Origin of the sequence: Sphingomonas sp. (genome assembly GCF_036387595.1) — a bacterium.
GTDB lineage: Bacteria > Pseudomonadota > Alphaproteobacteria > Sphingomonadales > Sphingomonadaceae > Sphingomonas.
In genome coordinates, this window is record NZ_DASVTL010000096.1 from 1 (window position 1) to 57,671 (window position 57,671).

The 57,671-nt window shown below is 67.2% G+C and carries 49 protein-coding genes, 2 tRNA genes and 1 pseudogene (1 of these 52 running past the window's edge); 24 read left to right on the plus strand and 28 right to left on the minus strand.

From position 1 onward, the window contains the following. The 3 genes from VF643_RS11290 to VF643_RS11300 all read right to left on the minus strand — a co-directional run. Positions 1–273 (minus strand): sugar phosphate nucleotidyltransferase (locus VF643_RS11290; RefSeq protein ID WP_331043493.1); only part of this gene is annotated, 273 nt, incomplete at its 3' end. Between the two features lie 27 nt (positions 274–300). Beyond that, complete coding sequence (gene glgB / locus VF643_RS11295) at positions 301–2,466, minus strand: 1,4-alpha-glucan branching protein GlgB (RefSeq protein WP_331043494.1); 2,166 nt, start codon at positions 2,464–2,466, stop codon at positions 301–303. After that, entirely contained in the window at positions 2,463–4,892 is a 2,430-nt protein-coding gene (locus VF643_RS11300; RefSeq protein WP_331043495.1) for a glycogen/starch/alpha-glucan phosphorylase, read from the minus strand. The genes glgB and VF643_RS11300 overlap by 4 nt, the downstream gene beginning before the upstream one ends. Positions 4,893–4,895: 3 nt before the next feature. Here VF643_RS11300 and VF643_RS16140 point away from each other — a divergent pair, with 3 nt between their 5' ends. Then, entirely contained in the window at positions 4,896–5,579 is a 684-nt protein-coding gene (locus tag VF643_RS16140; protein ID WP_414713851.1) for a DUF2147 domain-containing protein, read from the plus strand. 3 nt (positions 5,580–5,582) lie between these two features. Here the strand turns inward: VF643_RS16140 and VF643_RS11310 are convergent, their stop codons facing one another. Both VF643_RS11310 and VF643_RS11315 read right to left on the minus strand, forming a co-directional pair. Next, on the minus strand, positions 5,583–6,332 hold the full coding sequence (locus VF643_RS11310) for a TonB family protein (RefSeq protein WP_331043496.1): 750 nt from the start codon (positions 6,330–6,332) through the stop codon (positions 5,583–5,585). Positions 6,333–6,374: 42 nt separating this feature from the next. Continuing rightward, positions 6,375–7,004 (minus strand): DNA-3-methyladenine glycosylase 2 family protein, encoded by a 630-nt coding sequence (locus VF643_RS11315; protein WP_331043544.1) that lies wholly within the window; start codon positions 7,002–7,004, stop codon positions 6,375–6,377. Between the two features lie 72 nt (positions 7,005–7,076). On the opposite strand from VF643_RS11315, the gene VF643_RS11320 reads away from it, so the two are divergent. Both VF643_RS11320 and VF643_RS11325 read left to right on the plus strand, forming a co-directional pair. Further along, entirely contained in the window at positions 7,077–7,394 is a 318-nt protein-coding gene (locus VF643_RS11320) for a 2Fe-2S iron-sulfur cluster-binding protein (protein WP_331043497.1), read from the plus strand. Between the two features lie 349 nt (positions 7,395–7,743). Continuing rightward, positions 7,744–8,010, plus strand: coding sequence for a hypothetical protein (locus VF643_RS11325; RefSeq protein WP_331043498.1), 267 nt, complete (start codon positions 7,744–7,746; stop codon positions 8,008–8,010). Between the two features lie 445 nt (positions 8,011–8,455). Here VF643_RS11325 and rlmB read toward each other — a convergent pair whose 3' ends face one another. Together rlmB and VF643_RS11335 are read right to left on the minus strand one after the other, a co-directional pair. After that, positions 8,456–9,199, minus strand: coding sequence for a 23S rRNA (guanosine(2251)-2'-O)-methyltransferase RlmB (gene rlmB / locus VF643_RS11330; protein WP_331043499.1), 744 nt, complete (start codon positions 9,197–9,199; stop codon positions 8,456–8,458). Then, positions 9,199–10,803 (minus strand): M20/M25/M40 family metallo-hydrolase, encoded by a 1,605-nt coding sequence (locus VF643_RS11335; RefSeq protein WP_331043500.1) that lies wholly within the window; start codon positions 10,801–10,803, stop codon positions 9,199–9,201. The genes rlmB and VF643_RS11335 overlap by 1 nt, the downstream gene beginning before the upstream one ends. Positions 10,804–10,964: 161 nt before the next feature. On the opposite strand from VF643_RS11335, the gene VF643_RS11340 reads away from it, so the two are divergent. Both VF643_RS11340 and VF643_RS11345 read left to right on the plus strand, forming a co-directional pair. Beyond that, positions 10,965–11,051: transfer RNA gene (locus VF643_RS11340), tRNA-Tyr, on the plus strand. Positions 11,052–11,570: 519 nt separating this feature from the next. Next, entirely contained in the window at positions 11,571–14,102 is a 2,532-nt protein-coding gene (locus VF643_RS11345) for a TonB-dependent receptor (protein WP_331043501.1), read from the plus strand. A gap of 146 nt (positions 14,103–14,248) precedes the next feature. Here VF643_RS11345 and VF643_RS11350 read toward each other — a convergent pair whose 3' ends face one another. Further along, positions 14,249–15,532 (minus strand): MFS transporter, encoded by a 1,284-nt coding sequence (locus tag VF643_RS11350; protein WP_331043502.1) that lies wholly within the window; start codon positions 15,530–15,532, stop codon positions 14,249–14,251. 90 nt (positions 15,533–15,622) lie between these two features. Here VF643_RS11350 and VF643_RS11355 point away from each other — a divergent pair, with 90 nt between their 5' ends. From VF643_RS11355 to VF643_RS11375, 5 genes are all read left to right on the plus strand, one after another. Further along, positions 15,623–16,723, plus strand: coding sequence for an ROK family transcriptional regulator (locus VF643_RS11355; RefSeq protein ID WP_331043503.1), 1,101 nt, complete (start codon positions 15,623–15,625; stop codon positions 16,721–16,723). Positions 16,724–16,848: 125 nt separating this feature from the next. Further along, positions 16,849–19,353 carry a TonB-dependent receptor gene (locus tag VF643_RS11360; protein ID WP_331043504.1) on the plus strand — a complete coding sequence of 835 codons (2,505 nt, stop codon included), beginning with the start codon at positions 16,849–16,851 and terminating at the stop codon, positions 19,351–19,353. After that, a complete protein-coding gene (locus tag VF643_RS11365) occupies positions 19,350–20,279 on the plus strand; it encodes a glycerophosphodiester phosphodiesterase family protein (protein ID WP_331043505.1) in 930 nt (309 codons plus the stop codon). Before VF643_RS11360 ends, VF643_RS11365 begins: the two co-directional genes overlap by 4 nt. Next, positions 20,276–21,832 carry an alpha-amylase family glycosyl hydrolase gene (locus VF643_RS11370; RefSeq protein WP_331043506.1) on the plus strand — a complete coding sequence of 519 codons (1,557 nt, stop codon included), beginning with the start codon at positions 20,276–20,278 and terminating at the stop codon, positions 21,830–21,832. The genes VF643_RS11365 and VF643_RS11370 overlap by 4 nt, the downstream gene beginning before the upstream one ends. Beyond that, positions 21,820–22,479 (plus strand): hypothetical protein, encoded by a 660-nt coding sequence (locus VF643_RS11375; protein WP_331043507.1) that lies wholly within the window; start codon positions 21,820–21,822, stop codon positions 22,477–22,479. The genes VF643_RS11370 and VF643_RS11375 overlap by 13 nt, the downstream gene beginning before the upstream one ends. 83 nt (positions 22,480–22,562) lie before the next feature. Here VF643_RS11375 and istB read toward each other — a convergent pair whose 3' ends face one another. After that, positions 22,563–23,297: an IS21-like element helper ATPase IstB gene (gene istB / locus VF643_RS11380; protein WP_331043508.1), complete on the minus strand. Its 735-nt coding sequence runs from the start codon at positions 23,295–23,297 to the stop codon at positions 22,563–22,565. Next, positions 23,230–24,794 (minus strand): annotated as a pseudogene (gene istA, locus VF643_RS11385) (IS21 family transposase). Before istA ends, istB begins: the two are co-directional and overlap by 68 nt. Before the next feature lie 95 nt (positions 24,795–24,889). On the opposite strand from istA, the gene VF643_RS11390 reads away from it, so the two are divergent. Next, positions 24,890–25,807: a recombinase family protein gene (locus VF643_RS11390; protein WP_331043509.1), complete on the plus strand. Its 918-nt coding sequence runs from the start codon at positions 24,890–24,892 to the stop codon at positions 25,805–25,807. 126 nt (positions 25,808–25,933) lie between these two features. Here VF643_RS11390 and VF643_RS11395 read toward each other — a convergent pair. Beyond that, positions 25,934–26,007: transfer RNA gene (locus VF643_RS11395), tRNA-Gly, on the minus strand. Between the two features lie 93 nt (positions 26,008–26,100). On the opposite strand from VF643_RS11395, the gene VF643_RS11400 reads away from it, so the two are divergent. Further along, entirely contained in the window at positions 26,101–27,369 is a 1,269-nt protein-coding gene (locus VF643_RS11400; RefSeq protein ID WP_331043510.1) for a methyltransferase family protein, read from the plus strand. On the opposite strand, the gene VF643_RS11405 is transcribed toward VF643_RS11400, so the two are convergent. Together VF643_RS11405 and VF643_RS11410 are read right to left on the minus strand one after the other, a co-directional pair. Next, positions 27,359–28,744 carry a glutamate--cysteine ligase gene (locus VF643_RS11405; RefSeq protein WP_331043511.1) on the minus strand — a complete coding sequence of 462 codons (1,386 nt, stop codon included), beginning with the start codon at positions 28,742–28,744 and terminating at the stop codon, positions 27,359–27,361. The genes VF643_RS11400 and VF643_RS11405 overlap by 11 nt on opposite strands. 67 nt (positions 28,745–28,811) lie before the next feature. Next, complete coding sequence (locus VF643_RS11410; protein WP_331043512.1) at positions 28,812–30,311, minus strand: helix-turn-helix transcriptional regulator; 1,500 nt, start codon at positions 30,309–30,311, stop codon at positions 28,812–28,814. 210 nt (positions 30,312–30,521) lie between these two features. Here VF643_RS11410 and VF643_RS11415 point away from each other — a divergent pair, with 210 nt between their 5' ends. The 3 genes from VF643_RS11415 to VF643_RS11425 all read left to right on the plus strand — a co-directional run bounded on the left by VF643_RS11415 (position 30,522) and on the right by VF643_RS11425 (position 31,786). Further along, positions 30,522–30,791, plus strand: coding sequence for a GlsB/YeaQ/YmgE family stress response membrane protein (locus VF643_RS11415; RefSeq protein ID WP_331043513.1), 270 nt, complete (start codon positions 30,522–30,524; stop codon positions 30,789–30,791). 78 nt (positions 30,792–30,869) lie between these two features. Then, entirely contained in the window at positions 30,870–31,043 is a 174-nt protein-coding gene (locus VF643_RS11420; RefSeq protein ID WP_331043514.1) for a hypothetical protein, read from the plus strand. Between the two features lie 11 nt (positions 31,044–31,054). After that, positions 31,055–31,786 carry a hypothetical protein gene (locus VF643_RS11425; RefSeq protein ID WP_331043515.1) on the plus strand — a complete coding sequence of 244 codons (732 nt, stop codon included), beginning with the start codon at positions 31,055–31,057 and terminating at the stop codon, positions 31,784–31,786. Between the two features lie 26 nt (positions 31,787–31,812). Here the strand turns inward: VF643_RS11425 and VF643_RS11430 are convergent, their stop codons facing one another. The 6 genes from VF643_RS11430 to VF643_RS11455 all read right to left on the minus strand — a co-directional run bounded on the left by VF643_RS11430 (position 31,813) and on the right by VF643_RS11455 (position 39,707). Beyond that, positions 31,813–32,490, minus strand: coding sequence for a response regulator transcription factor (locus VF643_RS11430; RefSeq protein WP_331043516.1), 678 nt, complete (start codon positions 32,488–32,490; stop codon positions 31,813–31,815). Further along, positions 32,487–35,141 carry a sensor histidine kinase KdpD gene (locus VF643_RS11435; RefSeq protein ID WP_331043517.1) on the minus strand — a complete coding sequence of 885 codons (2,655 nt, stop codon included), beginning with the start codon at positions 35,139–35,141 and terminating at the stop codon, positions 32,487–32,489. Before VF643_RS11435 ends, VF643_RS11430 begins: the two co-directional genes overlap by 4 nt. Further along, a complete protein-coding gene (gene kdpC, locus VF643_RS11440; protein ID WP_331043518.1) occupies positions 35,138–35,731 on the minus strand; it encodes a potassium-transporting ATPase subunit KdpC in 594 nt (197 codons plus the stop codon). The genes VF643_RS11435 and kdpC overlap by 4 nt, the downstream gene beginning before the upstream one ends. A gap of 136 nt (positions 35,732–35,867) precedes the next feature. Further along, complete coding sequence (gene kdpB, locus VF643_RS11445; RefSeq protein ID WP_331043519.1) at positions 35,868–37,901, minus strand: potassium-transporting ATPase subunit KdpB; 2,034 nt, start codon at positions 37,899–37,901, stop codon at positions 35,868–35,870. 11 nt (positions 37,902–37,912) lie between these two features. Next, positions 37,913–39,604 (minus strand): potassium-transporting ATPase subunit KdpA, encoded by a 1,692-nt coding sequence (kdpA, locus tag VF643_RS11450; protein ID WP_331043520.1) that lies wholly within the window; start codon positions 39,602–39,604, stop codon positions 37,913–37,915. A gap of 13 nt (positions 39,605–39,617) precedes the next feature. After that, the gene (locus VF643_RS11455) at positions 39,618–39,707 is read right to left on the minus strand and encodes a potassium-transporting ATPase subunit F (RefSeq protein WP_331043521.1); all 90 of its coding nucleotides are present in this window, start codon (positions 39,705–39,707) and stop codon (positions 39,618–39,620) included. A 168-nt stretch (positions 39,708–39,875) separates the two neighbouring features. On the opposite strand from VF643_RS11455, the gene VF643_RS11460 reads away from it, so the two are divergent. Further along, positions 39,876–41,009, plus strand: coding sequence for a Gfo/Idh/MocA family oxidoreductase (locus tag VF643_RS11460; RefSeq protein ID WP_331043522.1), 1,134 nt, complete (start codon positions 39,876–39,878; stop codon positions 41,007–41,009). A gap of 33 nt (positions 41,010–41,042) precedes the next feature. Here the strand turns inward: VF643_RS11460 and VF643_RS11465 are convergent, their stop codons facing one another. Continuing rightward, a complete protein-coding gene (locus VF643_RS11465; RefSeq protein WP_414713852.1) occupies positions 41,043–41,840 on the minus strand; it encodes an SGNH/GDSL hydrolase family protein in 798 nt (265 codons plus the stop codon). Between the two features lie 34 nt (positions 41,841–41,874). After that, positions 41,875–43,293, minus strand: coding sequence for a M20/M25/M40 family metallo-hydrolase (locus tag VF643_RS11470; RefSeq protein ID WP_331043523.1), 1,419 nt, complete (start codon positions 43,291–43,293; stop codon positions 41,875–41,877). A gap of 121 nt (positions 43,294–43,414) precedes the next feature. Between VF643_RS11470 and VF643_RS11475 the strand changes: the two genes are divergently transcribed. After that, the gene (locus tag VF643_RS11475) at positions 43,415–44,677 is read left to right on the plus strand and encodes an MFS transporter (protein ID WP_331043524.1); all 1,263 of its coding nucleotides are present in this window, start codon (positions 43,415–43,417) and stop codon (positions 44,675–44,677) included. Here VF643_RS11475 and VF643_RS11480 read toward each other — a convergent pair. Together VF643_RS11480 and VF643_RS11485 are read right to left on the minus strand one after the other, a co-directional pair. Further along, complete coding sequence (locus tag VF643_RS11480) at positions 44,643–45,935, minus strand: serine hydrolase (RefSeq protein ID WP_331043525.1); 1,293 nt, start codon at positions 45,933–45,935, stop codon at positions 44,643–44,645. The genes VF643_RS11475 and VF643_RS11480 overlap by 35 nt on opposite strands. Beyond that, the gene (locus VF643_RS11485; protein WP_331043526.1) at positions 45,932–46,783 is read right to left on the minus strand and encodes an ABC transporter permease; all 852 of its coding nucleotides are present in this window, start codon (positions 46,781–46,783) and stop codon (positions 45,932–45,934) included. The genes VF643_RS11480 and VF643_RS11485 overlap by 4 nt, the downstream gene beginning before the upstream one ends. Positions 46,784–46,833: 50 nt before the next feature. On the opposite strand from VF643_RS11485, the gene VF643_RS11490 reads away from it, so the two are divergent. From VF643_RS11490 to VF643_RS11505, 4 genes are all read left to right on the plus strand, one after another. Further along, the gene (locus VF643_RS11490; protein WP_331043527.1) at positions 46,834–47,568 is read left to right on the plus strand and encodes a GcrA family cell cycle regulator; all 735 of its coding nucleotides are present in this window, start codon (positions 46,834–46,836) and stop codon (positions 47,566–47,568) included. A 72-nt stretch (positions 47,569–47,640) separates the two neighbouring features. After that, complete coding sequence (locus VF643_RS11495; RefSeq protein WP_331043528.1) at positions 47,641–48,852, plus strand: glycosyltransferase; 1,212 nt, start codon at positions 47,641–47,643, stop codon at positions 48,850–48,852. 33 nt (positions 48,853–48,885) lie between these two features. Continuing rightward, on the plus strand, positions 48,886–51,117 hold the full coding sequence (parC, locus tag VF643_RS11500) for a DNA topoisomerase IV subunit A (RefSeq protein WP_331043529.1): 2,232 nt from the start codon (positions 48,886–48,888) through the stop codon (positions 51,115–51,117). A 63-nt stretch (positions 51,118–51,180) separates the two neighbouring features. Then, entirely contained in the window at positions 51,181–52,848 is a 1,668-nt protein-coding gene (locus VF643_RS11505) for a putative bifunctional diguanylate cyclase/phosphodiesterase (protein ID WP_331043530.1), read from the plus strand. Here the strand turns inward: VF643_RS11505 and VF643_RS11510 are convergent. The 4 genes from VF643_RS11510 to VF643_RS11525 are packed head-to-tail and all read right to left on the minus strand — an operon-like array spanning position 52,818 to position 55,716. Continuing rightward, positions 52,818–54,005, minus strand: a complete 1,188-nt coding sequence (locus tag VF643_RS11510) for a CCA tRNA nucleotidyltransferase (protein ID WP_331043531.1) — start codon at positions 54,003–54,005, stop codon at positions 52,818–52,820. The two genes, VF643_RS11505 and VF643_RS11510, sit on opposite strands and share 31 nt — an antisense overlap. Then, entirely contained in the window at positions 54,002–54,583 is a 582-nt protein-coding gene (locus VF643_RS11515) for a CoA pyrophosphatase (protein ID WP_331043532.1), read from the minus strand. Before VF643_RS11515 ends, VF643_RS11510 begins: the two co-directional genes overlap by 4 nt. After that, on the minus strand, positions 54,580–55,143 hold the full coding sequence (locus VF643_RS11520; protein ID WP_331043533.1) for a DUF1285 domain-containing protein: 564 nt from the start codon (positions 55,141–55,143) through the stop codon (positions 54,580–54,582). Before VF643_RS11520 ends, VF643_RS11515 begins: the two co-directional genes overlap by 4 nt. A 42-nt stretch (positions 55,144–55,185) precedes the next feature. Beyond that, the gene (locus VF643_RS11525; protein WP_331043534.1) at positions 55,186–55,716 is read right to left on the minus strand and encodes an N-acetyltransferase; all 531 of its coding nucleotides are present in this window, start codon (positions 55,714–55,716) and stop codon (positions 55,186–55,188) included. A 122-nt stretch (positions 55,717–55,838) separates the two neighbouring features. On the opposite strand from VF643_RS11525, the gene VF643_RS11530 reads away from it, so the two are divergent. Together VF643_RS11530 and VF643_RS11535 are read left to right on the plus strand one after the other, a co-directional pair. Beyond that, positions 55,839–56,210 (plus strand): dihydroneopterin aldolase, encoded by a 372-nt coding sequence (locus VF643_RS11530; RefSeq protein WP_331043546.1) that lies wholly within the window; start codon positions 55,839–55,841, stop codon positions 56,208–56,210. After that, a complete protein-coding gene (locus VF643_RS11535) occupies positions 56,207–56,518 on the plus strand; it encodes a Rossmann fold domain-containing protein (RefSeq protein WP_331043535.1) in 312 nt (103 codons plus the stop codon). Before VF643_RS11530 ends, VF643_RS11535 begins: the two co-directional genes overlap by 4 nt. On the opposite strand, the gene VF643_RS11540 is transcribed toward VF643_RS11535, so the two are convergent. Next, positions 56,467–57,312, minus strand: coding sequence for a hypothetical protein (locus tag VF643_RS11540; protein WP_331043536.1), 846 nt, complete (start codon positions 57,310–57,312; stop codon positions 56,467–56,469). The genes VF643_RS11535 and VF643_RS11540 overlap by 52 nt on opposite strands. Positions 57,313–57,526: 214 nt before the next feature. On the opposite strand from VF643_RS11540, the gene VF643_RS11545 reads away from it, so the two are divergent. Beyond that, a protein-coding gene (locus VF643_RS11545) for an energy transducer TonB (RefSeq protein ID WP_331043537.1) crosses the window boundary here: on the plus strand, positions 57,527–57,671 show its 5' end (the start). Its footprint extends 524 nt past the window's final position; the window shows 145 of its 669 coding nt (coding positions 1–145); the start codon lies at positions 57,527–57,529; its stop codon lies beyond the right edge, outside the window.

The window sequence follows — 57,671 nt, forward strand, 5'->3', positions numbered from 1 at the left end:
GCTCTCGTTGCGTTCGGGGCGCAGGAAGTTCCAGCCGCGCTGGAGGTGGCGGATCAGGCTGTGCGCCTTGTATTGCGTCGCCACGCCGATGCGGCGGATGCCCGAATTGATCGCGTTGGAGAGCGCGAAGTCGATGATCCGGCTCTTGCCGCCGAAATACACCGCGGGCTTGGCGCGGGTGTCGGTCATCTCGAACAACCGGCTGCCGCGGCCGCCGGCCAGCACATAAGCCATCGCGTCGCGCGCGAGCGGTTGGCCGCGTTTGTGGTCCATGTCTCTCTCTCCAGGTCGTTCTTTTGTCTAGCCTTCGAACTCCAGCATGACGGTCGCCAGCGGCGGGAGCGTCACCCAGGCGCCGCCGTCTTGCGCGTCCACGCCGCCAAGGTTGCCCAGCCCTGAGCCGCGATAGTCGTGTGCGTCGGAATTCAGAACCTCGCACCATCGCCCGTCATGCGGCAGCGGCACGCGGTAAGGCGCGCGCGCGACCGGCGTCATGTTGCAGATCACTGCGATCGGCGGTTCGCCCGGTGCCTTGCGCAGCCAGGCAAAAACCGAATTGGCGGCATCGTCGGCGACCAGCCATTCGAAGCCCTCCGGCTCGCAATCGCGGGCGTGGAGCGCGGGCCGCGCGGCGTAGAGGCGGTTGAGATCGCGGACGAGATTGCGGACGCCCTCGTGGCTCTGGCTGGCGCGCAGATGCCAGTCGAGCGCGCGCGCCTCCGACCATTCGGCGCGCTGCGCGAATTCCTGCCCCATGAACAGCAGCTTCTTGCCCGGATAGCCCCACATCATCGCGTAATAGGCGCGCAGATTGGCGAATTTCTGCCAGTCGTCGCCCGCCATCTTGGTGAGCAGCGATCCCTTGCCGTGCACCACTTCGTCGTGGCTGAGCGGCAGGATGAAATTCTCCGACCAGGCATAGGACAGGCCGAAGGTGACCTCGGCGTGATGATGCCGCCGGTGCACCGGCTCGCGCGCCATATATTGGAGCGTGTCGTGCATGAAGCCCATGTTCCACTTGAAGCCGAAACCCAGATTCGTTTTCGGACCATCTTCATGCGCCGGGCGCGAGACGCCGGGCCAGGATGTCGATTCCTCGGCCACGGTGAAGATGCCGGGATGCGCGGCATAGACCGCCTTGTTCATCGCGCGCAGGAAGGCGACCGCTTCCCAATTTTCCCGCCCGCCGTCTTCGTTGGGAATCCATTCGCCGGGCAGGCGGCTGTAGTCGCGGTAGAGCATCGAGGCCACCGCATCGACGCGGATGCCGTCGACGTGGAAACGCTCGGCCCAGAAAAGCGCGTTGTTGACGAGGAACGACGACACCTCGCGCCGCCCGAAATTGTAGATCGCGGTGTTCCAATCGGGGTGGAAGCCGAGCCGCGGGTCTTCATGCTCGTACAAAGCGGTGCCGTCGAAGCGGGCGAGACCGTGGGCATCATAGGGGAAGTGGGCTGGCACCCAGTCGATCAGCACGCCGATCCCGGCCCGGTGCGCGCCATCGACGAAGCGCGCGAAGCCGTCGGTATCGCCGAAGCGGGCGGAAGGCGCATAGAGGCCGGTGGTCTGATAGCCCCAGCTGGGGTCGTAGGGATGTTCGCTGACCGGCAGGAATTCGATATGGGTGAAGCCCAGATCGACGACATAGGGGATCAGCCGGTCGGCGAGCGCGTCCCATGTCAGGAACCAGTCGTTCTCGTCGCGGTCCCACGAGCCTGCGTGAACCTCGTAGATCGAAACCGGCACGCGGCGGGGATCGACCTTTGCCCAATGCGCGCGGTGATCGGCGTCGCCCCATGCGCGCACCGCGGGGGCGGTGGTGATCGAGGCGGTGGCGGGACGGAGTTCGGAGGCGAAGGCGTGAGGATCGGCCTTCAGCGGCTGGAGCGCGCCGTCGGGACCGATGATCTCGAACTTGTACTTGCGGTGCTCGGCGATGTCGGGGACGAAGATCTCCCAGACGCCCGTGTCGCCGCGCCTGCGCATCGTGTGGCGGCGGCCGTCCCAGTCGTTGAAGTCGCCCACCACCGCGACGCGCCGAGCGTTGGGCGCCCAGACCGCGAAATGCACGCCCGACGCGCCTTCGTGCGCGATCAGATGCGCGCCCATCTTGTCGTGCAGGCGCAGGTGATTGCCCTGGGCCATCAGCAGGTCGTCGACCGGGCCGAGCACGGGGCCGAAGGTATAGGGGTCGCTCACCCACCATTCGACGCCATGCCGCCGCGCCTTGTAGCGCAGCGGCTGGGCTGCGCCGTCGATCGTGCCTTCGAACAGCCCGCCGTCATCGACCCGCGTCAGTGCGCCCAGCGAGGTGCCGCCGAGGTCGTGGGCCTCCGCGGTCTCGGCTCCCGGTATCCACGCCCGCGCGAACGAGCCGTCCGGCCCCGCAAATGCGCCGAGCAGCGAGAAAGGATCGTCGTGGCGCCCCTCAAGCAGAGCCTCGATGGCGCCACGCGGCGGCGTCACATGACGCCCCAGATGTCGCGCGCATATTCGGAGATCGTCCGATCGGAGGAGAACCAGCCCATCTGCGCGACGTTGCGGATGACGCAGCCGTTCCATCCGGCACGATCGCTCCAGCGCGCGTCCACCTCACGCTGCGCGCTCGCATAAGCGTCGAAATCGGCGGCGACCATGAACCAGTCGTGGTCGTACAGACCGTCCATCAACCCGGCATAGCGGGCAGGATCGTCTGGCGAGAACACGCCGTTTCGGATCGCGTCCACCGCCTGGCGCAATTCGGGCGATCCTTCGATCACCGCGCGCGGAACATAGCCTTCGGCGCGTTTGGCGGCGACTTCATCGGCGGTCATGCCGAAGATGACGATATTGTCCGCGCCGACGTGATCGCGGATCTCGACATTGGCGCCGTCGAGCGTGCCGATGGTCAGCGCGCCGTTAAGTGCGAACTTCATGTTGCCGGTGCCCGACGCCTCCATGCCCGCGGTGGATATCTGTTCGGACAGATCGGCGGCGGGGATGATCTTCTCCGCCAGGCTGACGTTGTAATTGGGAACGAACGCCACCTTGAGCAGCGGCCCGACGGAAGGATCGGCGTTGATCCGCCGGGCGACGTCGTTCGCCAGCTTTATGATGAGCTTGGCATTGTGATAGCTGCCCGCGGCTTTCCCTGCGAACAGTTTTACCCGCGGCGTCCAATCGCGTTCGGGGTGGCGCCTGATCTGGTCGTAGAGCGCGACCGTCTCGATGATGTTGAGCAGCTGGCGCTTATATTCGTGGATGCGCTTGATCTGCACGTCGAACATCGCGTCCGGGTCGATCCGGACGCCCGTCACGTCGCGAAGATGCTGTGCCAATGCCACCTTGTTCGAACGTTTCACCGCGGCGAAACGCTCCCCGTAAGCCGCGTCCTCCGCGAAGGGGAGCAGATCGGCCAGGCGGTTGGTGTCGTCGAGGAAGGCGGGACCGATCGCCTCGCGGATCAGCGCGGTCAGGCCGGGATTGCATTCCTGCAGCCAGCGCCGCGGCGTGATGCCGTTGGTCTTGTTGTTGATGCGGCCGGGGAACTGGCGATGGAGATCGGCGAACACCGTCTGCTTCATCAGATCGGTGTGGAGCGCCGCGACGCCGTTGACGCTGTGCGATCCGGCGAAGGCGAGATTGGCCATCCGCACCCGCCGCTCGCCGCCTTCGTCGATCAGGCTGATCGCGGCGATCGCACGGTCGTCGGTGCCGCTCTTGCGTGCCTCGCGCAGCAGCCGGGCGTTGATCTGATAGACGAGCTGCATGTGGCGCGGCAGCAGCCGTTCGAACAGCGGCAGCGGCCAGCTTTCCAGCGCTTCCGGCAGCAGCGTGTGGTTGGTGTAGCCGAAGGTTCCCTGCGTGATCTTCCACGCTTCATCGAAGCCGACGTCGTGATGATCCATCAGCAGCCGCATCAGTTCGGCGACCGACACCGCGGGATGGGTGTCGTTGAGCTGGATCGCGGCCTTGTCGGGCAAGGTGCGGATGTCGCCGAAATACTGGATGTGGCGGCGGACGATGTCCTGGATCGAGGCGGAGGAGAAGAAATATTCCTGCCGCAGCCGCAGTTCCTGGCCGGCGGGGTTGCTGTCGGCGGGGTAGAGGACGCGGACCAGCGTCTCGGCCTTCAACTGCCCGGCCAGCGCGCGCGAATAATCGCCGGCGTTGAACGCGTCGAGGTGGATCGGATCGAAGGCGCGCGCGGTCCACAGCCTGAGCGTGTTGACCCGCTTGCCACGCCAGCCGACGACCGGCGTGTCGACCGCCACCGCCTCGACCGCCTCAGCGGGCTTCCAATGGACCGCGCCGTCCTCGGTGCCGATCACCTCGCCGCCGAAGCCGATGAAATAGGCGCTCTCGCGCCGTTCGAATTCCCACGGATTGCCGTGGGTCAGCCAGGTCTCGGGCAATTCGACCTGCCAGCCGTCGTCGATGCGCTGGCGGAACATGCCGTTCACGTAGCGGATGCCGTAACCGTAAGCGGGCAGATCGAGGCTCGCCAGGCTTTCCATGAAGCACGCCGCGAGCCGGCCGAGGCCGCCGTTGCCGAGCGCGGCGTCCGGCTCGATCTCCTCGATCTCCGCCAGATCGACGTCGAGCGACGCCAGCGCCGCGGCGACTTCGGGGGTGCGGCCGAGATTGGCGATGGCATCGCGCAGCAGCCGGCCGATGAGGAATTCCAGGCTGAGATAATAGACGCGCTTGGCACCGGCGGCGTGCGCCGCCTTGGTCGATGCCATCCAGCGGTCGATGATGTCGTCGCGCATCGTCAGGATCGTCGCCGCCAGCCAGTCGTGCGGGCGCGCGGCTTGTGCATCCTTGCCGATCCGGTGGATGAGGGTGTCGAGGATCGCGCCGGCGAGGGGATTCGCCTGAGTGGCGACGGGCGAAGCAATTGTGCTGGTCACATCATGTCCGGTCTGTTCGAGGGTGATCCTAACGCGGCGCCGCACGATGTCACGCGGGCATTCACCATCCCGCGCGCAAGCTGCGACCGCCACGCCTTGGCAGCACCGTCCTTCGACTTTCCTAATCGAATGTTCCGCAGTGTGTCGATCGACGGGATGACGCGGCATCTTGCCGGATCGATCCGGGCACGACAAACGGGGCGCGCGCGGGTCATCGGCGGTTCACCGACACCGGCCCATGTCACCAGCTTCCATCCGGAGACGACGATGCGACACCTGCTGCCCGCCCTGGTCCTGCTGGCCGTTCCCGCCGCCGCGCACGCAGCCACGCCGATCACCGGACGCTGGCTGACCGAAGGCGGCAAGGCGATCGTGGCGATCGCGCCGTGCGGGGGAGGGGGGCAATCGCTGTGCGGGCGCGTCGATCGCGTGCTCAAGGCGCCACCGGGTGCGACGGGGCGCGATTCCAACAATCCCGACCCGGCACTCCGGACGCGGCCGATGGTCGGCGTGCCGATCCTGTCGGGCTTCGCGGATGCCGGCGCCGACTGGCGCGGCCGCATCTACAATCCCGAGGACGGCAAGAGCTACAAGGCGATCGTGACCCGCGAGCGCGACGGATCGCTGAAGGTAAAGGGCTGCATCTCCTTCTTCTGCAAGACCCAGGTCTGGACGCCGGCACGGTAAGTATCAGCGCGGCGGCGGGTCGGCAGGGATGCGGTCGAGCACCCATTCGTTGTCGCGCACGACATAGCCGAGGACCGGGCGACCGCGTGAGTCGCGCCAGGGTTCGTAGCGGAAGCGCTGTTCGATCAGGCGGCAGGTCGTCTCGTCGAGCGCGAAATTGCCGCTGGATCTGGTGATGACGCAGTGGCTGACGCGGCCGTCCAGCTCGATCAGATAGCGTACCGACACGATGCCGCTCGCGCCGGCCGCCGCCGCCGCGCGCGGATAGTCCGAATCGCGGATGCGGCCCTTCTTCAGCCGTGGCGGGGTGTCGAAACCGTCGCCGTCGCCGTCCCCCGCGCCGCCGCTGCCCGTGCCGTCGCCGGTCCCGCCGCTGCCGGTGCCCGGGCCGGGGAGGGCGGACGTGCCCTGTGACGCCTGCGTGCCGACCCCCGCGACCGGCGCGGCGATCACCGGCGAGACGATGGGGAGCGGCACGATCGGCGGTGGCACGACGACTTCGGTGGCCTGCGCGCGCAGGCTGCGCGGGGCGGCGGCGCCTTCGCGGTGGTGGCTTCGCTGGCGTTCGGGGATAGGTCGCTCGCGCTCAGGCGGCGGCGGGGCGACGGTAAACAGCGCCAATCCCTCGTCCACGCTGGCCGGCAGGTGGAAGGCAAGGCCCATGACGAGCGCGTAGATCAGGAGCGCCTGCACCGCACCCGCGCCGATCGCCGCGACGATGCGGCTACGCTTGTCCGATTGCCCGAATGCCATGCCCCCGCCATTGCATCGCGGCGATGAACTGCCGCCGAACGGCTATACCGGCGCGGCGTCCGAGGCGGCGCCATAATGGTGCCAGGTGAAGATGGCGAGCGCGCCGCGGTGCGGGCGCCATGCCTCCGCCAGGTCGCGGGTCAGCTTTTCCGATGGCCGCGCTTCGTGGCCGAGGATGCGGCCGAGTTCGATCTGTACCGCCAGGTCGCCCGCGGGCCAGATATCGGCGCGGCCCTCGGCGAACAGCAGGTAGATTTCCGCCGACCAGCGGCCGATGCCCTTAACACGGGTGAGCTGCGCGATCGCTTCCTCGTCGTCGGCAGGCAGGCGGTCAAGATCGAGGCGGCCGCTGGTCACCTCCTCGGCCAGGCTCTTGGCGTAGCTCGATTTCTGGCGCGAGAAGCCGCAGGCGCGTAGGGATTCGTCGCTGGCGGCGAGGATCGCGTGGGGATCGGTCGCGTCGCCGACCAACGCCTCCAGCTTGCGCCACACCGCGTCGGCGGCCTTTACGCTCACCTGCTGGCCGACGATGGTGCGCAGCAAGGTCTGATAGCCGCGCTCGCGGATGCGCGGCGCGGGGTAGCCGGCGCGCGCCAGAGCGGTGGCGAAGGCGGGTTCGCCGGCCGCCAGCGCATCGAGCGCGGTGCGCAACTGCTCCGCCGTCAGGCCCACGGTTTTTGGGCCCATGCTTGATCCCCGCCGGAAGGCGCGGCATGGGCGCGGGGACTTAGCAAAGGATGAGCCATGCCGACACTTATCGTGACCACGCGCGAAGGGGAAGAACGCGCGATCGACGGTGAGGCCGGGCTGTCGGTGATGGAGGTGATCCGCGACGCGGGGATCGACGAGCTGCTGGCGCTGTGCGGCGGCTGCTGTTCGTGCGCGACGTGCCACGTCCATGTCGATGCGGATTTTGCGGACTTGCTGCCCAAGATAAGTCCGGACGAAGACGATCTGCTCGATTCGACCGCGGACCGCGACGCGACCTCGCGCCTGTCGTGCCAGGTGCCGTTCACCGATGCGCTGGACGGACTGCGGGTGCGGATCGCCGCGGAGGATTGACGAGCGCAGGCGCGCCACGCCCGCGCCGATGCGCGATAGCGCAGCGCTCGGCACGGCCGACGGGTCGGCGCGCCGAACCCGGTCGACGGCGGCTTTGCCGACGTCGGGCCTTTGCGCCTCGGCAGGTCATTGGAAAGTCACATCCTACACGGTGTCGCGCGATGCTGGGGAGCGCGGACGTTGATGTTGATTGGCGCGTGAGCGGGTCGATTTCGCAGCGATGAGAAAGAGCGATCGGGCGCCGTGAGCGGGTCGTGGCCGCCGTGGCACGAAATGGGGTCTGTAGGACAGAGACGATGCGGCCGTTGTCGCCCAGTTGCAGACGTTACGCCGCTTGGTAAGCTCACCCATGCAAACTGGACCCTACCCTTGGGACGCAGCCGCGACTCTGGTCTGGCTATTCCCCGGCGACAACCTCGACGAGGACGACTTCGACTGGTCGTGGGTTAGCTCACCTCCGGAGGAGAACCCGCAATCGTGGGCCTCTTTTCGAGAGGTGGTCGAATACGCTTCAAGCGCGGACGGCTACCATGGGAAGGGTGCATGGATCACCGTGGACGAGCGGATTTTCAATCCTGTGGATGTGTTCGAAGCCTATCAGCTACTGAAGACCTGACCGTCCGCGTTCCACCAATCCTAGGCATTCCGCTTCCGCCCACTTGCCGACGTTCCCGGCAACGGTAAACTCGCACCTATGCAGAACGAAATCTCTTGGGATGGCGACTGGTATGGCATCGAGAGTGCTACGGAACGCGAATGGGCCGCAGTCGAACTTCAGCGCGAACTTTGCGCTGAGCACGTCCTTTTCGGACTCGAAGCCTATGCCATAGGCCGGCGCTGGCGGAGAGACGATCTGCTATTTCGACTCAGCGACGGGGCGATTGGCGCAAGTTCATCTTACCAGACGGACCGAGACTAACCCGGGGTGGCCTGACACACAGGTTTATTCGACCTTTGGGGACTGGCAGGCTGTGCCCGTTGAGGACCGCTAAACGACCGCTTCCCACTAGGTATAGCGATCTGCCGAACGTCACTCCCTTCCAGCCAACCCCCTCGCTGATCTACCGCGCCGCCACTGCATACAGCGCAATTGCCGCGGCGTTGGATACGTTCAGGCTCTCGACCTTCGCCGAGATCGGCAGCCGCGCCAGTTCGTCGCAGTGGGTTTCGGTATTCTGGCGCATGCCTTCGCCCTCGGCGCCCAGCACGATCGCGATGCGTTGCTGGCCGATCGCCTGCGCGAAGGTCTGGCTGGCGTGGCCGGTAAGGCCGACGCGCCAGAAGCCGGCTTCGGCGATCTCCTCCAGCGCGCGCGCCAGGTTGACGACGCGGACCCAGGGGGTGGTCTCCAGCGCGCCCGATGCGGCGCGGGCCACGGTGCCCGATTCGGGCGGCGCGTGGCGATCCTGGGTGACGATGCCGAGCGCGTCGAAGGCGGCCGCCGAACGCAGGATCGCGCCGACGTTGTGCGGATCGGTGACCTGGTCGAGCACGATCAGCGGGCGCCGGTCGTCACGCCCGGCGTGCAGCAGATCGGCCAGCCACATCTCCTCCAGCGGATCGACCTCCGCCACCAGCCCCTGGTGTGGGGCGTCGGAGGGGACGAGGCGGCCGAGGTCGGTGACCTCGGCGAAGGTGACCGGCAGGATCGGCGGCAGGTTCAGGCTCGCCAGCGCCTCTCGCGTCCCCCACAATTTGCGGACCGTGCGCGCTTCGTTGGCGAGCGCGGCGGTGACGGCATGCCGCCCCCAGAAGCGCGGGCGGTTGGCGACGCCGGTGCTCGGGCGATGTCCCTTGCGTGCCATCAATCGTCATCCACCGAATAGGCGAGGGGATCAGTGACGACCGGCTTCGTCGGCAGCGGCCCGCGCGGCAGCGGCTTTTCCGCGTTCGCGGCGCGCAGCAGCACGCCGGCGAGCACGATCGAACCCTGGCGCATGTCGTCGGCCTTCAGGTGATCGAAGGTGTCGATCGAGGTGTGGTGGATGCGGCTGTCGTAATCGAGCGGATCCTGGATGAACTGGAAACCGGGCAGGCCGATGGATTGCAGGAAGACATGATCGGTGCCGCCGGTGCGGCTCGCCACCACGTTCGCCGCGCCCATCGCGTCGAAGGGCGCCAGCCAGTCGCGAAAGATCGGCACGACCGCGGCATTGCCCTCCGCATACAGCCCGCGCAATTTGCCCGATCCGTTGTCGATGTTGAAATACGCCGCCAGTTGCGAATAGCCGGGCTTGGGGGTGATCGGCCAGCGGTTCGGCCAGCCGTAATAGGCGTGGTCGCCGTTCAGTCTCGGCTCGCCCGGCGCGCCGCGCGTCGCCAGATGCTGGTCGATATAGGCCAGGCTGCCGAGCAGGCCCTGCTCCTCGCCGGCCCAGAGAGCGAAGCGGATCGTGCGTTTCGGCCGCACGCCGGTCGCGGCCAGGATGCGCGCGGCCTCCATCACCATCGCCGAGCCTGCGGCATTGTCGGCGGCGCCGTCCGCCGCGGCCCAGCTGTCGAGGTGCGCGCCCGCCATGACATAGCCGGCCTTCGCGTCGGTGCCGGGGATTTCGGCGATGATGTTGTACGCGTTCATGTCGCTGTCGTCGAAGCGCACGTCGCTGGCGATCTCGACCGTGGGGGCGGGGCCGATCTTCGCCAGGCGGGCGAGGCGGCGGTAATCCTCGGCGGCGATCTCGATTCCGGGCATTTGCGGGTCGTCGGCACGCTCGAAGAGAGAGCCTTCGCCGTGGACCAGCTTGCCGTCACCGCGCGACCGGGTGGCATAAGCGACCGCGCCCTCGGCCTTCAGGAAGGTATCGAGCGCCTTGGGAAAGCCCAGGCGCTTGAGGCGACGGGCCTGCGCCTCGGGATCGTTGCGCGGCTGATCGAAGGCGTCGAGCTTGGCGATGTCCTCGCCCGACAGCCGCTGGAAGGGTGCCTCGCCCGGCTCGTCGCCGGTGCCCGGCAGCGAGATCATGACGATCTTGCCCTTCAGCTGTCCGCGCCATTTGTCGAAATCGCGCTCGCGGCGGATCGGCGCGACGATCACCGGCGCGCTGACCTGCGCGGCGGGGGTCCAGGCGATCGGGATCGCGGTCAGCTGAATGGCGCGGGGCGTGACCATGCGGACGCTGGACCGCTCGATCGACCAGCCGCGGCCGAAGGGAAAGCCTTCCTTGTGGACGTTCTTCAGCCCCCATTCGGCGAATTTCGCCGCGGTCCAGCTTTCCGCGCGGCGCATTGCGGGCGAATTGGTCATCCGCGGGCCAATGACGTCGGTCAGCTGCTGGACGGTGGGCATCACCTGGCTGTGGTTCGTGCCCTCGTCGATGATCCGCGCGGTGGCGGTTTCCCGATCCTGTGCGACCACCGGTGCGCAAAGTACCGGCGCGAACATGGTGGCGGCGAACAATAAGCGGCGCATGCGAAAACCCCGTTTCGATTGAACCGGCTTGCTAGGCGGGAGGGGGCAAGGTCCGCAACCCCGTGTCGTCCGAAAACCTGGCCCGCCCCGTGCCCGAAGACGTGCGTCGTTGACAGGGCGGGCGCGCTTGGGCATTGGGCGCGCCTGCTAACGAAGCACCTGGACAGGTGGCCGAGTGGTTAAAGGCAGCAGACTGTAAATCTGCCGGAGTTTCTCCTACGTAGGTTCGAACCCTACCCTGTCCACCATGCCTCTCGCTTCAGCGCGTTTCGAGGCCCGCCGGCCGGGCTTCGGCTGCAAGAGCTGCATCGTCAGCGATTCTGAAACACGCAAGACGACGGGAAGAGGGAGCGCCGCGGCAATGCGGCGTCGTCGGCCCCCGGTGCGCCAGGCCGGCCTTGCACGTTTCCCGCCATAGGCGCGTGCACGCTGCGGCGAGCGGGCCACGGAGCACGCCGTTGCCGTGAGTGGCTCATCCTCCGCCTGGTAGCACGGTCGCCATCTCGCGATCGTCGCGCTCCGCCTCCGTGCTAGGTCGCATTGCGCTGACCGATGCCGCCAACAGGCCCGGTCGGGTCAATTGTCATACATCAACATCGTCCTTTACGCAGTTTTAACGGGTGCAAGCCTAGGAATTCATTCTGAATTGCGCTGCGGCAGCAAACGCGTGTGCGGTTCGACAATGCAGAGGCAGACGTTTTTGAACGACGCTCAGATGCGTTCTGCGCGCCGCGTTCAAACTTATAAAATCCTTGGGGGGGAATATTGTGAAGTACCATCGTTTTCTGACGACCGTCGCACCGGTTGCCTTATTCTGGTCCGCCGCGGCACAGGCTGCCCAGTCGGTATCCGCGCCTGAGGACGCGGCCGCGGCATCTCAGGCACAGGCTCCCGCCACCCCCAGCAAGGCGCCTGCCGAGGAGGTGTTCTCGACCGGCGTCGCCAAGGGCCGCGACCGTCTCGACAGCGCGACGTCGACCAGCACGCTGCGGGGCAGCGAGATCGAGAAGTTCAGCGCCCGCTCGCTCGGCGAGGTTCTGCGCAACATCCCCGGCATCCGCGTCGAATATGCCGGCGGCGAAGGCAATGCCAGCTATTCGATTCGCGGCCTGCCCCTGGCAGCAACCGGCGCCAAGTTCCTGCAACTTCAAGAAGACGGAATGCCGGTACTGGAGTTCGGCGACCTGCAGCCGGTGGCCCCGGACACGTTCATGCGCTTCGACCTGAACGTCGCGCAGATCGAAGCCATCCGTGGCGGATCGGCGTCGACCTTTGCCTCCAACTCTCCGGGCGGGGTCATCAACCTGCTGTCGAAGACCGGAGAAACCGAGGGTGGTGCCATCCAGGCTACGGTGGGCCTCGATTACGGTGAATATCGCGTCGATGGTGATTACGGCCACAAGATCAGCGACACGCTCCGCTTTCACGTCGGCGGCTTCTATCGCCAGGGCGAAGGGCCGCGCGCCGTGGGGTTCGACGCCTACCGCGGCGGCCAGATCAAGCTGAACGTCACCAAGACCTTCAGCAACGGCTACATCCGGCTCTATGGCAAGTATCTCAACGACCGCACGCCGTCGTATCAGGCAGTGCCGATCCTGGTGTCGGGCTCGAACTCCGACCCGGTGTTCACGAGCGCGCGCAACTTCGACGTCAAGACGGACACGGTCATTTCGCCCAACACCGTCAACCTCGTGACGCTCGACAGCGCCAACGTCATCAAGCGCGACGACGCGCGCATCGGCCAAGAGGCGATCGTCAAGGCGGCCGGTTTCGACGCGCAGTTCGACTTCGGCGAATGGACGGTCACCGAAAAGTTTCGCTTCGCCGATATTTCCGGGGACAATTTCAAATATCACCCCACCGCGGTAGCCGCGGCCCAGACCCTTGCCTCTTCCAGCGGCCTGGGGTTTGCCAATGGCGGACCTGGCGCGACGATCAGCTATGCCAATGGTCCGCTTGCCGGACAGAGGATCACCAATCCCTCTACCCTGAACGGCAACGGGTTGCTCGTATCTACCCGCGTACAGGATTTCGTCTTTCGCAGTCTGAACAATATCACGAACGATCTTCGCGTCAGCCGCGTCTGGCAGGTCGGTAATGGAAACCTGACGACCACTGCCGGATTCTATAAGTCGTCACAGGATTTCGATGTCGACTGGGCAATCGTCAACAACTTGTCGGATGTTCGCGGCAACGGGCAGACGGCGCTCATCAACGTGACGACAGCAGCGGGTGTTCCCGTGACGCAGGATGGCTACATCAGCTTCGGCTTCAATAATGGAAGCTTCAGCCGCAAATACGATGTCAATTACGCGATCAATGCGCCCTACGGGTCGATCAACTACCATGTCGGCAGGGTCGCCATCGGTGGCAGCCTTCGTTACGATATGGGCGACGTAAAAGGCACCTTATATGGTGCCGGACTGGGTGGCGGTCGCGTCGGCACCGCACCCGTCGATCTTAACGGCGACGGCAGGATATCGGTCGCCGAGCGGACGACCGGGGTGTTACCGCTTGGAACTCCAGGCAGGGTCGATTACGACTACGGGTATCTGAGCTACTCGGCGGGCATCAACGTGCGGCTCGCCGAACCGCTGGCCGTGTTCGCGCGCAACAGCCGCGGCGCACGTGCCGCCGCAAGCAGGTTGCTGTTCTCAGCGGCGCACAGCCCGGTGTCCGGTGCTCCGTTGGAAGCGGCCAGCGCGTTCGATACCGTCAAGCAAACCGAAATCGGGCTGAAGTTTCGGCAGGCAGGCATGACGTTCAACGTAACCGGTTTCTCGGCCAAGGTGGGCGAGCGCAACGTCCAGTCCGTTGGAGGTTTGCCCCAGGTCATCGTGCGCGGCTACAAGGCCAAGGGTGTGGAAGTGGAAGGTGGTGCCCGGCGCGGCGTGTTCAGCCTGACCGCGGGCGGCACCTATACCGATGCCGAGATCGCCAGCGACGTGGCAAATCCGCAGTTGGTCGGCAACACGCCGCGGCACCAGGCGAACTTCATCTTCCAGGCGACACCGCAGATCGACACCCGCTACGTAACTGTCGGCGTCAACGTCATCGGCACGACGAGCAGCTTTGCCCAGGACGTCAACCAGCTCAAGATGCCGGGCTACACCCTGGTCAACGCCTTCGTGCAAATCCGCCCGATCGAACGCGTGCAGCTGATGCTGAACGTCAACAACGTCTTCGACACGCTGGCGTTCGACGACATCGTTCAGGGCGCCCTTCCTGCCAGCGGTTTTGCGCTGGCACGCGCGTACAACGGCCGCACGGCTTCGGCGACCGTGCGTTATGCGTTCTGAGGGCGGAGAGCAGCGAGCGGGTGAAGGGAACACGCCATAACCGTAGGTGGCTCGTGGCCGAGGTATAGGCCCGACCTCTGCGAGTATGCTGCTGGCGGGGCGCCGACGCTGCGTCGGGTATTGGACCGTAAGGCCGGTCGCAAACATCAACCGCGGCGAGTCAGTGCGATGCACGCGATGCTCGATGCGAAGGGTGCGGCAATGGCCACGATCAGGATGATCGGGCCTTGCTGCATTCCGTAGGCCTGGCCCCAGGACAGACCGAAGGCGAGGATGCCCGAGCCGATCCCGGCAGCGCATTTCAGGATGGCGAGGAACAGGCCGACCGGCAGGGCGTGGAGGTTCGCCTGAACCACGGTCATGTTCCTGACGATCAGCGCCAGGTTGGCCCAGACCGTCATATTCATGCCGGACAGCCCGACACCGATGCCGACCAGCGCCACGGGCGCGAGCAGCGGCACGTACATCGCACTTATCGGCAGACCGATCAGCGAGAGCGCCGTCAGCGCGTGCGATCCTTGGGTCAATGTCCGGGTCGATACCCCCCGGCGGCCCAGCATCATCAGTACGGGCAGGGCGGCGACCTGTGCGATCGTCATGACAATGATCGCATCGCCGGCCCATGCCGCTTCGCCGAAGAAGGACGCTCCGAAAAAGGGCAGGCTCTTCATGAACAGCGACGTCACGCCAGCCTGAAGAAAGATGATGAGACACAGCCTGCGATATGACGCGGTTGCGGCCAGCGCCGCGAGTGCGGTTCGCAACCGCAGCGTTCCCGCATGCCGCTCGCTGCCCAGGCTTGCGTCCTTCACGCCGGTCGCCGCCCAGAGCGTCGCGGTATAGGCGATCCCGCCCATGATGGCGCACACGACGAATACGGCCTGCTGCCCGGCCACCGTCGGCGGGGCCAGCCCGGCCTTCAATGCCAGGCCGACCGCTGCTGCGCCGGCGGCACTGAACATCAGCCTCAGGCCCGAAACGATCGAGGCGTCGCGTTCGTTGGCAGACATGGTGACCAGCATCGCGTTGTGGGCGACGTCGCAGAGCGTATAGCCGATCCGGCAGATCCAGCAGAGCAAGGCGACGGCGACGATCCGCCAGCCGGGAGCTGCGGCGGCGACATGGAACACCGCGGCAAAGGCCGTGCCGCAGATGGGCGCACCCACCACCAGCAGGGTCCGAAGGAAGTCCTTGCGTCCCGTGCGATCCGCCCAATAGCCGATGACGAGGTCGCCGAAGCCATCCCACACCAGCGCCGTCATGATGATGGCGCCTGCGAGCGCCAGGGGAATGCCGGCGATGCTGGTCAGATAGAAAAACAGCACCGTGTCGAACGCCGCCCACACCAGGCTCTTGCCGAAATTCCCGGAGGCGTAGAGCAGTTGCCGGGTGCGGCGATGGACTGGTCCGGCGAGATCAGGGGGCGACATGCAGCTTCCCATCGGCGACCGCCTCCTATAACCGTAATTTAGTTTCAATATATAAACTAATCGGTGGGCATGCGCGCTGCACGACGTCACATGATTTCGCTGTCCGATTTGCAGAAGCGGATCATCTGGCATCTGCGGGTGTACGGCCCGACGCCCCGATCGCAAATCGCCGAGGCGCTGGGGCAGAGCAACGCCGCGATCACGCGCTTTTCCAGGGAATTGATCGGACTCGGTCTGGTCCAGGAAGAGGAGCAGTTGCTTGGCCAGGGTCGTGGCAGGCCGATGGTGCCGCTGGGCGTATCCGGGGACGGTGCCTATGCCGCCGGCGCGACGTGCCATCCCGGCTGGCTGGAAGTCGTACTGATCGACTTCGCGGGCAAGCTGCTGGCGCAGGATGTCACGCCGTTCCACAGCGCCGAACCCCTGGCCTTCGCCACTGCGGTACGGGACCGGCTGGTCGCGCTGGCGGGCAGGTTGGGCGTCACCCAGCGCCGGTTCCTCGGCCTCGGCGTCGCGGTGCCCGGCTATCTGATCGGTCCCGACGAACGCCGGTCGGTGGTTACCTGGCTGAAAGGGTGGCACGACGTTCCGCTCGCGTCCTTCTTCGACGACGCGCTGGGCCTGCCGGTCTGGATCGAGAATGACGGCACCGCCGCGGCGCTTGCCGAATATTATCAGGAACGGATCGTCAGTGCGTTTCGCACCGCGCTGGTCTTCTTCCTCGGGCACGGCGTCGGCGGCGGTCTGGTGGCGGAGCGAGATCCCTATCGCGGCGAGTTCGGCAATGCCGGTGAAATCGGCCGACTGTTCCCCGGCACGATCGACCGTCCGTCGGGGATCGACCTTATCGTCACGCTGCAAGGTCACGGCGTGGACGCGAACGATCTTGCCGGACTCGACGAACTCTTGGCGGAGCATCACGCGATCTTTTCGGGCTGGATGGACCGGGTCGCGCAACAGCTCCAGCACGCCATCGCCAGCGGCGTCGCCTGGCTGGATCCAGGCGCGATCGTCATTTCGGGATCGTTGCCCACACCGCTGCTCGACGGCCTGGTCGATCGGCTCGGACGATGGGAAGACGCCGCCTATCGTGCGCCCCGCCCGAAACTCTTTGCATCGACGCTGGGAAGTTCGGCGGTGTGCATCGGTGCCGGCCTTGTGCCGATTCATGCCGTGACGAGCCGGAGATAACATTAAATCCTGATATTCGATTTATTTCCGATAAAATAAATAAGACTGTCTTGATCCCCACGGATAGCCGTCGCATCCAACTCCCAGACCTTTGGGAGAGGGTCGCTGCTTGAAAAGGGACAATCATGAAAAGGCTTCTCCACGGGGGTACTGCCCTCGTCGCGCTCATATGGGCGAATGGCGCAACGGCGCAGAATGCGACGACATCGGCACCGGCTGACCCGCAGCAGGCGGAAGCCTCCGACGCGCAGGACATCATCGTCACGGGCACCGCGATCGGCCGGACCAAGCTCGACGCGCCGTTCGCGATCAGTACGTTTTCCGAGGACGCCATCGCCCGGGCCGCGCCGCTCAGCACCGCCGATCTGTTGAAGACTGTCCCCGGTTTCTCGGCCGAACCCTCGGGCGGCCAGGGCGGCGGTCAGAATCTCTACGTCCGCGGGCTTCCCGCCGGCGGCTGGTTCTACGTGCAGTTGCAGGAGGACGGGTTGACGCTGTTCGACGAACCGCAGGAAAGTTTCCTCAACATCGACACGCTCTATTCGCTCGACCTGATGACCGAGCGGGTCGAGGTGGTGCGCGGCGGCACGTCGCCGATCTTCGCGAACAACGCGCCAGGCGGCACCGTCAACGCGATCACCAGGCGCGGGACCGCGACACCCGAAGGCCAGGTAAAGCTGACCGGCGGCAACCACGGTTTCGCGCGCGGCGACGCCTATGTCGCCGGCCCGATCAGCGATTCGGTCCGCTACAGCCTCGGCGGCTTCTATCGCCGCGACGATGGCTATCGCGAACCTGGTTTCACGGCGGACAAGGGCGGGCAGATCCGCGGCAGTCTGTCGTTCCTGCTGGGTGACGTCCGGCTCGACATTGACGGCAAATATCTCAACGACCGCACCGCCTTCTACAATCCGATCCCGCTGGCCGATCCGCGCAACCCGTCCATCTCGCTCGCCGGGCTGATCGATCCGCTCGAAGGAACGCTCGCCTCCAATTCCTTCCGCAAGACGACGCTGCGCAGCTTCTTCGGCAGCCAGGCGACGACGACGACCTCCGATCTGGCCGATGGCATCCACAGCAAGGTGTTGGAAACCGGCGCCTTTATGACCTGGGACGCGGGCGATGGCTTCACCGTGACCAACAAGACGCGCTTCATGGATGCCAAGGTTACCTACGACGCGATCTTCTCAGGCGCCGCGCCGACCGCCGGGACGACCTATCTCGCGTCGGGGCTGACGCGGGCGCAGGCTGGGTTCACCGGAGTGACGCGTGTCGGCTTCACCAATGCAGCCACTGGAGCGACGTTCGACCCGGCAACGACGGGCGGGCTCGTGCTGGAAAGCGGGCTGTGGACGGCGAGCACCCGTGTGAAGACGATCGCGAACGATTTCCGCGTCAGCAAGACGTTCGACGACGGTCTGCTCGGCGGCGTACTCGGCAGGCACAGCCTGTCGTTCGGGGTGTATTACAACCACTTCGATTTCGACCAGGACCGGTTGCAGAACACGATTCTCACCAGTCTGAAGAACAACGCGGACCTATTGAACGTCGTCGCCTACAACGCCGCCGGTCAGGTGGTCGGTTCGGTGACCGAGAACGGCTTCGTTCGCTACGGCAGCGGCGTCACGCGCGGCCATGCCGAAGGCTATTATCTGTCGCCCTACATTTCGGACGCGGTCAGCTTCGGCAAGTTCGGCATCGATGGCGGCCTGCGCTACACCTATTATGATGCCAAGGGTGGCGTATACGCCAACACGACGCGCAATCTCGGCAATGCCGCCACCCTCGCCGACGACAACGTCGGCGGCCTGAGCGGCGCCTTTGCCGAGCGTCGGGACAGCCGCCGCGCCCTGCAATGGACGGTCGGCGCGGAGTTCAAGATCGACCCACGCGTCCAGCTGTTCGCGCGCTATACCGCGTCCGAGCGCCTCCCGCGCCTCCAGAACGTCTACCAGACCCAGGCCGTGCCGGTGACGACGATCGCGCAGGCCGAAGGCGGCATCCGCACGGCATTCCGGAACTTGAGCTTCGGCGTGGTCGGGTTCTGGAGCAAGTTCGACAATCTCAGCACCAACGCGATCGTCCTCGATTCGGCGGGGAATGTCGTGAACCTGTCGCTGGCGGGCGCGACCGAGACGAGGGGAATCGAGGCCGACCTGAACTGGCGGCCGGCGCGCTTCTTCAGCCTGGCGGGCACGGCGACGGTGCAGGACCCGACGACCAAGAGCCTGGTCAACACGGCGACGGGCGTCGCGTATGACGGCCTGGACGGCAAGCAGTTGTCGCGCATCCCGCGCTATATCTTCACGGCGACGCCGACCGTGTATTTCGACGTCGCCGGTCGCCCGATCGAACTGTCGGCGCAGGGCTATCATCTCGGCCGCCGGTATGTGGACTATACCAACGCCACCGCGCTGCCGGCCTTCACCACGCTCGACCTAAACCTGTTGGCACGGGTCACCGATCGGATCGACGTCCAGGCGCACGTCAGCAACGTGACCAACGCGGTCGGCCTGACCGAGGGCAATGCGCGGGTCGATCAATTGACCGGGCAGGGCACGGCCGAGGCCATCTATGCGCGACCGATCTTCGGTCGCATCTTCACCGCTTCCGTCAGCTACCGCTGGTGAGTTGGAAATTGCTTGCGACGGTGGCGGCGGCGATGGTCGCCGCCGCCGCTCCTCCGGCCGATGCCCGCACAGGCGACACGCCGCTGGAACGGTTGCTCCATGACGATCGTGCCACCGTGCTCGTCGCGTCGCACCGCGCCTGCTGGAAGAAGGCGCCCGAGAACTCGATCGACGGCATCCGCGTCTGTATCGCCGACGGCATCGACATGGTCGAGATTGATCTACGCACCACGCGCGACGGCGCGCTCGTGCTGATGCACGACGAGACCGTCGACCGCACCACCGACGGTCACGGTGCCGTCGCCGACCTGACGCTCGCCGAATTGCGCCGGATGCGGCTGCGCGATCACGGTGGCGGCCCGGCGGAGGCGCTGACGGATCGCCGCATCCCGACGTTCGCCGAAGCGCTGACGGCCGCGCGCGGTCGTGTGCTGGTGAACATCGACGTCAAGGCCGCCGCGCTCGACCGCATCATCGACGCAGTCGTCGCGCAGCGCGCCACCCGCGCGGTCGTCCTGAACGTCCCGATCGCGGTCGATCCGGCGATCATGCGCCGCGCGCGCAGGCTGGGCATCGCCACGCAGCCCGTCTATCTCCAGCGGCAATCCCCGATTTCCGCGGCGATCGCGCTGCGGCGTGCGGCGGCATTGCAGCCGACCGCGATCCAGCTCATCTTCGACGATCCTGCCATCCTGGACGATGCGCGGCCGGCCGCCGCCAACGTCCGCCTGTTCGTGAACACGATGGGGTCGGATATCGAAACCGGCAGGCCGATGAACCTGGCCGGCCCGTTTCTCGATTCGCGCGCTGTTGGCGATCCGGGGGCCGTCTGGGGCGTGCTGATCGGCAAGGGCGTGACGATCATCCAGACCGATGAGCCTTGGCGCCTGAAGGCGTGGCTGCATGCAAAGGGGCTGAGGCGGTGACAGCGCCTGGCATCGCCGATCGGCTGAACCGATCCGGGCCAGGCCTGAAGCGCCAGCTCGAACGCCTTTATAGCGGTGTCGCAGACATCGAAGAACTGTTCGCCCGCGCATGTGCGATCGTGACCGAACGTGCCGCCGCTCGCCCCGCGGCGCTCGTCGCGCTCGATGACGCGCGGTGCACCGATCCAGACTGGTTCGTTGCGCCGGACATGATCGGCTATTCGGCCTATGTCGATCGCTTCGGCGGCACTATCGACGGCGTCTGCACGCATGTGGACCATCTCGAATCGCTTGGCGTTCGCTACCTGCACCTGCTCGCCCTGCTGAAAGCGCGCGACGGCGACAGCGATGGCGGCTTCGCGGTCGCGGACTATCTCGCGGTCGAGCCCCGCCTCGGCACGATGGCCGATGTCGGGCGGCTTGCCGCGCGCCTGCGCGACGCCCGGATCAGTCTGTGCGTCGATCTCGCACTTAACCACACGGCCGACGATCATCCCTGGGCGCGCGCGGCGCGCGCCGGGAACCCTGAGTTCCGCGATTTCTACATCGTTCTCGATCCCGCCGAGGCGGCGATGCGCGAGGCCGATCTGACGGAGGTCTTTCCGAAAACGGCACCCGGAAACTTCACCCCTGTACCGGCGATGGGCGGATCGGTCTGGACGACCTTCTATCCGTTTCAGTGGGACCTGAACTGGGCGAACCCCAAGGTCTTCCTTGCGATGCTGGAGGTGATGCTCCGCCTCGCCAATCATGGTTTCGAGGCGTTTCGGCTCGATTCCACCGCTTTCCTGTGGAAGCAGGCAGGCACGGACTGCCGCAACCTGCCGCAGGCACATTACATCGTCCGCGCCTTGCGCGCCGCGCTCGATATCGCCGCGCCGGCCACCCTGCTGAAGGCGGAGGCTGTGGTCCCGACCGCGTTCGTGTCGCCGTATTTCGGGGCCGATGAGGGGGACGGCTTCGAATCCGAATGCCATCTCGTTTATAACAATTCCCTGATGGTCGCGGGCTGGGTCGCGCTCGCCGAGCAATCGGCCCCGCTGCCGACCGCGATCCTGGGCGCGAGCGACGTGCTGCCACGCGGTGCCAACTGGCTCAGCTATGCGCGCTGTCATGACGATATCGGATGGGGCGCGGTCCTCGCCGACCTGGAGGATATCGATCCCGACCCCGTCGCCCGGCTGTCACACGTCGCGCGGTGGCTGGAAGGAACCGGCGGCAGCTGGGCGCGCGGGAAACCATTTCAGTCGGACGGTGCCGCGCTGCACGGCATCAACGGCACCTTCGCGTCGCTTGCCGGCCTTGAGGCGGCAATGGACGACACCGATCGCGAAATGGCGTTTCGCCGCGTCGCATTGCTCAACACGCTGGCGATCGCCTCGGGCGGGCTCGCAACGACCTATATGGGAGACGAGGCCGGAATATTGAACGACGCGTCCTATCTGGCTGATCCCCAGAAGGCGCATGACGGTCGGTGGATTCACCGGCCGGCGATGGATTGGGGCGCGCTGACGACACCCTCCGCGCACATCAGCGTCCTTTGGGCTTCCTGACCCAGTCGGCGTTCACAGGCCTCGCGCAGACATTGTCGTATCTTTCGCCGACGCTGCTTGTCCTGATCGGCTTCGACAAGGATGTCATCGATACGAACGGCATCCCGCAGATCACGCGTGCCGCCTTCCAGATCGGCGCGGTGCTTTCACTCTGCACCATCCTGTGGTCGGTGTGGCGGGTTCCCGAACTGCCGATGTCTCCGGACGAACAGCGTCAATCGGTCGCCGAACCCCTGACCCTGCGTGGCAGTCTGCGTGACCTCAGGATCGCAATCATCGAAATGCCGCGGCCGATGCGCCAGCTGGCGTTTCCCATGCTGTGCCAATGGTATGCGATGTTCGCCTATTGGCAGTTCATCACCTTCGCGATCGCACGCTCGCTTTACGATACGACCGATGCCGGGAATGCGGCGTTCCGCCAATCCGTATTGACGGTCGGCCAGCTCGGCGCCTGCTACAATGCCGTTGCCTTCGTCGCGGCGCTTGCGCTTGTTCCGCTGACTCGTCGATGGGGTGCGAAGGCGGTCCACGTCCTGTGCCTCGCCGCGTCGGGCCTCGCGTGTCAACCGGCGCGGGATATTGACCCCGTATCGGCGTCCAACATTGACCCCCGGCTATTGAGTTTGCCGGGCGCGCGCTGGTCCTGACCGGCATGGGGATGTGACGGCGGAGGGCGTAGCCCGGAGCGGTCGCACCCCCATGCCGGTTGCGCGTCTCGTCGGGGTGGGGTTCAGGCGCCCTCGCGGCTCTGGAAGCGCCAGCTCTCGTTGCCGGTCTCGACGATGTCGCAGTGGTGAGTGAGCCGGTCGAGCAGCGCGGTGGTCATCTTGGCGTCGCCAAACACGGAGGGCCACTCGCCGAACGCCAGGTTGGTGGTGCCCACGATGGAGGTCTGTTCGTAGAGTCGGCTGACGAGGTGGAACAGCAGCTGGCCGCCCGACAGCGCGAACGGCAGGTAGCCGAGCTCGTCGAGGATCACGAGGTCAAGCCGAGAGAGGTGATCGGCGATGCGGCCCGGCTTGCCGGCGCGCGCCTCGGCCTCGAACCGCTTCACCAGGTCGACGGTGTTGTAGAACCGGACCCTGGCACCGCCGCGCACGCAGGCGCGCCCGATCGCGATGGCGAGGTGCGTCTTGCCGGTGCCGGTGCCGCCGACCAGCACGACGTTCCTCTGGCTGGCGAGGAAGCCGCCGGTGGCGAGATCCTTGACCAGGCCCTCGTCGATGGGGGTCGCGGCGAAGTCGAAGCCGGCGACCTCTTTCGCCAGCGGCAGCTTGGCGATGGTCATCTGGTACCTGATGGAGCGTGCCTGCTTCCCGTCGATCTCCGCCTTGAGCAGGTCGCCGACGACGCGTTGCGCCGAGTGCTGCCGCTTCACGGCGTCGGCGACCACCTCGTCATAAGCATGCCGCATGCCGGCGAGCTTCAGCGTTCCCATCATCTCCAGGATCGTGTGGCGTTCCATAGGATCTCCTCAGGCTATCGTAGCGGGCGCAGTCGGCGACGGGTTCGTGGCGCAGCCGCAGTCCCTCGGGCGTGGCGATGGTGGCGGCACCGGCGGCTGGCGCTGGCGGGTCAGGATGTTGAGCACGACGTCGCGACTGACGGCACCGCCCGACAGCGCCTCGGCGCACGCCGCCTCCACCGCGTCCAGCCCGTCGGTCGTCACCGCCGACAGGATGCCGACCATCTGCCGGTCGCCGTCGGCATGGCTCGCCAGGCGTCGCCGGACCCGCTCGACGGAAGGCGGCAACGCCCAGTCCTTGAACGGCGCCCCGTTCCTCAGCGCGCCGGGCTTCCTGGCCAGCACCGGCAGGTAGTGCCACGGGTCGTAGACCACCTGGTCGCGACCGAAGCGCCGCACATGCTCGGCCACGACTTCGCCATCTTGGCGCACGACGATACGGGTCGCATAGGCTTGGATCTCGACCGGGCGGCCCGCAGCCTGCGCGTGGACCGAGTATTTGTTGTAGTCGAAGCGGACCAGCAGCGTCTTCGACACCGATGCGGGCAGTGCATGGAAGCCGTCGAACGCGCCGCGATAGGCAATGAGCGCGGGGCGGTCGGCCGCCTCGAACACCTCCCACACGGTCCGGTCCCGCATTTCCGGGTGCGCCGCATGCCGCGCGTGCGCGACGCAGCGGTCCTCCAGCCAGGCGTTCATCTCCTCATAGCTCTTGAACCGCAGCCTGGGCGTGAAGAACCGCTCGCGCACGAGGCCGACCTGGTTCTCGACCTGCCCCTTCTCCCATCCGCTCGCCGGCGTGCACGCGACGGGCTCGACCAGATAGTGCCCGCACATCTGCTCGAAGCGCCTGTTGTACCGCCGCTCGCGGCCGACGAAGATCGCGTCCACCGCGGTCTTCATGTTGTCGTAGATGCCGCGCTGGCAGGCGCCGCCAAAGAAGGCGAACGCCCGGTCGTGCGCGTCGAACACCATCTCCTGGCTCTCACGCGGGTAGGCCCGGACATAGAACATGAGGCTGTGGCAAAGGCGCATGTGCGCGACCTTGATCGTGGTGGTCACGCCCGCGATGAGCACCACCTCGTGGCTCCAGTCGAACTGGTACGCCTCGCCCGGCGCAAAGGAGAGCGGGACGTACGCCGCAACGGTCGTCGCCGAGCGCTCGCGGTGCCGCCCGGCCGCATAGCGCCGCACTGCGTCGTAGCCGCCTCGGTAGCCCAGCCCCTGCAGCTCCTCGAATACCCTGACCATCGTCAGCCGCTCGCGCCGCGCCTTGCGCTCGTTCGCCTCCAGGAGCCGCTCCAGCTCGGCCGCCCACGGCCCCAGCTTGGGCAGCGGCTGAACGCTGCGCTCATATGCGAACGCCGTCTCGCCCGAGCGGATCACCTTGCTCACCGTATTCCGCGACACGCCGAGATCGCGCACGATCTCCTTGATCGACTTGCCCTTGACGAAGAACTCGCGCCGGATCCGCGCCACAGTCTCCACGACCAGCATCCCCCGACCGCCCCCGCCGCAAAGGACAGAAGCGTGAACCACGCCAGTTCAGGGGGTCAATTTTGGAAGCCCATCAGCCCCGAACGGGGTCAATATTGCAGGCCGATTCACATCTTTCAGGACTACGCCAATGGCCGAAGCCAAAACAAATCGCTGAACGGCTGAACGCCGACGGCATTCCTGGCCCGCGCGGCGATCGCTGGCGCGCGACAACGCTGCGGCCGGACCGCACACGCGGCAACGGCCTGCTCCAGAACGAGCTTTATACTGGACGCATCGTCCACAACCAGACCTCCAAGGTCGTCGAACCGATGACTCGTCGCGTTCGCATCCGGCCCAACCCGCCGGACCAGTGGGTGATTGAGGAGGTGCCGCAGCTGCGCATCGTCGATCAGGAATTGTGGGACAAGGTCCAAGCCGGATTGCGTCGTCGCGAGACTGGCGCGCCCGTACAGCATCGCCGTGCCCGTCACATGTTGTCCGGACTTGGCGTTTGCGGAATCTGCGGTGGCTCGTGGAACGTCAGGACCGCTACCTATTGGGGCTGCGGCAGCCGGATGGAGGGTAGTGGCTGCACGAACAACCGGACGATATCGACCGATAGTTACGAGCGGCGGGTCATCGTCGGTCTGCGCGAGCGTATTCTGGATCCGGAGCTGGTTGAGATCTTCGTCGCCGAGTATCGGGCCGAATACGCCAAGCGGGCGAGCAGAATGCGTCGGGAGCGCGGCTCGGTCGAGCGCCGCATTGCCACCGCCAACGCCAGTATCGAACGGCTCGTCGTGCGATCGCCTCCGGCGGCGGCACGTTTGACGAGGTTCGCGATGCTCTCGCCAAGGCCCGCAGCGACCGCGATGCGGCGACGGCGGAACTGCAGGAGCAGGATGCCTTCCCCGTCGTGGCGCTCCATCCGGCGATCGCGGCTGATTACCGCCGACAGGTCATCAGGCTTCAATCCGCGCTGGCAGATGCTGACGGCAAGGCCGAGGCCGTCGCCGCATTGCGCGCGCTGATCGATCGGATCGTACTCACGCCAGACCCAGATGGTCGCGGCGTGTCCATCAAGGTGCAGGGTAGGCTGGCAGGCATCGTTGCCCTCGCCACCGGGCGTGAGCCACCAGAGTCACTTACTGCAAAGGTGGAGCGGGTGAAGGGAATCGAACCCTCGTCGTAAGCTTGGAAGGCTTCTGCTCTACCATTGAGCTACACCCGCGTGCCTGATCCGGGTGCCACAGGTGGGTGGGCGGGGTCAACCGTGTGGGTGCGGTTTACCGGATGCTTACCATCGTTCGCCTAACCCAGACCGATGTATCGCGACACCAGCCTGGGCGCGGCCGCACGCGCCGATCCACGGCCGGGATCGGCGGTCGGGCACGGCGTCGGCCTGGCCGGGTTGGCAGGCGTGGTGTTGTGGATCGCGGTGGCGCGCGCGCGGGGCTTGGACGGGCCGTATGCGGCGCTGGTCGCGCTCGCGGCGTGCGGGGTGCCGATGGTGCTATGGTCGCTGCTGGCTGACAAGGTTCACCACGCGCCGTCGACCGGTATCGACTGGACGGCGGCGCGACCTTGGCGCGAGATGCGCGCGATCAGCCTTACCAAGATCGTGGGACTTTGGACGACATGGGGCGGCATTGCGCTGATCTATGCGACCGGGCGGTTCTATTGGCAGGGCAATTTCGCCTTTGCGATGTGGTGCTTGGGCTATGGTGCACCGCTGCTGTTCCTTGCGTCGATTCCCTATGTCTTCTGGATCGACCGGCGGCTGATCGACCCGCGCGACGGCGCCTGGCATCTGGGCGCGTGGCTGAGCGGGCAGGCGGGGGCGGCGCCCGAGGCGATCTTCGCGCATCTGCGCAGCTGGGCGGTGAAGGGGTTCTTCTTGGCCTTCATGCTGGCGATCGTGCCCGCCGGGTTCGGGGCGCTGATCCGCTGGGATGGGTCGCTGCGCGATCCGGTTGCGGTCGCTAGTGGGCTCATCACGCTGATGTTCGTGATCGACGTGGCGTTTGCGAGCGTGGGCTATCTGCTCACATTTCGTCCGCTGGATTCGCACATCCGCTCTGCCAGCCCTTATGCCGCCGGGTGGGCGGCGGCGCTGATTTGCTATCCGCCGTTCATCCTGATGGAGGCGGGCGGCCCGCTGAATTATCATCCGGGCACCGCGGACTGGGTGCATTGGTTCTCTGGGCATCCGCTGCTGCTGTTGGTTACGGGGGCGGTGCTCGTCGTGCTGACCGCGATCTATGCGTGGGCGACGGTCGCGTTCGGGATGCGCTTTTCCAACCTCACCAACCGCGGCATCCTCACGCATGGGCCTTACGCCTGGTCGCGGCACCCGGCGTATCTGTCGAAGAACCTGTTCTGGTGGGTGTCGACGATTCCGATCCTGTCGACCGGTACGCTGGTCGATGCGGTGCGCGCGACCCTGATCCTCGGCGCGGTCTCGGGCGTCTATTGGTGGCGCGCGAAGACCGAGGAGCGGCATCTGTCGCTCGACCCCGATTACCTCGCCTATAGTACGTGGATGGAGCGCAACGCGCCCGTCCCGCGGTTCTTCGCATGGCTTAGAAGCTGAGTTCGCCATAAACCTTCGCGACGTCGCCGTTCCATGCGTCGTGATAGCGTTCCAGCAGCACCTCTGCGGGCACTTTGCCGCCGCGCACGATCTCGTGGAGCGGATCGAGGAACCCGGTTTCGTTGTCGCCCGAGCGGTTCATGCGCGCGCGCGCCGCCAGCCCGGCATGCGCGATGTCGAGCACCTGGCCGGCGATGTCGCGCAATCGGCCGCCGCCGGGCAAGGGGGCGTCGAGCGCCATTTTCGGCACCGCGTCGCGCAGCGCCTGACGCTCGTCGATCGTCCAGTCCTTGACCAGATCCCACGCCGCATCGAGCGCTTGGCTGTCGTAGAGCAGACCGACCCACAGAGCGGGGAGCGCGCAGATGCGGCTCCACGGCCCGCCATCGGCGCCGCGCATCTCCAGGAAGGTCTTCAGCCGCACCTCGGGGAAAGCGGTCGAAAGATGGTCGGTCCAGTCGTCGAGCGTCGGCAGTTCGCCCGGCAGAATTGACAGATTGCCGCGCAGGAAATCGCGAAAGCTCAGGCCCGCCGCGTCGATATACCGGCCTTCGCGATAGACGAAGTACATCGGCACATCGAGCGCATACTCCATATAGCGTTCGTAGCCGAAGCCGTCCTCGAAGACGAAGGGCAGCATGCCGGTGCGCTGCGGATCGGTGTCCGACCAGATGTGGCTGCGATAGGAGAGCATGCCGTTGGGCTTGCCCTCGGTAAAAGGCGAATTGGCGAACAGCGCAGTGGCGAGCGGCTGAAGCGCCAGGCCGACGCGGAATTTCTGCACCATGTCGGCTTCGGAGGCATAGTCCAGGTTCACCTGGATCGTGCAGGTGCGCAGCATCATGTCCAGCCCCATGGTGCCGACGCGCGGCATGTGGCGGCGCATGATCGCGTAGCGGCCCTTGGGCATCACCGGCAGCTCGGCGCGCGCCTTGTCGGGCCACATGCCCAGACCCAGGAAGCCGAGTCCCAGCTTTTCCCCCGCGGCCTTGACCTGTTCGAGGTGGCGGCCGGTTTCCGCGCAGGTCTGGTGCAGATTGTCGAGCGGCGCGCCCGACAGTTCGAACTGGCCCGCCGGCTCCAGGCTGACCGATCCGTCGTCGCCATTCAGCGCGATCACGTTGGTTCCGTCCGGCCCGGTCTCCTCGACAGGGCGCCAGCCATATTCGGTCATCGCCCCCAACAGATCGCGGATGCCGCCCGGTTCGTCATAGGAGGGCGCGGCCCGATCGGCGGTGCGATAGACGAACTTCTCGTGCTCGGTGCCGATCCGCCAGCGGTCCTTGGGCTTCTCGCCGCGCGCGAAGCTGGCGATGAGCTGGTCGCGCGACTCGATTGGAGGCGCTTTTTGGGTCGGAGCCGTCGGGATCGTCATGACCGGCGCATTACGCGGGGATGAACGGCCGCGCCATAGGGGTTGAACGCCGCCTAGCCCGGCGCGCTCAGTCCTTCGCCGCGCTCGCCCGGCCGCCGATGCCGCGCTCGCGTGCCCAGATGACCGCGGCGCTGCGCCGGTTCACCCCGATCTTGGCATAGAGCCGCGACACGTGGTTGCGCACGGTGTTGCCCGACAGCGCCAGGCGCGCCGCGATGCCCTTGTCGTCCAGTCCTTCGCAGATCAGTTCCAGCACCTCGCGCTCGCGCCGGCTGAGTTCCAGCGCCGCTTCCCCCCCGCCTTCGCCGCGCCCTCCTGCGCCGCGTAACGTCGCCAGCTTGTCCATGATCGATCGGCTGAACCAGCTGGCGTCCTTCATCACCGCCTCGATCGCATCGACCAGTTCCATCTCGGTGTGCCGTCGCGCGCTTATGTCCTGATACAGCCACAGCACGCAGGCATCGCCGCGCATCGACACCGATTCAGCCGACACCAGGCAATCGGCGGCGGTTCCGTCCTTGTGCAGCACGCGCACGTCGCGGTTGCGGATGCCGCCGCGCCGCGCGATCTCCTGCTCCACGTCACGGCGCTGGTTCGCGTCGTTCCACAATTGCAGGTCGTCGGCGACGCGGCCGAGGATTTCCTCGCTCGCTCGTCCGGCCAGGCGGCGAAAGGCTTCGTTCGCCTCGACGATGCGATGATCCTTACCATTCGTCACGACCATGGCTACCGGGGCCATGCGAAAGACGGTCGCGAAATGCCGCTCGCTGGCACGCAGGGCACCTTCCGCGCGCCGTCGAGGTTCCAGATCGGCGAAGGTGAAGAGCATGCAGCGTTCGTCCGCCAGTTCGATCGGTTGGCCCGCCAAAATCACCAGCTTGGTGCTGCCATCCGACAGCGGCAGTTCGGATTCGACCTGCGGGATCGTCTCGCCTGCGGCCAGTCGCGCGGCGACCACCGCGTGCCGCTCCGCCCTGGCGAGCACGTCAAGATCGCGCAGCGGCCGTCCCAGCACCTCGGCACGCGTATAGCCGGCGAGTTCCAGGAACCCGGCATTGACCCGCACGAAGCGCTGATCCGACAGGCGCAGGATGGCGGCGGGCGCGGGGTTGGCCTGGAACATGGCTTCGAACCGTGCTTCGGCCTCGAAGCGTTCGGACACGTCCTGGATGACCAGCGCCATGCAATCGGGGTCGCCGCCATCGATGTCCATCACCACGTCGTGGATCTGGTGCGTCCAGCGCGGCTCGTTCTCGCCGACGGGCGCGACCTCGACGATCATGTCGGGAAAGCTCTCACCCGCCAGCATCCGCATGATCGGATAATCGCGCCGCGCCAGACGGTGATGGTTGCGATGGCGCAGGCAGAAGCGCTGGCAATATTCGTCCGCGGTCGCCCCCAGCCCGGACGCGTCTGCGACGCCGTGCATCCGGCAGGCGGCCGGGTTCGCGCTCAGGATCGCGCCGGCCGGATCGACCAGAATGATGCCGGCGGTCAGTCCGTGTATCAGCTGTTCGAGATGCTGCAGGGTCGGTGTCCCGACGGAGCGCGCGTTCGTCTTTGCCATGAGGCAGAAGCGCTCGCACACCGTGCGGGTTCTGGGTGCTGGTGTTTGATCTTGAGAAAAGTACCAATCGTCTGATGATCTGCGCACCAACCCCGTCGATGCGCCGTTCCCCCGTTTCTGAACCCGGAGGCCGCTGCGGGGTTGATACAGCCATACCAACCCGCAGCAATCGGCTGGCGGAGCGGTAGCCACAACGTGAAAGGCTATATCATGGGCATCATCATTCTTCTCATCGTGGGTGGCATCGTCGGCTGGCTGGCCAGCCTCATCATGCGCACCGACGGGCAGCAGGGCATTTTCCTGAACATCGTCGTCGGCATCGTCGGCGCGGTCCTTGCCGGCTTCATCCTGACCCCGCTGATCGGTGGCGCGCCGATCACCAGCGGAGAAATCAGCATCCAGTCGGTGCTGGTGTCGCTACTCGGCGCAGTCGTGCTGCTGGGCATCATCAACCTCTTCCGTCGCGGTTCGGTCCGCTAAGACCGGCGGGTGCCGCCGCCACGCGTGATGCGGGGTAAGAGGCGGCGCCGTGCAAGGGCCGATCGCACGATGTGGCGCGTGCCGGAGCGATCCGGTGCGCGCCACACGCTCATCTGCCGCACGCTGGGCAAGGCCGGATACGCGATGCGTGCGAAGCGGCTGCTCGCGGCGCTCGTCTCGCGGTTGCTTGGTCTGACGCGGACGGCAGCGAATCGGCGGGTCAATGCGTTCGATGTCGATAACGAAGGCTGACGGGAACGGGCGTGCGCAATATCGATTTCAGTTCGTGGCAAAGCGTACTGGCGACGATCCTCAGCCTGCTGCTGGTGACGCTGATCGGGGTCGGCATACGCCTGCTGACCCAGGTGACGATCCAGCAGCGACGCGAACGGATGAACCGTCAGATCAACGAGCGGCTGCGCACGCTGATCGCCGCCTACAAGGTGCTCGGCGGGTCGTTCACCGGCGACATGACGGTCGATCCGCGCCACCTGCGCGATGCGCGCGCGCAGATCAGGCCCGGTGAGGGGGAGCAGGCACTCGACCTCAGCCCGGCGAGCGCTGCCGGGTCCGACCGCACGCGCCGCATCCGCGATGCGGTGGAGGCGGCGCTGTCCGACATCATTCTGCTCGGCACGGAGGCACATGTCCGCCTGGCCGAACGCGCCGCGCGCGAACTGGTCGCGGGGCGCCCCGTCCACACACACGAACTCGTCGTCGCCTTGCGAGACTTCATCCGCGACGCGCTCGATCTCGATCCGATCCCGGACGATCTGGTGCTGCCGATGCAGGGGCCGACCCGGCCCTCCGGGGGCGGAGGCGGCGGGCGGGGGAAGGGGGAAGGCGGCGACGGTGCGCGTGGTGGGGGCGGTGGAGCCGGCGGTGGCGGCGGCATGGGCATGGGTATGGGCATGGGCGTCGGCATGGGAGCCGGAACCGGGGCGGTGGCCGACGATCATCTTCCGCCGCACGAGGACACGCCCGCGACCCGGTGAGTGGGGCGGGTTGCGCTTGTCGCGGATCAGCCCGTCAGCCGATACCCGACGCCAGGTTCGTTGCGCAGCAGCACCGGTGCGCCGGCATCCTCCTCCAGCTTCAGCCGCAATCCGCGCATCGTGACGCGCAGATATTCGACATCGTCGGCATGCGCGTCCCCCCAGACGGACCGCAGCAGTTGCGCGTGCGTCACCACGCGATCCGGGTGGCGGGCGAGTTCGGCGAGGACCGCATATTCCTTGCGGGTCAGCTTCACCTCGGCGCCGTCGCGCAGCACCCGCCGCGCGGGCAGGTCGATCGTCACCGCGCCGAATAGCTGCGCACCGCCGTCCCGCGCAGGCCCGGCGCGGTGGCGCAGCCCGGTGCGGATGCGCGCGACGAGTTCCTCGGTATCGAAGGGTTTCACTACGTAATCGTCGGCGCCGAGATCGAGTGCCGCGACCTTTTCCGCCGTTGCGTCGCGTGCGGTGAGGACGATCACCGCGCGTTCCATCGCCTTGATGAGCGGGACCAATTCCATGCCATCGCGGTCGGGCAGGCCCAGGTCCAGCAGCACCAGTTCGCATCCTTCGCGTCGTGCGGCGACCAGCGCCTCGGCGGCAGTCGCCGCTTCGCCGACGGCGAAGCCCGCGCGCTCCACCGCGCCGCGAACCAGCCGGCGGATCGCGGGTTCGTCGTCGACGATCAGGATTCGTGCGCTCATGCGGCGTGTTCGGGCAGCGCGCGCAGGATCGCGGATTCGGGCCATGCGATCTCGAACACCGCGCCGCCCTCTGCCCGGTTACGCGCGACGACGCTCAGGCCCATCGCATCGGCAAAGCCCTTGACGATCGCCAGGCCCAATCCCGTGCCGCCGTTCGTGTCGTCTCCGTCGACGCGCGTGAACCGGTCGAACAGGATCGTCTCGCGCCCCTCCGGCAGTCCGGGGCCGGAGTCGATCACCGCGAGTGTGACCGCACCGGGCGTGCGCCGGGCCTGGAGCGTGATCGCCGTACCGGGGCCGGCGAACTTGGCGGCATTGCCGAGCAGGTTGATGAGGACATGGTGGAGCATCCGCGGATCGGCCTCGACCAGCGGCAGCGTCGGCGGCACGTCCAGCACCACCCGGTGGCGGGCGAGTTCGGCACGCAGATCCTGCGCCGCGGCGGCCACGGCATCTGTCAGGTCGGTCGCCTCGCGGCGCACCACCAGCGCGCCGGATTCGATCCGGGTCATCTCGACAAGATCATCGAACACCCGCCGCAATCGCCGGGCCTCGCCCTTGAGCGTCTCCGTCGTGGTCGATGCGCCGTGTTCGGCCGCCAGCGCATCCGCCGCGGCGACGACCGCGGTAAGGGGGGTTTTCAGATCATGGCCGATCGACGACAGCAGCGTGGCGCGCAAGTCGTCGCGTTGCTTGAGGGCGCTGACCTCGCGCGCATTGGCCTCCAGCTTCAGCCGCTCGTGTGCCAGCGCTGCCTGGCCGATCAGCGTCGTGAACAACACGCGCTTGGCGGCTGGCACCGGATCGCCGCTTCCCTGGCGGGCGATGCCCAGCACCCCCAGGATGCCGAGCGCGGTCTGCAGCGGGTGGAATTGCCAGTCGCTGGCGGTGAGCGTGCCGCTGTCGCGCCCGGCAGGTTCACCGCGGTCGAACGCCCATTCGGCCGCGGCGGCGTCGATCGCGCCGATCGACGGGTTCGCCGGCGTCGCGCCGATCACCACCAGCCTGCCGCCGTCGCGCGCGAACAGCATCGTGTTGACGTCGAGCAGATGCGCCACCTCCTCGCACACCGCCGCCGCCGTGCCGGCTTCGTCCGACACCGCCGCGAGCCGCTGCCCGAAGGCGGCGAGTGCTGCGTTTTCGGTGGCGGTGCGCGCGCCGACCGTGGCCTCGCGCTTCAATCGTCCGGCAAGCTGGCTGGCGACGACCGCGACGACGGTCAGCACCCCCAGCGTCACCGCATTCTGCGGGTCGCTGATCGTAAAGGTGTGGAGCGGCGGCAGGAAGAAGAAATTATACGCCAGCGCGGCCGCCACGCTGGCGGTCAGCGAAGGCCGCAAGCCGAACAACGTCGCCGTCGCGATCACGGGAAGCAGGTAGAGCAGGTCGATCGGATTGGAGCCGAGTACCGACTGGATCGCGAGCGCCGCCGCGGTGGTCACCGCCACCAGCCCCAGGCCGATCGCGATGCCGCGCGTGGCGGGTGGTTTCGCGGTCGCCGGCTCGGCGGCGACGGGCGCTGTCGTGTCGGTCACCGGAACGACATGGACCGCCACGCCGTCGAGCGCGCGCACCAGCCGATCGACCACCGATCCGTGGCGCAGTTCGAAAAACCAGCTGCGCCGTGATTTGCCGACGACCACTGCGGTGGCGCGCGTCTCGATGATATGCGCGCACAGCCCGTCGAAGACCGAGCGCGCGGGCACCGTAGCGATGGTCGCACCCAGGCTGCTCGCCAGCTTGAGCGAATCGGCCATCCGCGTGCGCGCGGCCGATCCCAGCGTGGCGTTGCGCGGCGTTTCGACGCTGACCGCGGTCCACGACGCGTGGAGCGCATCGGCCAGCCGCTTGGCCGCGCGGATCAGCGCGTCGCCGCCGGGCTGGTCGCCGATCGCGACGACCACGCGCTCGCCCGCCGCCCAGGTGCCGCGCTCGCCGACGCTGGCGACATGTTCCAGCAGGTGACGGTCGACCGTCTGCGCCGCACGCCTGAGCGCCAGTTCGCGCAGCGCCGACAGGTTGGATTTGGAGAAGAAATGCCCCAGCGCCCGCGTCGCCTCCTGCGGCACATACACCTTGCCCGCCTTCAACCGCTCGATCAGCTCGTCCGGCGGCAGATCGACGATCTCGATCTCGGCATCGTCGAGGACCGCGTCGGGCACCGTCTCGCGCACCCGCACCCGCGTGAAGCCCGCCACGACGTCGTTGAGGCTTTCGACATGCTGGACGTTCAGCGTGGTCAGCACGTCGATGCCGGCGTCGCGCAGTTCCTCGATATCCTGCCAGCGCTTGGGATGGCGGCTGCCGGGCGCGTTGGTGTGCGCGAATTCGTCGATCAGCGCGACCGCGGGGCGGCGCGTCAGCATCGCGTCGATGTCGAATTCGGGGAGCGTGTGCGCGCCGTGCCGGATGGGGCGTCGCGGCAGCATCTCGAACGGCGCGACCAGCGCCTCCGTCTCGGCGCGGCCGTGCGTTTCGACCACGCCCGCCACGACGTCGAGCCCGGCACGCATCAGGTCGGCGCCTTCGCGCAGCATCTCGAAGGTCTTCCCGACTCCGGGCGCGGCGCCGAGGAAGATCTTCAGCCGCCCGCGCGCCTCGCGCCGCGCCGCCTTCAGCAGCGCCTGCGGGGAAGGGCGAAGGTCGTTCATCGCGCCGTTTTAGGCGCAATCCGGTCGAGCTGTCGATTGAGCAGGAGCACGTTGACGCGGGGCTCGCCGATCAGGCCGAGGATAGGATGGGCGACGCTGCGATCGACCAGCGCACGCACCGGCGCCTCCGCCAGCCCGCGCGCACGGGCGACGCGGGAAATCTGGGAAAAGGCCGCCTCGGGGCTCAGATCGGGATCGAGCCCCGAGGCGGAAGTTGTGACCAGGTCAGCGGGAACGGATCCCCCGGTCATCCCGTCGGCGCGCGCATCCGCCACGCGGGTGGCGATCGCGTCGCGCAAATCCTTGGAACCAGGCGCCAGATTGGTGCCGGCCGAAGCCGACGCGTCATACCCCTTGCCCGCCGCCGACGCGCGCGGGTGGAAATAGCCCGGCCCCGCAAATCCCTGCGCGATCAGTTCGGACCCGACCACGCCGTCGCCGTCGCGCACCAGGCTGCCGTTCGCCTGCGCCGGCATCGCCACCTGCGCGACGCCGGTGACGAGCGCGGGATAGGCCAGCCCGGTGACCGCGGTCAGCAGGACGAGCAGGACTAGGGCAGGGCGGAGTGCGGTGCGTAATTCGGTGAACATGGGTTCGGTCCTTTGAAGCTGTTGGGGGCGCGGTTGATCCCCGTACCCCGTTCGCCCTGAGCGCAGTTGAAGGGCATATCCCCGGGCACAGGTGCTTCGACTGCGCTCAGCACGAACGGGGGTGCAGCGTTCATGCCTAGGCGAGGTGGAGGCCGGTGACGGCCAGGTCGATGATCTTGATACCGACGAACGGCGCGACCAGTCCGCCGATGCCGTACACGGCGAGATTGCGGGCGAGCAGCGTCCCCGCGGGCGCGGGCCGGTACTTCACGCCCTTAAGCGCCAGCGGAACGAGCGCGGGGATGATGAGCGCGTTGAAGATGATTGCCGACAGGATCGCGCTTTCCGGGCTGCCCAGCGCCATGACGTTGAGCACCCCCAATCCCGGATAGAGGACGACGAAGATCGCGGGCAGGATCGCGAAATACTTCGCCACGTCGTTGGAGATCGAGAATGTGGTCAGCGCACCGCGGGTCATCAGCAATTGCTTGCCCAGCCCGACGATCTCGATGAGCTTGGTCGGATCGCTGTCGAGGTCGACCATGTTGCCCGCCTCGCGCGCCGCCTGCGTCCCCGTGTTCATCGCCACGCCGACGTCGGACTGGGCGAGGGCGGGAGCGTCGTTGGTGCCATCGCCGCACATCGCGACCAGCTTGCCGCCCTCCTGCTCGCGGCGGATCAGCGCCAGCTTGTCCTCCGGCGTCGCCTCGGCCAGGAAATCGTCGACCCCGCTCTCGGCGGCGATGCTGGCCGCGGTCAGCGGATTGTCGCCGGTAATCATCACGGTGCGGATGCCCATTCGGCGCAACTCGCCGAACCGCTCGCGGATACCCGCCTTGACGATATCCTTGAGGTGAACGACGCCGAGCAGCCGCGTGCCGTCAGCCACCGCCAGCGGGGTGCCGCCCGATCGTGCGATGTCGTCCGAGATCTTGCGCATGCCCGCAGTTGCCACGGGGTCGGCAGCGGTGCCGAGCCGGTTGAGCACCGCATCCACGGCGCCCTTGACCAGCGAACGCTCGCCGATCTGCAAGCCGCTGACACGCGTCTGCGAGGTGAATTTGATCGGCACGGCGTCGGCCGGCATCGCGTCGCCTTCTCCGGCGAGCACGACGATCGAGCGCCCCTCCGGCGTTTCGTCAGCCAGGCTGGCAAGCCGCGCCGCCGCGATCAGATCGGCCGGGCGAACGCCGGGGACGGGCAGGAATGCGGTCGCCTGACGGTCGCCGATCGTGATCGTGCCGGTCTTGTCGAGCAGCAGCGTGTCGATGTCGCCTGCCGCCTCGACCGCGCGTCCCGACTTGGCCAGCACGTTGAACCGAACCAGCCGGTCCATCCCCGCGATGCCGATCGCCGACAGCAGCGCGGATATGGTCGTCGGGATCAGCGTCACGAACAACGCCACCAGCACCGGCACCGCGAGCGCGCCGCCCGCATAGGAGGCGAAGGCGGGCAGGGTGCCGACCGCGATCAGGAAGATCAGGGTCAGCCCGGCGAGCAGGATCGTCAGCGCGATCTCGTTTGGTGTCTTCTGGCGGCTCGCGCCTTCGACGAGTGCGATCATCCGGTCGAGGAAGCCCTGCCCCGCCGCGGCGGTGACGCGGACCTCGATACTGTCGGAGATCACCCGCGTGCCCGCTGTGACCGCGGAGCGGTCGCCGCCGGCCTCGCGGATCACCGGCGCGCTTTCGCCGGTGATCGCGGCTTCGTTGACGCTCGCGACGCCACCGACCACTTCGCCGTCGGCAGGGATCAGGTCGCCGGTCTCCACCAGCACGACATCACCCACGCTCAGTCGGCTGGCGTCGACCATCTCCCAGGCGCGACCGCCGCCGCCGAGCAGCTTGGCGCGCAGGTCGGCCTTGGTCGCGCGCAGGCTGGCCGCCTGCGCCTTGCCGCGACCCTCTGCCAACGCCTCGGCAAAATTGCCGAACAGCACGGTCAGCCAGAGCCAGAACACCAGCTGCGCCTCGAACGCCGGGTTGCCGGTGCCGGTCGCCAGCCCCTTGACGAGCAGCACCGTCGACAGGGCAGCCACGGTCGCAGTGACGAACATCACCGGATTGCGGATCAGCACGCGCGGGTCGAGCTTGATGAGGGCGTCGCGCGCGGCACCCGCCATCAGCGGCGCGGTGAAAAGAGAGGTACTTTGCGAATCTTGGGCGGACATGCTCTCGTCTCTCAAAGAAGGGTGCCGGCGGCGATCTGCGCCTGGTCGGCGATCGGGCCGAGTGCGAGGGACGGCAGGAAGGTGAGGCCACCGACGATCAGGATGATCGCGATCAGCAGGCCGATCCACAGCAGCCCCGTGGTCGGGAACGATCCCGCGCCGGGCGGCACGTGCCGCTTGGCCGCCAGACCGCCCGCGATGGCGAGCACCGGCACGATCACCCCGAACCGGCCCACGAACATGCCGAGCGCCAGCAGCAGATTGTAGAACGGGGTGTTGCCGGTCAGTCCGCCGAACGCCGACCCGTTGTTCCCGACCGCGCTGGTGAAGGCATAGAGGATCTCGCTGAACCCGTGCGCGCCCTTCGCCAGCGGCCCGGCCAGCCCCGCCTGGGTGACGGTCGCGATCGCGGTCAGCCCCAGGATCATCAGCGGCAGGATGGCGATCGCGATCACCGCCAGCTTCATCTCGCGCGCCTCGATCTTCTTGCCGACATATTCGGGGGTGCGCCCCACCATCAGCCCGGCGATGAACACGGCCAGGATCGCGTAGATCAGCATGCCGTACAGCCCCGATCCGACGCCGCCGATCACGATCTCACCCAGCTGGATGTTGAACATCGTGACGAGCCCGCCGAGCGGCATGAAGCTGTCGTGCATGCCGATCACCGCGCCGCACGACGCGGCGGTGGTGACGACCGCGAACAGCGCGGTCGCGGCGATGCCGAAACGCACCTCCTTGCCCTCCATGTTGCCGCCGGTCAGGCCCAAAGCGTGATGGATCGGATTGCCCGCGGCTTCCGCCCAATAGGTCACCGCGACGCCCATCAGGAAGATGGCGACCATCGCCGCCAGCAGCGTCCACCCCTGCCGCACATTGCCGACGGCCTTGCCGAAGGTGAGCGTGAGGCCCGCACCGAGCACGAAGATCGACAGCATCTGGATGAAATTGACCAGCGCCGAGGGGTTTTCGAACGGATGCGCCGAATTGGCGTTGAAGAATCCGCCGCCGTTGGTGCCGAGCATCTTGATCGCCAGCTGCGATGCGACCGGGCCGATCGCGATCACCTGCTGCGCGCCCTCCATCGTGGTCGCGGTCACCGATGCTGCAAAGGTCTGCGGCACGCCCAGCGCGACATAGACAAGCGCCAATACGATGCTCGCCGGTAGGAGAAGATAGAGTGTGACCCGCGTCACATCGACCCAGAAATTGCCGATCCCCGATGTCTGGCGTCGTGCGAATCCGCGGATGAACGCGAAGGCGACCGCGATGCCGGTGGCGGCGGACAGGAAGTTCTGCACCGTCAGGCCAAACATCTGCGAGAGGTACGACATCGTCGCCTCCCCGCCGTAATTCTGCCAATTGGTGTTGGTGACGAAGCTCACCGCGGTGTTGAACGCCAGCAGTGTCTCGACGCTGCCATAGCCTTGCGGGTTGAGTGGTAGGTCACCCTGCAACTTCAGGATCGCGAACAGCAGGACGATGCCGGCGATGTTGAACGTCAGCACCGACGCGGCGTATCCCGCCCAGCCCTGCTCGGCCTTCGCGTCGATCCCGGCCAGTCGATAGAAGCCGCGTTCGATCCCGCCGAGCGGCAGCGTCTCACGCCCGTACAAGGCATAAAGCCATGCACCCGCCGGTTTGGCGAGCAACACGAACAATGCGGTGAAAAGGAGGATCATCCCCCATCCGGCGAACGTCATGCTGTCGACTCCCTCAATATCGCTCGGGCTGCGCCAGCACGGCGAGCAGATAGACGAGCACGATGGCAGCGACGATCGCGCCGAGAATCAGGTCGAAGGACATGGGCAGCCTTTGATGAACGAGGCGCGTGTCTGGCCGCGAAGCGCGTTACGGCGCGCGGTGAAAGCGGCGGTGCGCGCATAAGGTGCGCGTTAAATGCTGCATTGCGGGGCGGAAAGGATTGCCGTTCCGGACGTTCGGCATCCATCGCAAGCAATTGGACGGGTCGTCATGAGCATCGCATCGGCATTCGGGTTCGGGAAGAAGGTCCGCTATGCGGCGGTGGGCCTGGGGGACATCACCCAGCGCGCTATGCTGCCGGGCATCGCACACACCGGCAATTCGACGTTGGCGGCACTGGTTTCGGGTGACCGGGAGAAGGCGCGGGCGGTGGGCAAGCGCTACGGCGTCGATGCGATCCACACCTATGACGAATTCGACGCGCTGCTGGCGTCGGGGACGATCGACGCCATCTATCTGGCGACGCCCAATTGGCGGCATGCGGAATTTGCCATCCCCGCGCTGAGGACGGGAATCCACGTTCTCGTCGAAAAGCCGCTGGAGATATCGTCCGAACAGGCGCGCGCCATTCTGGCCGCGGAGCGTGCGTCGTCCGCCAAGCTGATGGTCGCCTATCGCCTGCACTTCGAACCCGCGACGCTCGATGCGATCCGCCGCATTCGCGCCGGAGAGATCGGCGACCTGGTGTGCTTCTCCTCCTGTTTCACCCAGCGGGTCGATCCGGCCAACCACCGCGCAGGCAACGGTGTGCTGGCGGGGCCGCTGTTCGACATGGGGCCGTATCCGATCAACGCCGCGCGCTACCTGTTCGGCGCCGAACCGGTCGAGGTCGTGTCCGCGGTAGCCACGCGCATCGCCGGCCTGGGGCTGGACGATACGGTCGCGGTGACGCTGCGCTTTCCCGGCGACCGGCTGGCGCAATTCACCGTGTCCTATGCGGCCAATTCGGTGGACTCTTTCGTCATCGTAGGCACGAAGGGCAGCATCGCGATGAGTCCAGCCTACGGCTATGGCGAACCGCTGGAGCAGCAGCGCATCATCGGCACGGAGAAAACCTCGCAGAGCTTCAAGGCAACCGACCAGTTCGGCGGTGAGATGCGATATTTCTCGGATTGCATCCTGCACGGCCGCGACCCCGAACCCGATGCCGAGGAGGGGCTGGCCGACATCCGGGTGATCGAGGGCATTTTGCGCGCGATCGAGACGCAGGGGCCGGTTACGCTGGAGGGCTTCGTGCGGAGCCGGCGGATCGATCCGGATGCGCAGGAGCAGACGCTGCGCGCCGTCAGCGCGCCGTCGCCGGCCGAGGAGGTGCGCGCCGGGCCGCCGTCGCTGGAGGAATAGCGGCGGTCGCCCTGCTGCGGGAATGCCGCAGAGTCATCGCCCGAGCGCCTGGGCGATCGCGGCGAGTGCCAGCGGGCGCATGACCGCATAGCCTTGCGGCGTCGGGTGGACGCCGTCGCTGGCCAGCCCCGGTCGCATACCCCCATCGGCAAGCGCCATCGCCGCGTGATAATCGACATAGGTGAAGCCGTTGGCGTGTGCGTAACTTCGCACCCACGCGTTCAGCCGCGCGATTTGAGGCGCGGGCCGCTTGTCCGGTGCCCAGGGAAAGCGGATCGCCGGCGGGATCGAAGCCAGGATCACCTTGATCCCATGCGCGCGGGCGAGTTCCGCCATGCTCGCGATGTGCCCCTGCACCGTCTCGAACGTCGCCGCGCCGGTGTTGCCGGCCAGATCGTTCGTTCCCGCCATGATGTGAACCGCGCGTGGTTTAAGCGCCAGGACATCCTGGCGAAAGCGCACCAGCATCTGCGGTGTCGTCTGTCCGCCGATGCCGCGATCGACGAGCCCGTCGGTGAACAGCGACGGGTCCGCGCCGATCCAGCCCTCGGTGATCGAATCGCCCATGAACACGACCCGCGGGCGTTCCCTCAGCATACGGTTTTCCGCGGCATAACGGCACAATTGGCCGAAATCGCGGGTGAACATGTGACGCTGGCGCGCCTGCCATTCGGCATCTGTGCGCGGCGTCGGATGGGGCGGGCAGGGGTCGGCGATGATGCCCACGGGGTCGGCCGCATAGGCGTCGCCGGGCAGGGTTTGGCCGCCGGCGGTGGCCGCCGCGAACAAACCCGCCGTCAGCGTCGCACAGCGTGCGATGGCCCGCCCAATGGTCGGCACCGGCTTTCTCCCTGTGTCTGCGACTCTATTTCGCTGCGGCATAGACCTTGACGAGATCGTAGAGAAAATCACGTCCCACATAGACCGATCGCACCTCCATCCGTTCGTTCAGGCCATGCGCGCCGTTGCCGTCCGGGTCGCCCCAGGGCCCGGGCACGCCGTAGGTGGGGATCCCGATCGGCGCCAGATAGGTCGCGTCGGTCGCGCCCGTCGACATCGTCGGGATCAAGGGCGCGCCGGGGAAATAGCGCGCCACCAGTTGCTCGGCAGGCTTGACGATCTTCGCGTCGAGCGGCGGCGGCACCGCCACCGGACGCAGCCGCCCGACCATCGTCACGCTGACCTTGGGGTCGCCGATCGCCTGCATCAGGGCTACGCGCGTGGTATCGCCGTCATCGCCGGGTGCGATCCGGCAGTTGACGGTCGCCTTGGCGCGCTGTGGCAGCGCGTTCACCGCATGCCCGCCCTCGATCATCGTCGCGACACAGGTGGTGCGCAGCATCGAATTATAGCCGCGATCGACCGACACGATCGCCTCCGCCGCGCGATCCGCCGGATCGTTCGCCAGCCGCACCATCGCGCGTCCGATATCGTCGGCGCGGCGGCGACCGACCTGCGTGAAGAACGCGCGCGTGGTCTCGTTGAAGCGTACCGGGAAGGTGAGAGCGCGGATCTTTCCCAGCGCATCGGACAATTGGTAGATGGCGTTGTCGGCGATCGGGATGGAACTGTGGCCGCCCGGATTGGTCGTCTGGAGGTCGAAGCTGCGGTTCGATTTCTCCCCCACCTGGAGCGATTGGCTGACCAGTTTGCCGCGGCCGTCCGTGTCGCCGCCACCCCCTTCGTTCAGCGCGAATTCGGCGGCGATCAGTTGCGGCCGGTTCTTGGCCAGCCACTCCACCCCGTTCATGCGTGCGCCCGATTCCTCGCCGCAGGTCAGCGCCAGCTTGATCGTGCGGACGGGGCGGTAACGCTCCTTCTTCAGCCGCACGAACGTGTCGACCCAGATCGCGACCAACGCCTTCATGTCGGCGGTGCCGCGGCCGTAGAAATAGCCTTTTTCCTCGACGAAGCCGAACGGGTCGCGCTGCCAGTCCTCCCGTCGCGCGTTGACCACGTCGAGGTGGCCGAGCAGCAGCATCGGCTTGGCCGTGCGGGAACGACCCGGCAGGATGGCGACGAGCCCACCGTCGAGCGGGAAACCGTCGGCGACGAAGGGCGTGACTTGGTCGTCGGCATAGCCGGCCGCCTTCAGCCGGGCGGCGATCTTCTGCGCCGCCAGCGTGCAGCTGCCCGTCGCGACCGACGTGTCGGTTTCCACCAGCTCCTTCAACAGGTGACGATAGGCCAGTTGGTCCGGGCGGGGTGCCGCGCCCTGCGCAGATGCCGTGCCCGAGGAAAGAAGCGCCAGCATCATGGCGGACACGGCGGTGGATCGGCTCACGAAGGTCTCCCGGCGGCGATGCGCACGACGAGGCTAAGGGACGCTGACGCGGAGTGTCAAACGTAGCGATGTCCTGCGCCATCCGATACTTGCACCCATCGCCAGGTTCGCCATGAAAGGCATGATGAAAATGTCGCGGGCAAAGGGGCGGACGGCGGGATTGTTCGGCTGGCGCGCGAGCCGGCATGACGACCGTTTGCTCCTGCTTCTGGCTGTCGCCAACGCAGGCGGCGTTATTGCCTATGTGCCGCTTCTCACCCTGCTGCTGCCCGCGCACATGGCCGAACTGGCGGGGGACGACCGTATCGCATGGCTTTCCGCCGCCACGTTGGCCGGTGCCATCGCGGCCAGCCTTGCCAACGTCGCATTCGGCTGGGCGAGCGATGCCCGTTGGTCACGCCGCGGCTGGGCCGCGACGGGATTGTGCCTGACGATGCTGAGCTACGCGCTCGTTCATCGCGCCGCGTCGCCTCAGGCGCTGGTGGTCGCGATCGTTGCCTTTCAGATCGCGCTGAACATGTTGCTCGCGGCGCTCACCGCTTGGACCGCGGAAGCCGTGCCGGACAGGCGCAAGGGCCTTTTGGGCGGGCTGCTCGCGGCAGGGCAGCCGGTCGGGGCGCTTGCCGGCGTCATCGCCACCGCCCCGATCCTCACCACGGGTTGGATGCGGCTGATGGCGGTCTGCGTGCTGATGCTGATCGCGATCCTGCCGGTCCTGGCCTTCGGCGCCCGGCCACGCATCCAGGCGACGGCCGTAGCCGAACCCGCGAGGTCGCCCCCCGCCGCGCGTCGCCGCGATTTTCTGCTACTCTGGGCGGCACGCCTCCTCGTTCAGATCGCGGGGGTTACCGTGTTCGGATTCCTCCTCTATTATCTTGCCACCCTGCCAGCGCCGCCATCGGACGCCGGGGTCGCCCGACTGTCCGCAATCGCCTCGATCCTCGCCTTTCCGGTCGCATTGCGTTTGGGGGTCGTGTCGGACCGCATGGGGCGGCGTCGCCCCTTCCTGGTGACCGCCGCCGCGGTTGCGGGGGCGGGGCTGGCCATGATGGGGTGGACGGTGGATTTCGCGGCGCAGGCTGTCGGTTTCGTGGTCTTCGCTTGCAGCGCCGCGGTATTCTTGGCGCTTCACGCCGCTTATGCGATGGAGTTGCTGCCGTCGCCTGCGCGCCGCGGCCGCGACCTGGGTATCCTCAACCTGGCGAACACGCTGCCATCGGTCGCGGCGCCGCTGCTGACGCTGTGGCTGGTGCCGCACTATGGTTTTGCGATGCTTATCAGGCTGCTGGCTCTCGCTGTCCTCCTCGCGGGTGTGTGCGTGCTGCTTGTCCGCCGGGATGGTGTGCCCCTCAGCGCGCGACGAGCGCCACCGCGCGGGCCGTGATCGCGGCGAAGGCGGTGTCGTCCACCGCCGCGTCAGTCCGATGCCAGTTGCCGGTGACGGCAAACCAGCGGCCATCGCGGGTGTTGAGCAGATGGTTCATCGCGATGACACCCGGCTCCGATCCACCCTTGTACCCCGCATAGCCGAACGCGCGCGCGCTGCCCGGCGCGATGCCGGGATTGATCGCCAGCATCGCCTGCGCCGCATCGTCGCCGTGCAGGCGCAGCCAGTCGAGCGTGCGCGCCATGTCGCGGGGGGAGGCGAACCACTCCACACCATCGGGAGCAATCGGCGCGCCGTCGAACATCGCCACGTCCAGCCGCGCCGACGCCAGCTTCGCGCGATTGACGAGCAGCAGCGCGCGTCGACTGCTGAGGTTGCTACGCGTCCATGCGGTCAGCAACGCCGGGTCGGCCTTGATCGCGGCGGCCTCACGCGTGGTCAGCACGGGCAACGTCCGCGCCGGATCGGCGACGCCTACCGTGGCGACCATCGCATCGACGCGGGCGCGGGCCAGTGTCGTCATCAGCGTGTCGGTTGCGGTGTTGTCGCTGATCGACACCATCATCGTGGCCAGCGTCTGAAGCGTCACGGGGGCGCCTGCAGGCCATGCCTGCATCTGGCCGCTGGGCAGCGAGCGCGGGCCCAGCGCCACGACGTCGCTCCAGCGACGCATGCCGGTGCGCACTTGGCGCACGGCCTCCGCCAAGACCCACAGTTTGAACGACGATCCGATCGGTGCCACCGCCGCGGCGTTCACCTCGATCACCGGCCGCGGCCCGCGGGGTTCGAGTGCATAGACGCCGAACCCGACCGATCCGGGGAGCGCGCGCAAGTCTGCGGCGACATGTTCGAACGTGTCGTTGCGATATTGCGTGCCCGTGATCCGCAGCCCGATGATGCGATGGGGCGCGGTCGGCTCGATCTGGAGCGTGACCGAGGCGGTGCCATGATCGAAGCCGATAACGACATCGGCCAGCCATGCGCCGGTCGCCTGCACCCGTTCGATCGCGATCGGCTTGCCGAACTGGTCGCGCAACTTGGCGGTCACCACCGCCATCTGTTCGGGGGAGATCGCGGCGCGGAAACGGTCGGCGAAATCCGCCTGGAAATCGCCGCCGCCCGCGAACAGGCCGACCAGCGCATCGACGCGGGTCTGGAGCGGGGTGGCCGGCGCCTTGACGACCGGCACTGGCGCCTGCGCCTGCGCGAGCGGGGCTTGGGCGAGCGCGAGAAGGGCGAGCGGGCGCGCCCTCAATTCTTCAGCTTCCAGCCGCTCTTCAGCAGCAGATAACAGGCAATGGCCAGCACCGCATCGACGGCCAGGATCACGATGCTGCCCAGCAATACCGGCGAATCCGCGGCGCCCAGAAAACCGTAGCGGAAGCCCGATATGACGTAGAACACCGGATTGGCATGGCTGACCGCACGGAACGCGGGTGCGAGGCGATCGACCGAATAGAAGGTGCCCGACAGTAGCGCGAGTGGGGCGACGACGAAATTGGTGACCGCGGCGGCATGATCGAACTTCTCCGCCCAGATCGAGGTCAGCAGCCCGAGGAGCGCCATGAACACCGATCCCAGCAGCCCGAACCACGCGATCGCAGGGATCATCCGCGGCGTGGCGTGGACCCCCGGCCACAGCGCCATCGCCAGCCAGATCGCCGCCCCGACGCAGAACGCCCGCGTCACCGCGCCGCCGACGAGCCCGGCGAGCAGTTCGGCGGTGGACAGCGGCGGCATCAGGTAATCGACGATCGTGCCCTGCATCTTGCCGACCAGCAGGGAGAAGCTGGCGTTGGCAAAGGCATTGTTCAGCATCCCCATCACGATCAATCCGGGCGCGATGAAATCCGCAAATGTGACCGTCGTGCCGCCGACGTGCACCGCGCCGCTTGCCCCCAGCGCGGTGGTGAAGACGACCAGCAGCAGCAGTTGCGAGATTGCCGGTGCCCAGATCGTCTGGAGCTGCACCTTGAAGAAACGGCGAACCTCCTTGATATAGAGGGTGCGAAGACCGCCCCAGTTCACGCTCCTGATGGTGGGAACGCCGGGGGCGGAACGGATCGCCGATGGTTTCTCGATCCTGGGGGACTGGCTGCTCATGCCGCACCGCGGTAGCCGCTGGCCGCCACGGGTGCAACGAAGGATGAAGTATGTCGTGGACCGACGAGCGGATCGATACGCTCAAAGGCATGTGGGAAGCGGGCAAGACCGCCAGCCAGATCGCCGAGGAACTGGGCGGGGTCAGCCGCAACGCGGTGATCGGCAAGGCGCACCGCCTGGGTCTGCAATCGCGCCCGTCGCCGGTGAAGCCGAACGAGCCCGCGAAGGCGGCCGAACCCGCCAAGATCGAAGAACCAGCCGTCGTCGCGGCCGCGCCGCCTCCTCCCGCGTCGCCTGCCCCCGCACCAGCACCGATCGCCGCACGCGTGGCCGTGCCGGAGCCTGTCGTCCGGGCCGAACCTGCGCGTGAAGCCGATAACGACGATGATGACGACGATGACGATGACGACAGCCCTGCCGTCGTTGCGGCACCGGCGGCGCCCCCGCCACCGATCCTGCGCTCGGTCGGCCCTGGTGGTTTCCTCCGCCAGGCGCCGGGCGAGCAGCAGCCGCCAAGCACGCCCGCACCGCCGCGCCGTCTGGTGCCTGCCAAGCCTTCGGCGGAGATCGCGGGCAAGACCAGCCTGCTCGACCTGAACGATCGCATCTGCAAATGGCCGCTGGGTCATCCGGGCGAACCCGATTTTCACTTCTGCGGTGAAAAGGTGAACCCCGGCTTTCCCTATTGTGTCGCGCATTGCGGGCATGCGTATCAGGCGCAGCTGCCGCGCCGCGATCGCCGTCCGCCGCCACCGCTGCCGTTCGGCGGCCCGCGGGTTCGCTGACGGCGCGCGGATCGGGAAACCGGCTCTTTACCTGACCCGTCCTAAAGCGCGTCCTCCCCGGAGGCGCAGCCCTTGAAGATCCTCGTCCTGTCCACGCTGTATCCCAACGCCGTCCAGCGGCGGCACGGGATCTTCATCGAGCACCGCGTCGCGCATCTCGCCGCCGCCGGCGGGGACTCGGTGCGTGTGGTCGCGCCGGTGCCGTGGTTCCCGTTCACCAGCCGCCGCTTCGGCGCGTGGGGCGAACATGCGCGCGTGCCGCACAAGGCAGAGCGACGCGGCTTCCCGGTCGTCCACCCGCGTTACCCCACGATCCCGAAAGTCGGCATGACGCCGGCACCGCTCCTGATGGCCGCCGCGCTCGCCGCGCCGATCGCCGCCATCCGCCGCGATTTCGACTTCGACGTGATCGACAGCTATTATCTCTATCCCGACGGGGTGGCCGCGGCTCTGCTCGGCCGAATGTTCGATTCTCCGGTCGTCATGTCCGCGCTCGGCACTGACGTCAGCCTGATTCCGCAATCGCGCCTGCCCCGCGCGATGATCCTTAAGGCGATCGAGCGCGCGGCGGCCGTAACCACCGTCTGCGGCGCGTTGCGCGATGGCCTGATCGGTCTCGGCGCCGATCCGCGCAAGCTGACGGTCGTCGAACATGGCGTCGACCTGGACCTGTTCCGTCCGCCCGCCGATCGCGCGGCGTTGCGTGCGGCCATGGGGGTGGATGGCCCCACCTTGCTGTCGGTGGGCCACCTGATCGATCGCAAGGGCCATGATCACGCGATCCGCGCCCTCGCCAGGTTGCCGGGCGTGCGGCTGATGATCGCCGGAGACGGCCCGCGCGACGCCGCGCTGCGCGCGCTGGCGAAGGCGCAGGGGGTGGACGACCGGGTCCGCTTCCTCGGCCATGTCGATCAGCACCGGCTTCCCGACCTGTATGGCGTCGCGGACGCGACGCTCAGCTGTTCGGACCGGGAGGGCATCGCCAACGTTCTCCTCGAATCGCTCGCCTGCGGAACCCCGCTCGTCGCGACGCCGGTCTGGGGCTCGCCCGAGGTGATCCGGGTGGCCGAGGCCGGGCTGCTCGTCGCGGAGCGCTCCGACGATGCGATCGCGCAAGGGACCGCCGCGCTGCTTGCCAACCTTCCAGACCGCGCCGCGACCCGGGCTTACGGCGAACGCTACGATTGGGCGGAAACGGGACGCCAGCACCGCGCACTTCTGGTCGAAGCCGTGGCCGGATACCGCCCGCGATCCGCGCGCGCGCGCGCCACCATCGAAGTTTGATCGCGGCCCCGGCGGTGCTATCCCTCACCGCACATGGCCACCGACATCCTGATCCCCACCGACGCGCCCTTCGACAGCGCGCTCAGCGAACGCTATCTCGTCTATGCGCTGTCGACGATCACCGCGCGGTCGCTGCCCGATGTCCGCGACGGGCTGAAGCCGGTCCACCGCCGCCTGCTGTGGGCGATGCGGCTGCTGAAACTCGATCCGGCGCAGGGGTATAAGAAATGCGCACGCGTGGTCGGCGACGTGATCGGCAAATATCATCCGCATGGCGACCAGTCGGTCTATGACGCGATGGTCCGCCTCGCGCAGACCTTTTCGCTGCGCTATCCGCTGGTCGACGGGCAGGGGAATTTCGGCAACATCGACGGCGATAACGCCGCCGCCTATCGCTATACAGAGGCGCGGCTGACCCAGGTCGCCATCGACCTGATGGACGGGCTGGACGAGGATGCCGTCGGTTACCGCCCGACGTATAATAATGAGGATCACGAGCCGGAGCTATTCCCCGGCCTGTTCCCAAATCTGCTGGCGAACGGCGCGGCGGGGATCGCGGTCGGCATGGCGACCAGCATCCCGCCGCACAATGCCGCCGAACTGCTGGAGGCGGCGATAGCGCTGGTCGACGACCGCAACGCCGACGTGCTTCACTATGTCCGCGGGCCGGATTTCCCGACCGGCGGCCTGGTCGTCGATCCGGCGGCGGTCATCGCTGAGAGCTATCGCACCGGGCGCGGCGGCTTTCGTGTGCGGGCGCGCTGGACTATCGAGCGCGAGAAGGGGGGGGGCTGGTGCGCGATCGTCACCGAAATCCCCTATGGCGTCCAGAAGGGCAAGCTGATCGAGCAGATCGCTGCGCTCGTGAACGATCGCAAACTGCCGATCCTGGCCGACGTCCGCGACGAATCGGACGAACTGGTCCGTATCGTCCTGGAACCGCGCAGCCGCACCGTCGATGCCAGCGTGCTGATGGACGGGCTGTTCCGGCTGACCGATCTCGAGATACGCATACCGCTCAACCTCAACGTGCTCGACAAGGATCGCACGCCGCGTGTGATGAGCCTGGGGGAGGCGCTGGCCGCCTGGGTGGATCACCAGTTCGTCGTGCTCGACCGTCGCACGCGCCACCGGCTGGCCAAGATCGCCGACCGGGTCGAGCTGCTCGACGGCTATCTCGTCGCCTATCTCAACCTGGACCGTGTGATCGAGATCATCCGCACCGAGGACGAGCCGAAGGCGGTAATGATAGCCGAGTTCGCGCTGACGGACCGGCAGGCCGAAGCCATCCTCAACATGCGGCTGCGCTCCTTGCGGCGGCTGGAGGAGTTCGAGATCAGGACCGAGCGCGCCAAGCTGGAGAAGGAGCAGGCCGGCCTCGCCGCGTTGCTCGCCGATCCCAAGAAGCAGCGCGCCCGCATGAAGCGCGACCTGGCCCGCATCCGCGACCGCTATGGTGAGGATACGGCGCTGGGCAAGCGGCGCACGACGATCGAGGAAGCGCCGCCGACCCGCGACATTCCGTTGGAAGCCATGATCGAGCGCGAGCCGATCACCGTCATCCTCTCCCGCCGCGGCTGGATACGGGCGTTGCGCGGTCATGCCGACCTGGCCTCGGCAGACATCGCCAAGTTCAAGGAAGGCGACGGCCCCGCTTACGCCTTCCACGCGCAGACCACCGACAAGCTTCTGCTCGCCGCCGAAAACGGGCGCTTCTTCACGCTGGCCGCGGACAAACTGCCCGGCGGCCGCGGCTTCGGCGAGCCGGTACGCGCGATGATCGACCTCGGCGGCGATGTCGGCATAGTCGCCTTCCTGACTGCGCGTTCGGCCACGAAACTGTTGATCGCTGCGTCGGACGGGCGTGGCTTCGTCGTCGCGGCTGCGGAAGTGATCGCCGAGACCCGCAAGGGCAAGACCGTGCTCACCCCGCGCGACGGCGCGACCCTGAAGATCGTCAAGCGGATCGCCCCGGACGCGGATTACGTTGCCGCCATCGGCGACAACCGGCGGCTGGTCGCCTTTCCCCTGACCGAATTGCCTGAACTGTCGCGCGGCACGGGTGTTCAGCTCCAGCGTTTTCGCGACGGTGGCCTGTCCGACGCAACGACCTTCGTCATGGCGGCAGGGCTCAGCTGGGCGATGGGCGGCGAGACCGGGCGGACCCGAACGGAGGCGGACATGAGCCCGTGGCGCGCGGCGCGGGGTGCGGCGGGCCGCATGCCGCCGACCGGATTTCCCAGGAACAACCGCTTCGACGCCTGACTCCTCTTGCACAATCCCGAACGTTCAAGCGTCTTTAACCAGTTGCGCCTACCACGGCTCCCAATGACCTGCGTCGCCAAGACCCTGCCGTTGATCGCGGCGACGATCGCCATGCCGGCGGTCGAGATGCTGCCGATCCCGGCGGCGGTGGTTGAACGCGATGGCGAGGCGCTGTCAATGGCGGCGACCAACCGCCCGTTTCGTCAGGCCGGGCTCGGCACGGAACGTGGCCGTTCATCGCTGCTGGAACTGATGGGCGCCCAGATCAAGGCGTTCCTCGATTCGACCGACGACATCCGCAGTTTCGCCTGGACGATCGGCGAGGCGATCGACTGCCGCTATTTCCAGGCGACGGTTGCGCGATCGTCCGCGGCTTCGGATGATTGCTGCCTGGTCACCCTGATCGACGAGACCTCGCGACGCCACACCGAGCGCAGCCTGCACCGTGAGATGACGACTGACAGCCTGACCGGGCTGCCCAATCGGCAGGGCTTCGGCGATCTGATCGAGACCGCAGGCGAGGACCGGGTCCGCCACGCGGTGCTCGTCGTCGATCTCGATCGCTTTGGGCGCTTCAACGCGTGTCTGGGTTCGCTTTCGGGGGACGAACTGCTCATCAGCGTGGCGCGCCGGATCAAGGGTGCTTTGCGCGCCCGCGATGCCCTGGCGCGAATCGGCGGCGACGAATTCGGCATCTTCATGGCGATCGACGAGACCCGCGCGGAGGCCGATCACGTCGCCCGGCGCATCCGGATCGCATTGCAGGCGCCATTTCGACTTTCCGACTACGAAATACAGGTCGATTGTTCGATCGGCATCGCGTTTGGAGAGGACGAGCAGGGAGACGAGTGCGGCGAGGAACTCATCCGCCACGCCCAGTTCGCCGTGAACCGCGCCAAGGCGACCGGCAATGCCGAAGCCTATCAGAACCAGGCGTTCGCGCTCGTCCGCGAGCAATTTGCCCTCGAAACACAGCTGCGCCGGGCGATCGAGAATGGCGACCTCCGCCTCAATTTCCAGCCGATCTGCGATCTGTCCAGCGGCCGGATCATAGCCTTCGAGTCGCTGGCGCGGTGGCAGGCCGCTGATGGCCGCCAGATCTCGCCGGTGGAGTTCATCCCGGTGGCCGAGGAATCGGGATTGATCGTGCCACTCGGCCGCTGGGCGCTCGACGAGGCGACGCGCACGCTGGCCGCTTGGGACGAAGCCGCCGGGGGCGACTGTGGAGTCCAGGTGGCGGTGAACATATCGCCGATCCAGCTCCAGCGCGACGGCATCGTCGATCTCGTCGGCGCCGCGCTGGCACGGACCGGGTTGCGGGGAGACCGCCTGAAACTGGAGTTGACCGAAAGCGCGCTGGTCGCCGATCCCGATCGCACCGCGCGCACCATGCGCGCACTCAAGGAACTCGGCGCCTGCCTGGCGATGGACGATTTCGGCACCGGCTATTCCAATCTCGCGCACCTTCAGGCGCTGCCGATCGACATCCTCAAGATCGACCGCAGCTTCGTCACGGGCATGCTTGCCGATCGCGACAAGATCGCGATCGTTCGCGCGATCCTCAGCCTTGCGCAGGCGCTCAACATGCGCACCGTGGCAGAAGGGATCGAGACGAATGCGCTTGCTCAGACGCTGTCTGCGCTGGGCTGCAACATGGGGCAGGGCTTCCTCTATGCCCGCGCGCTGGAACCCGCGGCCGCCTATGCGATGATCGCGCCGCCCAGCGCCTGAGCGACGAGTTCCGCGGCAATCGCGCGGGTCCGTGCGGCATCGGGAAACCCCTCCGCGATCCAGCGCGTCTCCACCGCCTTCAACGTGCGCGCCACGTCCGGCCCCTTTGTCATGCCCATCGCCACCAAGGTGCCGCCGCCGATCGGCAGCGCTGGCGCTGTCCAGGCGAGCGCGGGTGCCGGGTCTTCGCCCGCGACCAGCAGCCGATCACAGGCGATCTGCGGCCCGAATCGGTAGGCCAGACCCTGCGGCCCTTCGCAGCCCGGACCTGCAGTCGCCGCCTCCAGCCGCCGGCGATCGGCGTTCGACAGCCTGAGCCGCGCACCCACCGCAGTCGCGGCCTGTGGCGGCATCAGCACCGCGAGCCGCCGAATCGCATCCGCCGGGATCCCGTGTGCCGCCTCCATTTCCGCCAAGGCCGCCAGCCGACCGGCCGCGGCCGTGTCGATCTCGGGCAGCACTGCGCGCAGGATGTCGTGCTCGATCATCAGCGCCATGACCGCGACCGCATGGCGCGCGACCAGCAGCTTCAGCAATTCGGCCGCGATCCGCTCGCGCGACAAGGCCATCAGGTCGTTGGCGCGTTCTGCACAGGCGGCCAGCCCCTCCTCGTCGATCGAGTCGTCCTGGCCGAAGCGCGCGTGGAAGCGGAAGAAGCGCAGGATGCGCAGGTGGTCCTCCGCGATCCGGCTGCGTGCATCGCCGATGAAGCGCACGCGGCCCGCCGCCAGATCGTCCAGCCCGCCGAAATAATCGAATATCTCGCCGCTTGCCGGGTCTGCGTAGAGCGCGTTCATGGTGAAGTCGCGGCGGCTGGCGTCCACCTGCCAGTCGCCCGTGAAGGCGACGACGGCATGGCGCCCGTCGGTGGCGACATCACGGCGCAGGGTCGTCACCTCGACCGGGCCGCCCGCGGTCACCGCCGTGACCGTGCCGTGCGCCAGGCCGGTCGGCACGACGCGGATGCCGGCGGCCTTGAGCAACGCGACGACGCCATCGGGCGCGTGGCGGGTGGCGATGTCGACGTCGGAGACCGGCAGCCCAATCAACGTGTCGCGCACCGCGCCGCCGACGAAGCGCGCCTCATCGACGCCCAGAACCGCGGTCAGTGCGTCGAGGCCTGCACGCGTGCGCCAGTCTGCCGATGGCAGCTTCATCGCGTCGCCAGCCGGTGCGACAGGTTGACGATGATTCCCGCGGTCGCGCCCCAGATGCGGTGATCCGGCCAGGGGATTTCGTAGAAGCGCCGCATTCGCCCCTGCCACTCGCCGGTCCCTGCATGGTGGTTCGTGGGGTCGAGCAGGAACGCCAGCGGCACCTCGAACACTGCCGCGACTTCGGCTTCGGCGGGGATCAGCGGCAAGTCGGCGGGCACGACGCCGACGACTGGCGTGATGTCATAGCCGGTGCCCGTGCGGAAACGGTCGGTCGTGCCAATGATGGTGACGTCGGCCGGAGAAAGCGCGATCTCCTCATGCGCCTCGCGCAAGGCGGCGGCGACCGTATCCGCATCCTCGGGATCGACGCGACCGCCGGGGAAGGCGACCTGACCCGCATGGCGGCGCAGCGTGTCCGTGCGCCGCGTCAGGATCACCCCTGGCTCCGCGCGATCGGTGATCGCGATCAGCACCGCCGCGGCGATGGTCGCCTCGGTCGCGGGCATGTCGTCCCCGGTCAGGGGGGGTGGCCCCGCACCCGCCGTCAGCGCTGCCGCCAGCCGATGGGTCAGCGTCATGCGACCGCCAGCGGGAAGAACGCGCCTCCACTCCACACCCCCGGCGGAGTCGTGTCGCCGGCCAGCGCCAGTTCGGCCAGTTCGTAATAGACCGGCCGCGCGACGAGCGCTTCCAGCCCGCCGCGCACGTGGAGATAGGGGCGCGGCCCGTCCTCGCCATCCGCAAAGCGCAGCGGATGATCGGCGCCTGCGGTAACGAGGTCGCCGGTATTGAGCTGAAATGCCAGCCGCGCGTCTTCGCCTTCCCCTTCAGCCTTCAGCGCGACTGCCAGGAACGGCGCATCGTCGACCGCGATGTCGAGCTTTTCGGCGGGTGTGACGAGAACATGGCGTCCGTCCGGCTCGCGGCGGAGGATCGTCGAGAACAGGCGGACCATTGCCGGGCGGCTGATCGGCGATCCCTGATGATACCATGTTCCGTCGCGCGCGATCCGCATGTCGCTGTCGCCGCAATGGGTTGGGTTCCACTGGTCGACCGGAGGGAGGCGGCGTTCGGCGGCGGCGCGCACGATCTCCTCGAGCGTCATCGAGGTGAGGTCGGGGAGGGCATCCATCGGCATGACGCCATCGCAGGTAGGCGCGCACGCCGGTCGCGTAAACCCTTACGCGGGTACCGTCGCGCCAGCGTGGACGGCGGGGCCAAGGTCGCCCGCCGCGTCGGGGATGCCCGCGCCGCGCGCCAGCAGCCGGTGCCGTTCCACCGGGCCGGCCAGTCGCCACAGCGCCGTGCGATCCGCGGTGAAGCCGAAGAAGCGGCCATAATATTCGGGATCGCCGATCAGCATCAGCCCCGCGCCTGTGTCGGCCGCCCCCTCGTCTGCCGCAGCCAGCGTGCGCGCCATCAGCCGGCGGCCGATGCCGTCGCGTTGCCGATCGGGCGCGACCGCCACGGGACCGACCATCACCAACGGCACCACCGGGCCGTCGTCCATGTCGAGAGCGATCGGCCAGCACTGGATCGAGCCGATCAGCACCCCGTCGTCGACTGCAGCGAAGCTCAGTGCCGTGATCGCCTGCGCTCGACCGCGCACTTTATAGGCGGTGCGCGCATGCCGGTCGCTGCCGAACGCCCGGTCGAGTAGCGACTCTACGGCTGCGGGATCGATCGAGGCGAGCGGCTGGAGGACGATCACGGAACGGCACCTTCGATCGCGCGCCGCGAAATCGGCGACGGCGCCGCGCCATACGCGCGAGCGGGCGGAACGCAAGCGCAATGGCGGGTTTCGCAGCCGCGCCCGTCTGCTACGGGGCGGCAATGGAAGACACGCTGCAACTGGAAGTCCACGACATCGAGGTGCCGGTCCTGACCGGCATCTATTCGGAGGAGACCCACCTGCCGCAACCGCTGCGCATCTCGCTCACCGTCGATCTCGCCTGCGCCGCGCGCTTTGCCCCCGATACGCCGCTGGCGGCGTCCAAGAACTATCTCGACCTCAAGCACGCGGCGACATCCGCACTCCCGCCGGGCGTGCATTTCACGCTGATAGAGGCGGTTGCGGACCATATCTGCGAGACCTTGTTCCTTCAGGACGCACGGGTTTCGCGCGTGAAGGTCAGGATCGTCAAACTGGCGATTGCGGAGGCGGGCGAATCGATCGGCATCACGCTCGTGCGGCACCGCCGGTGAGGTTGGCCGCGGGCGACGACATCGTCGCGATCGTCCGGACGGCGACGGGGGAGTGTATCACTCTGGTACACGAAGACGGCGATTCGCTGGCCCACGCCCTGACACTGGCGGCGATCGCGCCGCTGGCGATCGAACGCGCGCCGATGCGCGTCAACCTGGTCGTGGCGGGGGACGATGCCGATCCGGCGGACGTCGCCGCCGCGGTCGCCTTTCTCGATGGCGCATGCTCGACGACCGGGCAGATTGTGCGCGTCGGTCAGCCCGGCGTCCGGTCGCAGGGGCCAAGCTGTTCCAGCACGAACGCATAGTCGGTCCGCGCCTGTTCCGCGTCACCTGCGTCGAGCGTCGCGGTCGCGCTTTCGGGCAGCGCGGCCGGCAATCCGCACGCCAGCCGATACCATAGCAACGTCTCGCGCGCTGGCGGCCCGGCGGCCTCGTCGACCACCTCGCTCAGTGCCACCGCCCAGCGCGGCTGTTCACCGGGACGCCGCAGGATGGAGAGCGACATGGGAACGTTCCCTTCGGTCGCGACGAACACCTGGGTTTCGCCCTCACCCGGCAGCGCGCCGGGGACGTGGAAGGCATTACCGATGCCGGTCACCCGCGGCGGGGCGTCGGGTGCCACCACCGCCTGCGCGATCGCGCGGACACGCGCGTCGGCCTCGGGTGTCCAGGCGATGTGCGCGTCCGGTGCGACCAGCTGCAATTGTCCGGGTGCCCCCGCCGGCCGCGCCAGGATCAGGAAACGCATCTTCTTCAGCTTGGCAAACCGGCCATCGGCGTCGGGCGACAGGTCGACCAGATAACCGATCCGCGGTGGTGTGCCCCCGGCACCACGCACCAGCGCGGTGACATCCGCCTCGACATAGACGCGCTGCCTGCCCGGTGCGACTCCGGCCGCCTCGGCGCCCTTGATTCGCGCCGTGGAGCGCACCGTCGCGTCCGCGATCACGGGGGCGGCGAGCACCATGTCAGCCAGATCGGCATAACCGGGCACGGTAACGGCGGCGGTCGGCCGGGCCACCTGTGCACGCGCCGGAAGTGGCGCCAGGAACGACAGTAGCAGGCAAAGCCCGATGACGGCAGGATAAAGGCGGAGCATGCGAGTCTGCTAGCGCTGCGGACATGAACGATACAGAACTAAATCGGCGCCCGTGAGTTTGAACGTTTGTTGCGTCCGACAAAGCGTTTGCGTGTGGGTGAACGGGACGATAGGAATTGGGCCTGCCCGGATACGCATGAGTTCGGGCAGACGGTTTATGGGCGACCGGCGCTATCGTCCGGACCGCGCAGGATTGAGGGAGTGTCTTTGCCGCATGGCCTATACCGACCAGAAGATGTCCGGTGGCAAGGTGATCGCGATCGTTATCGTCGCGCTGATCCACGCCGCCCTGGGCTACGCCTTCGTCACCGGCCTGGCGTACAAGTACGTTAAGGCGGTCAACACCGAGCTGGACGTGT

What these genes read in the sequence shown, in the direction of transcription:
- VF643_RS11485 (WP_331043526.1), bottom strand. Translation starts at nt 46,783, where the DNA reads ATGAGCAGCCAGTCCCCCAGGATCGAGAAACCATCGGCGATCCGTTCC.
- VF643_RS11350 (WP_331043502.1), bottom strand. Translation starts at nt 15,532, where the DNA reads ATGTCGCCCCCTGATCTCGCCGGACCAGTCCATCGCCGCACCCGGCAA.
- VF643_RS11360 (WP_331043504.1), top strand. Translation starts at nt 16,849, where the DNA reads ATGAAAAGGCTTCTCCACGGGGGTACTGCCCTCGTCGCGCTCATATGG.
- VF643_RS11490 (WP_331043527.1), top strand. Translation starts at nt 46,834, where the DNA reads ATGTCGTGGACCGACGAGCGGATCGATACGCTCAAAGGCATGTGGGAA.
- VF643_RS11405 (WP_331043511.1), bottom strand. Translation starts at nt 28,744, where the DNA reads ATGACGATCCCGACGGCTCCGACCCAAAAAGCGCCTCCAATCGAGTCG.
- VF643_RS11355 (WP_331043503.1), top strand. Translation starts at nt 15,623, where the DNA reads ATGATTTCGCTGTCCGATTTGCAGAAGCGGATCATCTGGCATCTGCGG.
- kdpA (WP_331043520.1), bottom strand. Translation starts at nt 39,604, where the DNA reads ATGACGTTCGCCGGATGGGGGATGATCCTCCTTTTCACCGCATTGTTC.
- VF643_RS11530 (WP_331043546.1), top strand. Translation starts at nt 55,839, where the DNA reads ATGGAAGACACGCTGCAACTGGAAGTCCACGACATCGAGGTGCCGGTC.
- VF643_RS11400 (WP_331043510.1), top strand. Translation starts at nt 26,101, where the DNA reads ATGTATCGCGACACCAGCCTGGGCGCGGCCGCACGCGCCGATCCACGG.
- VF643_RS11325 (WP_331043498.1), top strand. Translation starts at nt 7,744, where the DNA reads ATGCAAACTGGACCCTACCCTTGGGACGCAGCCGCGACTCTGGTCTGG.
- VF643_RS11505 (WP_331043530.1), top strand. Translation starts at nt 51,181, where the DNA reads ATGACCTGCGTCGCCAAGACCCTGCCGTTGATCGCGGCGACGATCGCC.
- VF643_RS11435 (WP_331043517.1), bottom strand. Translation starts at nt 35,141, where the DNA reads ATGAACGACCTTCGCCCTTCCCCGCAGGCGCTGCTGAAGGCGGCGCGG.
- istB (WP_331043508.1), bottom strand. Translation starts at nt 23,297, where the DNA reads ATGGAACGCCACACGATCCTGGAGATGATGGGAACGCTGAAGCTCGCC.
- VF643_RS11335 (WP_331043500.1), bottom strand. Translation starts at nt 10,803, where the DNA reads ATGCGCCGCTTATTGTTCGCCGCCACCATGTTCGCGCCGGTACTTTGC.
- VF643_RS11320 (WP_331043497.1), top strand. Translation starts at nt 7,077, where the DNA reads ATGCCGACACTTATCGTGACCACGCGCGAAGGGGAAGAACGCGCGATC.
- VF643_RS11415 (WP_331043513.1), top strand. Translation starts at nt 30,522, where the DNA reads ATGGGCATCATCATTCTTCTCATCGTGGGTGGCATCGTCGGCTGGCTG.
- VF643_RS11460 (WP_331043522.1), top strand. Translation starts at nt 39,876, where the DNA reads ATGAGCATCGCATCGGCATTCGGGTTCGGGAAGAAGGTCCGCTATGCG.
- VF643_RS16140 (WP_414713851.1), top strand. Translation starts at nt 4,896, where the DNA reads ATGTCCGGTCTGTTCGAGGGTGATCCTAACGCGGCGCCGCACGATGTC.
- VF643_RS11475 (WP_331043524.1), top strand. Translation starts at nt 43,415, where the DNA reads ATGATGAAAATGTCGCGGGCAAAGGGGCGGACGGCGGGATTGTTCGGC.
- VF643_RS11430 (WP_331043516.1), bottom strand. Translation starts at nt 32,490, where the DNA reads ATGAGCGCACGAATCCTGATCGTCGACGACGAACCCGCGATCCGCCGG.
- VF643_RS11520 (WP_331043533.1), bottom strand. Translation starts at nt 55,143, where the DNA reads ATGCCGATGGATGCCCTCCCCGACCTCACCTCGATGACGCTCGAGGAG.
- parC (WP_331043529.1), top strand. Translation starts at nt 48,886, where the DNA reads ATGGCCACCGACATCCTGATCCCCACCGACGCGCCCTTCGACAGCGCG.
- VF643_RS11410 (WP_331043512.1), bottom strand. Translation starts at nt 30,311, where the DNA reads ATGGCAAAGACGAACGCGCGCTCCGTCGGGACACCGACCCTGCAGCAT.
- rlmB (WP_331043499.1), bottom strand. Translation starts at nt 9,199, where the DNA reads ATGGCACGCAAGGGACATCGCCCGAGCACCGGCGTCGCCAACCGCCCG.
- VF643_RS11540 (WP_331043536.1), bottom strand. Translation starts at nt 57,312, where the DNA reads ATGCTCCGCCTTTATCCTGCCGTCATCGGGCTTTGCCTGCTACTGTCG.
- VF643_RS11515 (WP_331043532.1), bottom strand. Translation starts at nt 54,583, where the DNA reads ATGACGCTGACCCATCGGCTGGCGGCAGCGCTGACGGCGGGTGCGGGG.
- VF643_RS11310 (WP_331043496.1), bottom strand. Translation starts at nt 6,332, where the DNA reads ATGGCATTCGGGCAATCGGACAAGCGTAGCCGCATCGTCGCGGCGATC.
- VF643_RS11510 (WP_331043531.1), bottom strand. Translation starts at nt 54,005, where the DNA reads ATGAAGCTGCCATCGGCAGACTGGCGCACGCGTGCAGGCCTCGACGCA.
- VF643_RS11455 (WP_331043521.1), bottom strand. Translation starts at nt 39,707, where the DNA reads ATGTCCTTCGACCTGATTCTCGGCGCGATCGTCGCTGCCATCGTGCTC.
- kdpC (WP_331043518.1), bottom strand. Translation starts at nt 35,731, where the DNA reads ATGTTCACCGAATTACGCACCGCACTCCGCCCTGCCCTAGTCCTGCTC.
- kdpB (WP_331043519.1), bottom strand. Translation starts at nt 37,901, where the DNA reads ATGTCCGCCCAAGATTCGCAAAGTACCTCTCTTTTCACCGCGCCGCTG.